The organism is Microcoleus sp. Aus8_D2 (assembly GCF_036702665.1).
Lineage (GTDB): Bacteria > Cyanobacteriota > Cyanobacteriia > Cyanobacteriales > Microcoleaceae > Microcoleus.
The window spans coordinates 115,468-173,138 of the sequence record NZ_JAUBUN010000008.1; the positions used below are offsets into that span (position 1 = coordinate 115,468).

A 57,671-nucleotide genomic window follows, 5' to 3' on the forward strand; every position below is an offset into this window, starting at 1 on the left:
CGGTGACGACGTGACCAATGGAGGTGTTGGTGTCGGCGTTGGAGGTGTCGGTGTCGGTGTCGTTACAGGAGAGTTCCCGAAGTTGACGCCGCTGACAATAGTTCCCGAAGTCAGCACGATGTCGTCGGGGTTTTTGGTGCTTTGGGTAAACCCAACTTTCTGGATTTCCCGGACGCTGTAGGTTCCCGGCGTGAGGTTCGCGAACAGGTAGTTGCCGCTGCTGTCTGTGGTAGTAACAACAGGAACAGGAGCAGGAGTAGGACCAGGAGCAGTTCCAGTTACCACCTTGGTTAACTGAATTTGGAAATCGGGTAAACCCGGTTCTCCGGCATCCTGAGTGCCATTTTTGTTAGTGTCTTGGAACTTCAGACCTCGGATCGTACCCGGTTGGGGCAGGAAGTTGCCGAAGTCAATGCCCGTCTTGTTCTCTGAGGGCTTAAGCGTAACGGCTGCGGGGTTGGGAGTCGTCTGCGTCCAGCCGTTTTGCTGGACTTCCCTTACCTGGAAAGTACCTGCGGGTATGTCCTTGAGAGTATATTTTCCATCTTTATCGGTGATCGTAGTCGGTTCGCCCTGCTGAAAGCTTTCTTTTGGGTCGATAATGTCGAGGAATATTTGCCAGTTAGCTAGTCCCGGTTCTCCGGCATCCTTAACGCCGTTGTTGTTGAGGTCATTGAATTTTTGACCGCTGATGGTGCCCGACTGGAAGTTCCCGAAATTGATGTTAGCGATGTCTTGACCGCTGGTGACAGTGATGTCAGCAGGGTCGGGGGTAGTTGCCGTCCAAGTATCCTGCAAGACTTCCCGCACCCTGTAGGTTCCTGCTGGCAAATCCAGGAATTTGTAGCCTGCGGCATCGGTTTGGGTGTTCGGTTCCCCGGTGTCGAGGCTGCCATTTTTGTTGCTATCGAGGAAGAATTGCCAGTTTGGTATTCCTGTTTCTGCTGGCAAATCTTGGACGCCGTTTGCGTTGAGGTCATTGAACTTCAGACCGCTAATCGTGTTCGGCTTGAAGTTGCCGAAGTTGTTGTCTTTGGAGTCGGTACCGCTGCTGATGTCGATCGTAAACGCGCCTGGGGCAGCGGGGGCCGTTTGCGTCCAGCCAGTTTGCGGTACTTCCCGGAGGTTGTACTTGCCGGCTACCAGGTTGGTGAACTGGTACTTACCGTCAGCATCGGTGACGGTGGCGTTAGTGCCAGTTTCTTCTGGTACTTGGTCTTGGACGCCGTTGTTGTTGGTATCCAAGTAGATTTTCCAGCCTGCTAGCGGTGGTTCGCCGGTATCTTGCGCGCCATTTTTGTTGAAGTCGTTAAATTTGATCCCGCTGATTTTGCCCAACTGGAAGTTCCCGAAGTTGGTGGGAAGGGCGGGGGTGTTGTTAATATCTGTGCCACTGACGGTAGTAATAGTAGTGGCGGCTGGGGGGACAGGGAAAGTTTGAAGCCAACCAGCCTGTGGCTCTTCCCGTAGGGAGTATGTACCAGGGCCAACGTTAGGAAAGGTGTAATTGCCAGAGCCATCAGTGGTAGCTGATACTGGCGCTGTTGTGACACCGCCGATGGGGATTAGGGAGATTTTCCACTCCTTTACTCCGGGTTCTGTCGCATCTTTGACGCCGTTCCCGTTGAGGTCGTTGAACTTCTGACCGCTGACAGTGATGTTTTTGAAGTTACCGAAGTTGAGACCCGGAACGGTAGCATTCGCGATCGTTGCGCCGCTTTGGGAGGCGATGTCGGCAGGATCGGTTGAAGTTTTTGTGGAGCCTGCGGGCACGACTTCTCGGACGCGGTAGGCAGCACCCCCAGCAAGAGGTGGCAAGTTTGGGAAACTGTAATTACCAGTTGCATTAGTGGTGGTACTACCGATCGTTGCCCCAGTGGTGGCGTTGAGCAAATTAATCGTAACGGGAGTAGTTACTGGCAGATCCCCTGCATCTTGAGTGCCGTTGCCGTTTTTATCATCAAATTTCAAACCACTGATGGTCATTAACTGGAAGTTGCCGAAGTCGGCACCAGTGACATCAGCATTACCAGTGTTGACTGTTGGTTTTAACGTCTGGAAGTATCCCGGTTGTAACGTTTCGAGGATATCAGTATTTGCCTTAGTGTCCGCAAGCGTGTATTGACCCAAAGTTGCAGGAACCGCAGAGCTAACAGCAGTCTTGCTTCCTGCGGTAATAGTCCATCCGCCTAGACCAGGATCTGTCGGAGCTTTAACGGCGTCGCCGTTGAGATCGTTGAATTTCTGACCCTGAACAACCGGCCCGTACTCGTAAGCACCGATGTCAATAGTCGGTTTACCCACAAGGGTATTGTCAATTTTCCGAGGGAAACCAGTGCCGCGCTGGTCGAAAGCAGTAGCGCCCACTGCTGTTATGGTTGGGTCGCCTCCACCGATGGCAGGGTTGCTGCTAGTAGTTACAGGGCTATTGTCAACTAGGGCAAGGGTCAAAGGAGTGGGAGCAGTTGCGCCGTTGAGTGCGGCAGTTGCTGCTAATACATTTGCCCGAGTAACTCCTGCTGGTAATTGTTGAGCAGCAGTCAAACCTGTGCTCCCCGTGAGGACTCCAATCAGGTTGTTGTTACCAGTAAATGCCCCAAATATATCGGGGGCTGCAAGACCAGTATTGCCAAGGACGATCGTATTTTTGAGACTGACAGTACCGCTGTTGTTGAAAATGCCTCCGGCACTAGCGTTTACCCCGAATATAGGTGACAGAGTACCAGTTCCGGCTGTGGAAGTGTTGTCAGCGATCGTGTTATTAACCAGGGTAGCAGTACCAGAGTTGATGAAAATTGCAGCGCCCGATCCCAAACCTGCACCTGCCGTAAGATCCCCAGCGTTCCCACCTGTGGCTTTGTTGCCATACAAGGTGCTGTTGGTCATCGTCAAGCTGCCATTGTTGAGCAAAATTGCCCCACCGTAGCCACTGCCACCACCACCCGCAGTCGTGCTACCAGCGCCAGCGGTGGGCGATGTGCCACCACCACCAAGCCCTGCACCTGCGCCACCGGCAACACCTCCAGTACCACCAACACCGCCAACACCGGGGGCAAGGCCGGTACCAGCGATACCACCGCCGCCACCACCGCCACCGGCAGTACCGCCATTACCGCCAGCGCCGGCATTACCGCCATTACCTACAGTGCCAGTACCCGCAGCGCCGCCAGCGCCACCAGCCCCGCCACCGCCGCCGCCAGCCCCGAAAGTGCCGACACCGCCAATGCCGCCAGCGCCTCCAGCGCCGCCGTTTGTGCCACCAGCACCACTTCCACCCACTCCACCAATACCACCATTACCGCCAGCACTGCCATTGCCGCCAGGTTCGCCCGCTTCCCCAGTGCCACCAGCAGCGCCATTGCTAGGCAAACCGGGGCGGCCATCTCTACCGTTGCTACCTGCTGTGCCTCCAAAAACAGTAGCCAAATCATTGCTACCACCTTTGCCACCGCTCCCAACAGCACCGTTACCGCCGATCGCCTGGTTGTTCGAGAAAGTCACTCTGTCAACAGTTACAATGCCAGTGTTGATAAAAAGTGCGCCGCCTAAACCGCCAGCGCCACCACCACCACCAACTGGTGCGTTGCCACCTAATGCTTTTGTAGAATCAATGGTGAGGTTGGAGATTGTGACTGGGTTTGTACCGCTATCAACTACCAAGCCGCGGAAATTATTAGCGCCGCTGATGCCAAAACCTCCGCCCACAATAATGGTGTTATCACTAATTTTTGGCAGCAGCCCCGTGAGGGAGATATTTCCACTGAGGGTAATTGTGTCAATACCAGTGTTGATGTTAGCAACATTGATGGCATTTACCAGTCCGTTAAAGTCGCCAGCAGTCTGGTTTAAGTCACCAAGCACGCCGCTATATGCCTCTCTCGCCTCTTGGGAAAATGCCACAGGAGTCTCTATCTTCCCCGTAGTCACTTCCAACACCCAGTCTCCACCGAGTGCGGCACTGCCGGTTAAGTTGTCGGATGCGGCAATATTTGCCCCCGTGAGCTGGCTCAGCCTTTGCACGAAAGCCACACCGGCTTCTGTGGCGGCGACGTTGCAACCGTAAAGCAGAATTTCAGGTTTAGCAGTAGTTGCAGAGTTCGAGTTTGCTTCGGCTGCTGGCAAAGCAAACCATTTTTCTAAATAATTGCGGTAGCTTTCAATGTTGTCGAGATTAAGTTCTGTTGCTCCCAGTTGCAAGCTGGCTGCTGCCCCGTGGGACAAAATGTGGACGGCTGCAATGTTTTTTCGCTGTTTAAGTGTTTCGGCTATTTGCTCGATGCCGTCGCGATCGCCCTTCAGAATAATAACTTCTGTATCGGAATTCGCAGTTTTTGTTAAACTTTCGCAATCTTTAACTTTTGAATCCGCAAAAACTATCTGGTGTTTCCGTTCTTTATAGACTTCCATGATTAAATTCCTCTGGTACACGCACAGGTTAAATTCATAACACAAACCAAACGCAGCAGCGATCGTACAGATTCCGCTGCGGATGCGAGTCGTTGGCGCACTTCGGAGCGATCAAACGGAAAGCCCGCCCCTACGGGGGCTACGCCAACGAAGAGGATCGCCCCTAACTTTCACCTAAATGGAATATTGACAAAAACCTTTTTTTATGCTTGCCGAGCATCACTGAGTCAGTTTGATGGTGTAGAAGTTTTAAAGGGGGATTTTGTTCCGGCTGTTACAATAATTTTCGATCGGACTTGCGCGCAGTTTTTGATGTCATTAGACTAGCCCAATTACCACCACGTTTTGTCAAAAAAGTCAAGCAAAAAAAATAACTAATGGCGATCGATCGCCATTAGTTACGAGCTGATGTTATTGATCTACGGTATTGACTCCACAGTTATTAGTTTTTAGCTGCTGACTAATAACTAACAAGCTCGCGCCGCCGAGCCTGTACCTTGAATAATCATCAATTACCAAGTTTCTTCATCGGGATTATTGGAATTGCTCCAGATTTCCACATCTAAATCATTGAGATAAATCAGAGCACTTTCAATCTCTTGACTTGTACCGTTAAGTTCCAAATCAAACCAACCGTCATCGGAAGTTTTGCCACCCAACAAAGCAGCATTAAAATTCACCGTCAAACCGTATTCCGAAATCAGGTTAGAGATGACAGGTTCCTGATGGTATTCTTTAGGAACACGAATGCGAATGCGGGTTTGAGTTGGTCTGTGGTCTCCGGACTCAGTGTGCGGGAGGTCTGATTGTTGAGTTTGGTGAAAATTGTCGATCGCCTCAAATTCAGGTTTGCTATTGTTCTGGTTTAACATTTCGGCCTCCTAATGTTTGCTTATTTGTTTCCGAGATTGGGTGCTGAAGTTGCCCCCTACATTGACTAACTAACTTGTAGGGTGCGTCAGGGCAAAAATTCTTAGTTTTTGTCACAATATTCAGCCCTGACGCACCCTACAATAACTTGCGCGCTCTTGATATATATATTTATAAAGAGCGCTGAAGCGCAACTACGTACCGCCTACGTTTACAGAGACTTGCGATTGGTTCAGCATGATAAAAATACGTGAGTGTTTTTTATTCTTCAACCTCCTTAATGCTAGTTTTCCGTTCCAAAATCTCCTTAAGCACGAGAGTAACAACAGCTAAAAAACCGAGAACTACCGCAGCAGAAAATGCTGCTTGCGTCGCGTACTGCTTGTAAGCATCCTCTACAAACAAAGGCAAAGTTTGGGTTTTTTTAGCAATATTTCCCGATACCACAGAAACAGCTCCAAATTCTCCCATTGCTCTAGCATTTGTCAAAATTACACCGTAAAGCAAGCCCCAACGAATATTCGGCAGCGTTACATTCCAGAAGATTTGCCAATCATTTGCTCCCAAAGTTTTCGCCGCTTCTTCTTGATCCGTTCCCACTTCTTCCAAAACAGGAATCACTTCGCGAGCGACAAAAGGTAGAGTGACAAAAGCAGTAGCCAGCACCATTCCTGGGAAGGCAAAGATAATCTTAATTCCGCCACTTTCCAGCAGCGGCCCGAACCATCCCAGGCGACCGTAAAGCAGTACAATCATTAAACCTGCAACTACGGGAGATATGGCAAACGGCACGTCTAGAATGGTGATTAATAGGGTGCGTCCGGGAAATTTATTGCGGCCGATTACCCAAGCTGCACATAAACCGAATACCGTATTTATAGGTACTACTATCAAAGCAATTAGCAGGGTAAGTTGTGCTGCGGATAGAAAATCGGGCGAGGTTAAGTTGGCGAAAAATGGCTCGACTCCCTTTTTGAAAGCTTGGTAAAAAACGTTGAGGGCCGGGATAAATAAGACGAGGCCGAGATAGGCGATCGCAATTGAGATCAAAGTGGGCTTTACCCATGCTTTTTCGTTGCCCCGCGAGGAACCCGCTGGCGGAATTGTGTAATTTTTTGATAATTTGATATCAGCCGTCATAGCGTCTCCTCCAGGCTTGTAAAATATTAATTGCGAACAGCATTGCTAGGGAAATACCTAACATGACTGTGCCGATTACTGTGGCTCCTGCATAGTCGTACTGTTCCAATCTTTGGAAAATTAAGACCGGAGCAATTAAATCTTTAAACGGTACGTTAGATGCTACAATTACCGTCGAACCGTACTCGCCAACTGCTCGGGAAAATCCGAGGGCAACTCCGGTTAAAATTGACGGAAAGAGCGGCGGTAAAACTACTCGCCAAAAGGTTTGAAATTGAGAAGCACCCAAGCACCAAGCTGCTTCTTCGATGTCTTTTTCCATTTCGTGTAAAACTGGCTGTACAGTCCGCACAATAAAGGGTAAGGAAATAAAGATCATTGCTATTCCTACGCCCAAGCGAGTGAATGAGATCTTGATTCCTAATGGTGCAAACAGCGAACCGATCCAGCCGTTATCGCTGTAAACTGTGGCGAGGGTTAAACCTGCGACGGATGTTGGTAGCGCAAATGGTAAATCGACTGCTGCATCGACAATCCGTTTTAAGGGAAAGTCGTAGCGGACTAATACCCAGGCGATTAATGTGCCGAAGACTCCGTTGATTAGGGCGGCGATTAATGATGTGACAAATGTGACATCGTAGGCGGAAATGGCGATCGGGCTTGTGGCTATTTTCCAAAATTCGCCGGGGTTTGCTGTGCTGGCTTTTAGCAGCATGGCTGTGACTGGGAGAAATAGCATGAGGCTGAGGTAGCCTATGGTGATTCCCCAAGGTAGTGTGATTTTGCCGATCGCTCTTTTGATATTTGCGATCGCAGATTGAGCGTTAGTTGCTGGAGATGATACTGTCATAAGGTGATTTTTAACCGCAGATGAACGCAGATAAACGCTGATTTACTCGTTGATTTCTTCGTTCCCAGGCTCTGCCTGGGAATGCCGATCTTAAGGCTCTGCCTTACTTTTTGACGAAACAGCAAGTGAGGAAGATACAAAAGGTTTAGATGGAGGCAGAGCCTCCGGATCTGCGTTTCCAGGCAGGGCCTGGGAACGAGTAACGAGTAAAAATTCGGGAATTACTGTCTAATTGAACCCTGGATTTTGTCAAAGGTGGCTCCGTCATCAAAGAATTTATTCTGAATTTCTCCCCAACCTCCCAAATCTTGAGCCGTAAATAGGGTTTTGACGGCGGGATATTTTTGGGCAAATTCTGCTTCTTTGGCGACTGTCTCATCTACTGGGCGAAATCCTGCTTTGGCAAATTCTCGCTGGGCTTCTGGGGTGTAGAGAAACTTGACAAATGCTTCGGCGACTTCGCGAGTGCCGTGTTTGTCCACGTTTTTATCGACGATCGCGATCGGATTGTCGATCGACACATTTACATCGGGAATAATATAACTCGGTTTTTCGCCTTTTTGACCTGCCAAAATAATCTCGTTTTCGTAGTTGATTAAGGCGTCGCCTTGGCCTTGTTTGAAAAATACATCGGTGGCTTCGCGGGCATCTTTGGTCAGAATCGGAACGTTTTTGTAGACTTTGGTGGTAAAGTCTAATGCTTTGGTGTCGTCTCCTCCGGTTTTGAGAATCGAACCCCAAAGTGCTAGGAAATTCCAGCGCGCAACTCCTGAGGTTTTGGGATCGGCGGTAATTAATTTCACTCCGTCTTTACCTAAATCTTCCCAGGTTTTAATGCCTTTGGGATTGCCTTCGCGGGTGACTATTGCTGCTACGGATTTGCTGACGATACCTTCGTTGGGGGCTTCTTTTTCCCAGCCTGGTTGGATGAGTCCGGCTTTCTCGATTTTGGCGGTGTCGAGGGCGAGGGCTAGGTGTACGATGTCTGCTTCTAATCCGTCAATTACTGCTCTGGTTTGGGAACCGGAACCGCCGTAACTTTGGCTGAAGGTGACGGTTTGTCCTTTTTCTTTTTGCCATTGTTCGATAAATTTGGGAATTATCGCTTCGTGGGCGGCTTTGGTGACGGCGAAGGAAACGAGGGTTAATTCTACTTTGCCTTTGTTGGCTGCTGGGGTTGTTGGTGTTCCCTGCTGGCAGGATACAATGGCCAGACTTAAAGTTATTCCCACTAAAAATAGGGACACAAATCTTTTCAGCGCAGTCAATGATTGATTTTTACCGACTGGTGGCTGTTGTGGCCGGTGAAATTGTTGAGTTAGGTGTTGCCACGGGGTCATTATATTTGTTCCTTTACTAAAGTACGGTTATTGGGTCGGAATACCGTAAATATGGTGGTGAAGTATGATTATAGACAAGCGCGGGTAAAAATGGCAACAAAAAACACATTCCGGGAACTCAGGGTCGATCGAATATCCTCAAGTCTTTTCCCTCGGTGCTGTCCACTCAGATTTGGCCTAAAATGTAAACCGTATAAACACTATGATTGAGTTAAGGTGCTAAGTCTGTAAAGTTGCACGATACGCCTTACGCATACGCTGACCTCGCTCAAAAACGGATACCGTGCCACGTACTTATACCATTTTCGATTGGCGATTTTCGAGGATTGATGACTGATGACTGATCAGATAAAGCTTTGGAGCACTCTGCTGACAGTTGCATTCTTTTTGGTAAGTGGTATGAGGTCGTAGAGGGCAAAAAATTTTAGACCCTAGTTCCAGCTCGTAGATTCACGGAGCTCGAAGTCAATCGCAAATCTCAAATCGCCAATCGCAAATCGATTGACCGATCGCCCAAATGTAGGCCCATGCCAAGAATCCCCGCCCAGCGGGATACGCCTGACTCGCGCGATCGCCCTTAAGTTAAGAAAAAGTTTTAACTGGTATGTCATTACCCCGCCCCGTCTCAGACACCCTAATTGAACTGTTGAAGCCTGTAGCCTGCGAATTGGGAGAAAGATTGGGAGCAAGCGCTGTCAACGAACGCTATGCAGATATTGAGCCGTCTGGTTCTTCTGCTTTGAACCAGCAAATCAAAAAAGACCCCCGCTGGATTAAAGCACAAGTGAAATATTTGCAGCGACAGCAGGCCCGAGAACAAGAGTTAATTGCGATCGCCGGCATAGAAGAAGAACGGGTAAAGGAAGAACGCGCCAATCGAATTAAAGCCGAAGAATTGAGAGATAAGCGGGCAATTAGTCGGCTTTGCCGCGAGTTGATGCGGGAGTTTCAATCAGAATCTATTCGGGTTAAACTGAACGAAATTCAACTTCTTTGGGACAAAGACAACTGGTTTTCTAATTTAAGCAGGCAGGAAACAGAACAGATTTTGCAGCAGCAGCAGCACCGATTGCTGTTGTTAGTTGCTCCCGCAAAAATTAGCCAAGATTGCCCGGATTCGTTTCGCCACAATCTAAATATCGAGCTGCCAGCTAAGTTGAGATCTTTTTTGAACCTGCACTACCCCCTGCACGGAGAATCCTGTCCGGTTCAGTTTTACGGAGACTATTTCAAAAAGGCGATTTCGGATATTGATGTGGAGCGGTTGCAGACTGTTTTGTCTCCCGTGCCGACAGCTATATTGTACAGCGATATCAGCGATTATGAAGTGAATTTTCATGTCGGTTTTTGGGGAATCATCAATCAGAGCGTTTCTCTAGTGGCGATGCAGCCTTGGAATTGGGAAGAAGTTTATCACCAGTTGGAGGCGGAGGGGAAAGATGAAAAGCTGAGCCTGCGGATTATTCGGCAAATAATTGTGACAATTCACAAGTTATTGGCGGCTTTTATAGCTGATTTGTATTATTTAAATATCGATTTTACTCACGAACCCCAGCTATTTAAATTAGAGGCGGAATTTGCTCAGGAATGGTTTTCTAAAGATTGGGTTATAGCGTATATGGAAACTCTTAAAGAAATTCAGGAGCAGCAGCGAATAACCTATAAGGGAGAGATGCGACGGCTGGCGCTGCGAGAGGCGAAAGCTAGGGCGGAACGCAAGCGTATTGAGGAGGAGGAACTCAAACGCAGAGAGGAAGCTGAGGCGGCATCTAAGCGGGCGAAGGAGTTAGCTCACAAGTTTAAAAATCTGAAATGGCGGTGCGCATACACGCTACCGGGACATTCATCGTTTGTGAATTCTCTGGCGATTAGTCCTGATGGCAAAATTATGGCTAGCGGCAGTTGGGATAGAACTATTAAGATTTGGAATTTAGAAACTGGGGAATTAATTGGCACTCTGACGGGACATTCCGATCGCGTAAATTCGGTGGCTATTAGCTATGACGGAAAAATGTTGGTCAGCGGCAGTTCGGACGAAACAATTAAGTTTTGGAATTTGTACAATGGCGATTTGCTGTGTACTTTTCCGGGACATTCTATGGAGGTGAATTCGGTGGCGATTAACCCGAAGGGCCAGGTAATTGCTAGCTGCGGCGGGGCTGATAATACGATCAAGCTTTGGAATTTGCGGACTGGTGAGTTGCTGCGGACTTTGAGGGGTCATTCTGATAATGTGAATGCGGTGGTTTTTAGCCCGGATGGTAAGATATTGGCGAGCGGCAGTTCGGATGCGACGAGCAAGGTTTGGGAGGTGGAAAGCGGTAAGTTGCTGCGGACTCTTTCGGGGTTGAATGTTGGGGTGAATTCTGTGGCGATCGCGCCGGACGGTCAAATTCTGGCTAGCGTCAGCAATGATTATACGATTAAGCTGCGGAATTTGCACACGGGCAGTTTGTTGCGGATTTTAAATTCTAATTCTGCGAAGGGAAAGGGTGTAGCGAATTTAGGGATGAATGAGGCTGTGCATATTTTGCGGAATTATGTGAGTCGGGGCGATTCGGTTGCTATTAGTCGAGACGGTTTGACTTTGGCTAGTGGCTGCGATGATAATACGATTAATATTTGGAGTTTGCAGACGGGGGAGCTGTTGAGCACTCTGAAGGGACATTCGGGTACGGTATACTCGGTGGCGATCGCACCTTCGGGCAATTTGCTAGCCAGCGGCAGCGCGGATGAGACAATCAAGATTTGGCGCTGCGATTAGTCCTCAGTCATTAGTCCTCAGTCATTAGTCTGTAGTTTAGATAATCTGCTTTGGCTGCGAGTCCGCCCGGTTTAAAGCCCGCAGCGAGAAGCTCAACAAAATTTACCCATGGAGGCGAGAAACCGGGTTTCTTGGAAAAATTTGGGTTGCGTAACGAGAAATATCGGAAGAAACCCGGTTTCTGAGGTTTCGGTGCACCCAGGAAGGGGCGAGAAACCGGGTTTCTTGGAAAAATTTGGGTTGAGTAACGAGAAATATCGGAAGAAACCCGGTTTCTGAGGTGTGGGTGTGCCCGAGAGACAATAATTTCGGTTCAGATCTTACGGGAAGAGGTTTTGGGGGAATTTGAAAAAAAAGTTGGCTGGAGGGGTTGCGCTAATGGCGATAAGTTTGCTATATTTAATTTTACTGCTGGTGTAACTCAGTTGGTAGAGTAGCTGATTTGTAATCAGCCTGTCGCAAGTTCGAGTCTTGTCACCAGCTTTATAGCTCAAACCAAGGTTAGATAAAACTTCTAGCCTTCTGCTCATTTCTAGGTATGAAGTGGGTCTAGTACCACAATACCTGTTTCATACCCCACTAAGGTCTTAAAGCTAGGCTTTATAAGTAAATCAAAATTCTTTAGATACAAAGATAATTACTGCCTAATAATTCTACTTGCCTAGACCCTAAGCTGTCACATCTCACTCTATCCCTCTTAAATCGAGTTTTAAGGCTCCTCTACACAATAAATGTAGATTCATACCCATACGTGCCTTATCGCTCCATGTAGCTCAATCTAGAGGCATATAATATGATTAGGTTTAATTATAGAAGCTTGATTTTGCATTGAAATAAATTATGTAATAGAAGCACATAGGGAAAGCGGGTTACTCTAACCTCAACCATTTAGCTATCATCTCTACTCTGTTCCTATAGATTCTCATATTTCTTATATACTTTCCTATATCACTTTTTACATATAATGTCCTATCTTAGTAGTGTATATATACCTGTTTTATTTGTTTACATCTACTAAATTTCATTCTTTTTACTGACTTAAGTCAAAGGCTTCATACTTTAGTAGAAAAAGCTAGGATAACTTACCAGATATACCCTAGCTAGTTTTTACTAAAATGTTTGTTCTGCTTTGATAGCTAACTCTAATGCTTTTTCCATCTCCTGTAAGTGAGTCAAAATGTCATGATTAGCAAGGTTAATTTCCCACTGAGAATCTAACTTTCTTAAATTGCTGTAAAGTTTATCAATCGGAGACTGTAGCCAAGCTTCAATGCTACCTGGACTAATTAACTCTATTTCCTCCATCGCTTTCTGTTTTTCCTCATTAGTTGTAGCTTGTTTTAGATTGTTCTGTGCCTTATTCTGTTTTTTCCGTTGCTCTTTCAGTAATAGATCGATTAGCTGTAACTTGATTCTGTGGGTATGGCGGATAACTCCTGAATCATAGAAGCTATGGGGAGTAAGTACACAACCGTTAGAAGCCCTGAACCCTAGAGAATGCTCTGACAGTTGATAGAATACATCAATCAAGTCCCTCCAAATAATCTTATCATGGTGCGGGTTTTTGTGGATTACCGCTGTCACTGCTAACATTAACACCCCTGGATCTGGTTTGTTAAAGATGGACTCGCCTAGTGTTATTGTCTCAGCGTCTTTATGTTTCCAGTGTTTCCAGTTGTTTGTCATTGCACCCATTAAGTCGCGAGCATTTTGCTCATTGTAAGTTCTTAGATTGTCGAGGTTTATTAACTCACCTTTAAGAACATTTGATGACGAGGGATCGAGGTAAGGTCTGACATATTTTAAAAATGTCTTGACGATTTGACCGTAACCCTTATGTGATGAATCGTAACCTACAATGCTAGATATCTTGGTCTCTTTAAAGACGTTGTTTTTTCCTGTGAGCGTTAGGTAATTTGAGCGGATATACTTACGAACCATCCTCTCTATCTGTAGTTGAGTAGAGTTGATTAATGGAGTTTCCTTAATCTCGCTACATTGTAAGAATTGCTGAATCTCTAAAACTGTCGCCCACTCAGGTTTAAAGTTAGTCTCGGTTGTAGTTAACATTGACTCTTTTTTATCTGTTTGAGGTGCTACTATTGCTATCTCCTGTTTGATTTCTAACTCTCCCTTATAGTAGATTTCTAAGAACTTTTGACCTCGCTCATAAACTGCCAATTGTAAATTATTAGTAGGGAACCGATCACTGAAAGATTTTTCTAAGTATTCTCTGATTTCTGAGATTTCAGCTCCCTTATGCCCAAAACGCGATTCTAGATTTGTACTGCATGAACGCACCCATCTGATGACCGAATTAACCTCTGACCCTGTTCCCCGTCTGTAATTTTTGCCGTAGTCCCGGATGATGTATTGGTATCTCTCAGTGTTTACCTGTTGAATGAATTGCCCTGTGCCTAGATTGTGATACCTGTAATAATTATCTCCTGTTATAGGTTTATAGTCAGCCCTATCGAGATACTTTTCTATGGTTTTGGTAGCTGCGAGTATATCAGCCGGATCTAATTTTTTACCTTCGTTTACATCTCGGAGTAGAGATTCTAACCTTGTGATTAGTTCATTTCTCTCTCTTAACTTATCTATGTTGACGTTCATTGCTTGATATTTTTCAATTATCCTCTCTAGATATGAGATAGATGTCAGCTTGGGGGAATGCCCTACTATATAGATGGCTAAAGCTAATTGATTAACTTTAATAGGTAGAGCTTGAATGTCATATAACCTACCAGCCGGAACCATTTTAAAGATACACGGTACAGTACCTAAAACACCCTTATAGACTAATTGACCGGATACTGCCTTACTACCGTCTAGTAAATAGGGCTTGATTTTATTCGATTCTAGCCTTTGATGCTGTGGGGTTTTATTTTCCTATACATTAGGGTGGTCAATCCCTTTGAATGTGATAGGTGCGATTTCGTCTTCTCGTTCGTATTCTCGAAAATCTACTAACTCCTTGTGTGAATTGTGTTCAAACTTGCTAGTATCTACCAATTCTTTTGCTCGTTTATATTCTTTTTCCCAATCAGCATAACTCATTAATTCAATGACTTTAGAGGGAACCTCTTCTAAATATTTCTTAAGAGATATTTGTTTATCCAATAAACCAAATACATAGTAAAGGATATCTCTCAAAATATATTCACTAGCAGGAACACACAAATAATCAAGAAAATTTAAAAGAATTATCTGATTTCTCTCCGATACTAACTCATTACTTTGATACCAATTTTTAGCGAGATTTCCCAGGTGTTTTCTATTTAGATTAAACCACCTTACCCAAGACTCGATATCAATTTTATATGTAGAAACTAAGCTTTTACCTTCAGCTATTTGAGTATAAAGCTGAGTAGATAATATTTGTCGATATCGGATTATTGCTCGTTCAACAATCCCTCTAAATTTAGTTTGGAATTCTTGTAAGCTTTGTTCTCTCTTATATGAATCACTAGATTGTGTATTACTATGGCTCTCTGTTCTCCACGGACACTCTTTGCCTGTATCTCTAAAATGAGAGAAGTGAGAAACTCTCTCTATACCTTGCTTAAAAAACACAAGTTCTCTACACTTCTCACAAATTAGACCTAGCTCTTCATAAGATTTATAGTTTAGTCTATAATCATCAGGTGTAAATTTCTCATTTGAAAAGATAGATATTGCACAAGAAATAGATACTTCTGATTCTGCTTTCATAAAACTTAATCCCTTATCCTTGGTAATTTTCTGTTAGAGTATCAGGGATAAACAGTTTAGTTCTATTAGCTATAGACGCTAAATATCTGCTTATTTTCTATTTTATTGTCATTACCTTAGTCTGTTAACAGGTCTTTAGGATATTGTGTCTGAGAGTGTATGCGTTGGGAGTAGTTGAAGACGTATCAGTAGTTTGATTACTTCCCTTGGGGCTGGTTCGCGTGCCCGCCCCACAAGAGTTTCCCGAAAAATACGTGCACAAGTTAAATGTGCGACAAATTACAAGGCTTTACCTAACGCAGTGCAGGCTTTTTTCAACCATTCAATTGTTGCTGCATCAAGTACGGGTTCCAATTTCTCGACTACTGAAGCGTGATAATTATTCAACCATGCTAGTTGAGTCTTTGACAGCCGATCGACATCAATCAATTTCCTTTCAAACGGAATATACGTCAGCGGTTCAAATCCGTACCAAACTGTACCGTTTTTTGACGGCATTTCCCTGACAACGTAGAGATTTTCGAGGCGAATTCCGCCCCATCCCGGTTCGTAATATCCCGGTTCGATACTGGTTACCATTCCCGGTTCCAGGGGATATTGTACAGATTTGCTGATACCGTTGGGGCCTTCGTGACCGGCTAAAAACGCGCCGACTCCGTGGCCGGTACCGTGTCCGTAGTCTAGCTGTTCTTGCCATAATACCGCACGGGCGATCGCGTCTAACTGCGATCCGGTTGTGCCTTTGGGGAATTGCTGCACCGCACAGTTGATGTGCGCGATTAAAACTGTGGTGTAGTGTTCGATTTGCTGCGTTGTCGGTTCCCCGACAATCGTGGTTCTGGTGTCGTCTGTTGTACCGGCTAGATACTGTGCGCCTGAGTCTAGGAGGAGCAATTCTCCGGGTTTTAACGTGATTTCGGGGCTGGGAGTGCCGTAATGTACGATCGAGCTATTTGCTCCCGCACCTGCGATCGTTCTAAATGTTAAAATGTGAAAATCAGTTTCTTGCTGATAAAAACTTTCGATGCTTTCTTTAACATCAAACTCCGTCAATACATTACCACTTTCTAGCTGTTCTGTCAACCACTTTAAAGTTAGAATTTTAGCTCGACTTGCCTTAAAATTGGCAGATTTCATCTGCTCGATTTCCACAGAATTTTTCCGAGCTTTCATCCCTTCTACCGGATTCGGATCGAAAACTATTTCTATCTTATTTTCACTAGCCTTTTGCTGATTTAACAGTAACTGGTAAGTGCCTGCTGTGCTGTGTTTCGCATCTAAAAGCACCCGAACTTGTTTCGGCAAATTCAAGCAACCTTCTAAAGTTGACGGATAGTCGGCGTAGGGAAGCAAAGTTACAGCAGCAGTCAATTCTTGCTTGATTTCTGGTGAAACTCGTTCGAGGTTGGTAAACAAAAACGCAGCATCTGCGGTGACAATCGCGTAGGATATGAAAATCGGAATGTGGGGAATATCCGAGCCTCGCAGATTGAACAGCCACGCTATTTGATTCAAGTTGCTAATCGGGAGCAAGTCGATGTTAGCTTTCTGCATCGCTTCCCTGACTCTGGCTAATTTTTGGGCGCAGGTTTCTCCGGTCAGGGATGCTGGTAAGCTAAATATGGGAGATTCGTCAATTGCGGGTAAAGTCTCTACTGTTTGTCGAACCTTGTCTGCTAAATTCTCCGAGATAGATACCAGCTCAATTCCAGCAGTCGCCAATTTTTTCACCCAATTTTGATAGGGCTCTGTCCCGACGGTAAACTGGTCAAAACCGAATCTAATTTGAGTTGATTTTTGGGCCGAGTCGGCCGCCAGTTTTTCTAAAGTTTCAATCAAGCTTAAATTTCCTTCTAAGCCGAGTTTCGATATTTGAATAATTCCCGTATCGACTTGTAACTCTGCTTGTTCGTAATAGCGGGAATCCACAAACAACCAAGCAGAATTTTTGCCAACTAACAAATCGCCTGCTGAGCCTGTAAAACCAGAAATCCAAGCTCGCCGCTGCTTGGCTGCTGGGACTGATAAATTTAAGTGTTCGTCAACTGCTGGGATGAAATAGCAATCTAAGTCATAGTTTGCCATGAAAGCGCGCAAATCAGAGATTTTGGCTGAGATTGATAGTTGATTGTTTTGAAGATTTTTCAAATTGCTAGCAATCATATCTTATGCTCCTAAAATTGTTTTCAAACCTTTGACCAATCTCCTAATTCCGGCGGTAGCGGTTGCTTTCTCCAGAGCACCGTAAGCAACGCGCAAATAGCAGCCGCTATCCATGCCGAAGGTTGTACCGGGAAGCACTGCTACATGATGTTCGCGAATTAATTTTTCTACTAATTCCATTGTATCGAGCTGTGTGTCTACTTTCAAGAAAAAGTAGAAAGCTCCGGCGGCTGGGGAAATTGTACACAAATTGGGGATGGTATTGAGTTCGTCTAATACGAGTTGGCGCACAGATGCGATCGCCCTTACATAATTATCGCAGTAAATTCGACCAACTTGCAAGGCTCCCAGGGCTGCATACTGGGAAATTACGGGCGGACAAATTAAGATGGTGTCTTGAATTTTCCTCACCGAAACCAGCAAATGCTCTGGGATTACCATGTACCCGATGCGCCAACTCGCAAAACCGTAGGCTTTGGAAAGGCTAAACAGGGAAATTGTATGTTCGCTGCTGTTGGGAAAAGCTGCGGGCGAACAGTGTTTCGCGCCGTCATAGGTAAAATATTCGTAGGCTTCATCGCTGATGTGATAGATGTTGTGTTGGCGGCAAATTTCGTTCACTTCCCGGAGTGCTTCGGGAGAATAAACCACGCCTGTTGGGTTGTTTGGTGAAATGGTGACGATGGCTCGCGTTTTGTCGGTGATTGCTTTTTTAATTGCAGCAATATTGAGTTGATAGTTGGCGTCGGTTTCTACTATCACGGGGTGACAATTTGCCATGACTGCCGCCATTTCGTGGTTGAAGTAATAGGGTGATTGGATGATAACTTCGTCGCCCGCCGAGGTGATGGCGAGGATGGCGTTGGTAAATCCCATGTTGCTGCCTGCGGTAACGACAATGCAGTTTTTGCTGTTAATTTCTATGCCGTTATCTGTTCTGAGTTTGGCTGCGATGGCATTTTGTAATTGTGGAATTCCTTCGACGGCTTTGTATTTGTGATTGTCGGGATTTGCGAAGAATTCGGGGATTTTTTCCCAGGCTTCTTGGGGCGGATTGTAGTAAACTATGCCTTGTCCTAAGGATATGGTTCCCTGATTTTGCCGGATGAGTTCGCCAACTACTGGAATTATTGGCGATTGTACCGATTGCATTCGAGTTGGGTGATTGTCGATCATATATTAGAGGAAATTTTAGAGGGTAATTCAAACAGTAGGGTGCGTCAGGCGAAAATAGTCTGTTTGCGGTCAAAATTTTTAGAGCTGACGCACTCTACAATTACTACAATTATTGACTAGCCGTAGGGTGCCTCAGGCGAAAATTATCTGTCTATCGTCTTCATATTCTCACTGACGCACCCTACAAGAATTACAACTTACTTGATTCTAAGATAATTAAACTCTTTTTGCTTGTTAACAGGCTCTGCCTGGTAACGCATATTCGGAGGCTCTGCCTCCTTTTAGCGAGTAATTCAAACAGTAGGGTGCGTCAGGCGAAAATTATCTGTTTGTGTTCGTTATCTTCTCATCTGACGCACCCTACAATTACTACAATCACTGATTAACCGTAGGGTGCGTCAGGCGAAAATTATCTGTTTGTAGTCCTTATCTTCTCATCTGACGCACCCTACAATTACTACAATCACTGATTAACCGTAGGGTGCGTCAGGAGGGAATTGTCTGTTTGTGTTTGTTATTTTCTCGTCTGACGCACCCTACAATTACTACAATCACTGATTAACCGTAGGGTGCGTCAGGCGCAGATTATCTGTTTGTGGTCGTTATCTTCTCATCTGACGCACCCTACAATTACTACAAAAACTCCGAACTTCATTATCATCGAATTAAACTTTTTCTATTTCTATTCTAGAGCCTTGGGGCGACTTAAATACTTTAACTTGGGCGGGCAATCTTTCGCCCAATCCTCGAACGTGGGTAATCACTCCAATCAGCCTTTCTCGCTGGCGCAATGATTCTAAAATTTGAGTGACGCTTTCGAGAGTTTCTGCATCTAATGTGCCGAATCCTTCATCGAGAAATAAGCTACCTAGTTGAGCTCCTTGAGACAGCTTTTCTGACAAAGCTAAAGCCATTGACAAGGAAGTGGCGAAGGTTTCGCCGCCGGAAAGAGTTCGCACTCGTCTAGCTTCGCCGCCATTCCAATTATCTGTTACCCAGTATTCGCCTTCTTGGTTTTTTAATTTGTAGCGATTTTCGGTTAATTCTTCCAAGATTAAGGTGGCGCTGCCGACTAATTCTGCTTCTAAATGTTCTAAAATGTAGGATTGAAATTCGTTGGATTTCAGATTTTGTGCTAAGGTGTGATAGGTTTGTTCTTGTTCTGTGAAATTTGCGATCTGCTGGGACAGTCTTTCGGCTTGTTCGAGGGTTTGGGCGGCTACTTGTATCCACGCTAAAAGTTCGGCGCGGTTGTTGTTGGCTTGTTTGAAGTTTTCTTGGGCGGTGTGTTTTGCCGATCGCGCTCGTGCTAAAGTATCTTCATCGGTAGTCCTGCCTGCGATCGCCTCCTGTAAATCCTTCGCCCGCGTCTCCAACTGAATTTTTGACTCGCGCACAGAGCGAATCGCATTTTCCCACTGCGATTGTTCGTTAACGGGCGCCACGGCTGCTAAAAATGTCTCTTCTGTGAAATCAGCCGCTGTTAATTTTGCTAACCAATCCTGGTTTAACTGCTGTTTGCTAGCTTGCGCTTCTGCATAAACTTCTCCAGCTTGTTGTTCTCTCTCTGCTGCTTGAATAGCAGTATTTTGAGCGGTTTGATACAATTTTTCGGCAATTTTTAGCAGATTGGCCAGCTCTTGCTTGTCTTCTGCTAAGGCTTTTGCTAAATTAGCATAGGGTTGATATTCCGTAATTTGATAAAGAGCATTCACACAACTTTGCAATTGCTGCTGGCGGCGGTCTGATTCGGCGATCGCATCTTGATATTCTTGCTGTTTAGTTGCTTGATTCGTCACAGCAACATTAAATCTGTGTTCGTAATTATTATATTCCAGCGATGCGAGCTGGAATTGCTGCTCGGTTTCGCGGTATTGGCGATCGCTCTCTGCAAGTATAACCAACTCCTGCTGCAATTGCAAGACTTCCCACTCAGGATTTCCCAGAACTTGAGTGATTTGCTGCTGCAATTCGGCAACTCTCTTCTCTGTCACTTCCAATGTTCGAGCAATTTCTGACTGTTTTTGCTCGCAGGCTGAAACTGCACTTTTCCCCTCAGCCACAGCCATTTGAGCAGCTTGCAAAACCTGATTTGCATCCGTAACTTTCCGTCGCAAACCAGCAACATCGACAATCTTAGAACTTGGCAAAGCAGGGAGCAAATCGCTCTCAGGATGCACCCCCCCGCATACCGGACAAGTATCGCCAGCATTCAGCGACATCCTGACAGCAGCCACACTCTCTAAACGCGCCGCTTCCGCATTAGCAGTTTCCACCGCTTCCAACTCGCCACTGCACTCTTTTAGCTTGATTTGTGCCGCTGCTAAATTAGTTGCCACCTGCACATAATTCTGTTCGGCGCTTGCTTTTTGGGCAACAGATTTATTCAACTGTTCGCGCTGAGTTTTTACCTGTTTGGCAATTAGCTGAATTTCCATCAATAAAGGTGCAACTTCCTGCAACTCATTAAAACGCTTGCCTGCGGGCGAATACTTTTCGAGCATTGCCGCTACTTGAGTAACCCGAAAACCCGCCGCCTGAATTTTAGTGTTAGCAGCTTGCAGTTCTTTATCTGCTACTTGGAGAAAGCGGAGTTTTTCCTGTTGGTTTTTCTGGGCGAGGGCAACTTCTTTATCTAATTGAGCGCGCTGTTCTTCATATACTTTGGCAGCAGCTAGAGCATCTTCGCGAGCCTTAATTTCGGGTGCTAGTGCCTCGGATTTGGCTTGTGCAGCCTCAAGTTTCTGCTGCTCTGCTGCTAGCTCCGAACGAGCTTTAATTAACCGTTCTCGCGCCGATATAGCAGCACTTTCGGCAGTTTCATACTGACTGCGAGCCGATCGCACTAACGCCCAATCTCCCTGCAAATGGTTGGCAGCTTGCGCTCTTTCCAAGCGCTGTGCTAAAATTGTTATCTCGGCGGAACTAGCATTTAATTGCGCTAATTCTTGTTCCAACTCTTGCCAGCGAGCGATTTGGGAAAATAGCTGTTCTTCTTCATCCAGAGCCTTTTGAGCTTGCATAACAGCGCGCTCGAACTCGGGTAACTGCCGCTCTAAAACCCAAAGTTGCGATCGTTTTAGCTCCACCTCAGCCGCCGCCGGCGCGCTCAACTCAGCTAGCTGCCTTTCCACCATTTCGCGTTCTTGTTTCAACAGCTTTGCAAGGTCGTTTGCTTCCTTCCGCATCTGCTCAAAAATCTCAAATCCCGCTAATTGCCGCAAAATTTCTCTGCGCTTAGAAGTATCCCCTTTAATAAACTCATCAAACTTGCCTTGTGGCAGAATAATCGCTCTAGTAAAAGTATCAAAATCCATTCCTAAAATCTGTTCAATCGTATTTTGAACAGCAACAATACTCGTTCCCAAAGTTTCCCAATCCCCATTTTGCCAACTTTCCAAAATCACCTTATTTTCAGGAGATTTCGGACGAAAACGCCACCTACGAGTCACTCGATACTGTACCAAACCTACAGTAAAACGCAACTGCACCTTGAGATTTTCGCTACCTTGACTTGCCAAATCGCCTACTTGTTTACCGCTGCGAGTGGTCGTCCCAAAAAGCGCGTAAGTCATCGCATCTAGCAGCGAAGATTTACCCGCACCAGTAGCACCAGTAATGGCAAACAAATCGAGTTCAGAAAAATCTAAACGCTGTTCCCGGCGGAAGCTAGTAAATCCTTCGAGCAAAAGTTCTAGTGGACGCATAAACGATTTTAGATTTGGGGCATGGGGCATGGGGCATGGGGCATGGGGCATGGGGCATGGGCACTCGCAGGGCAGTGGGGCATGGGGCATGGGGCATAGGGCATTGGGAATTGGGGAATTTAAAAATCTCGCTTTTAGAGTCGTTATTTTTTACCAACCCATCCAGGCAACGAGTTAAATGACAGATTACCGATTAGCGATTACCAAATCCCCAATTACCTATTACCGATTACCCATTACCCATTACCAATGACTAATGACTACTGACTAATGACTACTGACTACTGACTACTGACTACTGACTACTGACTACTGACTATTAACTGTTTCCTTAAACTTCTGGTACAAATTCTGAAATTCCTCCAATACAGGGGGTTGCGGTGTTGTTCCCAAGCGGTTTTGATAGTAGTTGCAGAACTCTGCTGCTGGATCGAAATTGTTGGGATCGATATTAGTGCTCTCTGTGGGTTCTAGCGGTGCATCCCGATAGCGCGGCTCAATTAACAGCGCTTGAGAACAGATTTGCCTGACGCGATCGGCTAATCCGATTTGCGGGCTATCTAGTTCGACAATTACCTTCAAGAAACCAGGATGATACTGATGAGCTTCTAAAGTAGCATCGAGATTGTCATTATCACATTGAAGCACTTTTAAGGGTTTGTGGCAAGCCACAGGTCTAAATTCTACTTTGGCTTGACTTCCAGGCTCAACTTCGATTAAGCAAAATCCTTTTTCCTGTTCCGCTTCTCCGAAATCTAACTGAATTAAAGAACCAGAATAATAAGCGGGAGAACTCTTAGCAATGCGCTGGTGAATGTGGATGTGTCCGAGGGCGATATATTGAGCTTCTGGCGGCAGAGTTTGCGATGATAGCAGGTATTTGTCTCGGGTGTAGTAAGCGACTTCGGATTTCGCTAAGCGAGCGCCGTCAATGCTCATGTGTCCCATCAGCATATTCACTGTATTATCTCGAAAATCTGTCGTTAAATTTTGCAGTAAATCTGCTACAATCTCGCGGTAATCTTGGCGGCGGTTGGCGTCGCCGGAGTGCCAGAGAGAATTGGCATCTAACAGTCTTTGTTCGGAAGCAAAAGGCATTGCTCCCACGCACAGTTTACCACTTTTGGTATTAAGAGTAATCGTGCCGCCGTCTGCCGATCGCCTGGGTTTACCTAAAGCGCGAACGCCGGCGAGGGATAGCAGTTGCGCGATGCTGTCGATGCGGGATGCTGAATCGTGATTGCCGGCGATCGCAATTGCGGGAATTTCGGCAGCTTGGAGTTCGCAAAAAAAGTGATAGGCTATGCGCTCAGCGTAAGCTGGAGGGTTGGGAACGTCAAAAATGTCTCCGGCTACCAACACAGCATCGACATCTAGCTCTTTGGCTTGTTTCAAAATCTGTTCCAGGGCGATCGCAATTTCAGAAGTGCGATCGATTCCTCGAAAACGTCGCCCCAAATGCCAGTCAGCAGTATGAATTATTCGCATAGTATGAGTGCATTCTAGACTAAATGTATTCTATAACTTATAATCAGTCCGACGGGCGGTTAACTCGAATCAGCATACCTCTCAAAGTTTCGAGATTAGAAATAGCCTCATCAATCCGCGCCGCCAGCCGCTCTCTATTTGAATCATCTTTACAAACAATGATACCAGCATGGTCTGGTTGTAATGTATGCAGCTTGATAAAATGACGGCGATTGAGCGTTAAAATAGCGCGGTCAATACTCAATGCAAAAGCTAATACTTCTTCATCAGGAATTTTTTGATTAGCATTTCCTGCTTCCTGTACTGTCAGAACATCGTGACCAAAAGTCCTTATAAATTCTACCACTCGTTTTGGGTATTGTTCATCTGCATAAAAACGTGCCACTTTTCAATCATCCTCATTTTGTTGAATTGCTGTTTCAATCTCGTCAGGATATACCTCAGCATAAGCCCAAGCATTCGCCAAGTCAGCCGCACGCAGAGTCGGATAATCTTCTAGGAGTTCAGATTCAGAAATACCTAGACGGCGAGCATTCACCAACACCCAAACCGGAATCCGTGTTTGTCTGATGCAAGCATCGCCACCACACACGCCAGGAGTCTTTTGAATTCCAGACCAAAAGTTGGTTAAACTTTGGGCTAAAAGTTGTATAGCTTGAGTCTTTTCCTCTGGACTTAACGCCAAGAGTTGCGGTTGTAATTCTTTCAGTGTCATGTTCGTAATTAGTGAGGAAAATCTACTTTTTTTTACCATCAAACTATTCTAGCACTTCCCCTCCCAAATTGTATTCAACATATTTAACGGTCAATCGTAGGGTGCGGCGAACCAAAGCGGAGAACAGAATTATTGGCATAGTATGAGTGCATTCCAGACTAGATGTATTCTCTAACTTATAATCAGTCCGACGGGCGGTTAACTCGAATCAGCATACCTCTCAAAGTTTCGAGATTAGAAATAGCCTCATCAATCCGCGCCGCCAGCCGCTCCAAATTTTGATCGTTCGTGCATACAATAATCCCATTATGGTCAGAACTTAACTTGTGCAGTCGAATAAAATCTGGTCTATTTAGTGTCACAACTGCGCGATTCGTGCTAACAGCAAAAGCTAGAACTTCATCATCAGGTATCTTTTGATTTGCTTTCCCCGCTTCTTGAACTGTCAGGACATCATGCCCCAAATTGCGGAGAAGTTTTACAACCGGAAACGGGTATTGTTCGTCTGCATAAATACGAGGCACAGTCTATGCTTCTTCTTGCTCTAGAATAGCTCGATCGATCTCATCAACCTGTGCCTCAGCATAAGCAAAAGCATTGACCAAATCGGCAGCACTCAGATCGGGATGACCTTCTAAAATATGAGCATCGCTAGCACCTTGACGGCGATAACTTATTAACAACCAAACAGGAATGCGAGTTTGTCTGATACAAGCTTCGCCGCCCATTACGCCGGGAGTTTTTTGAATTCCAGACCAAAAGTTGGTTAAACTTTGGGCTAAAAATTGTATAGCTTGAGTCTTTTCTTCAGCAGTTAACGCCAGGAGTTGTGGTTGTAATTCTTTCAGTGTCATATTGGCAGTTATTGAGTTCATAAATATTAACTTGTTTTGGCATACAGGTATTCTAGCCACTCCTCCATCAATACCAAAGAAACCGGGTTTTTTACTGAGATTCCAGGTGGGAGTGCCGTATTTTTCCAAAAAACCCGGTTTCTAGCCACTCCTCCATCAATACCAAAGAAACCGGGTTTTTTACTGAGATTCCAGGTGGGAGTGCAGTGTTTTCGCAAAAAACCCGGTTTCTAGCCACTCGTGCGTAAAGTTTGTCTCATTCCGCAGGCTTCACATCGTGAAACAGAGTATAATCAACGACCCGCCCGCCATCCGGAGTTCTCGAAATAATATCTACAAACCGCATATTCCAGATAATCTCAGAAGCTACGAAAGAATGTCTCGCGTGAATAGTTTGCGAAACTGTGTCGTCAATTCCCGTTAGCGTAATTACAATTTCGGCTTGCTGCTCCAGCAAATCTTTGGCGGTAAGTTGGTACAAAGGACTGTTCTCGTCAATTGCGTGCATCACCGTCCAAGTTAAGGCAAAAATAGGAGATTGACTCCGGATTAATTGCAAATCGTAAAAACGCCGCATATATTCTCCTTCCGATGTTACTTCGTCGCGGATCAAAGTAGCTCGCTGCTGCGCTTCTAAAATTTGGTTGAAGCGCTGATTTCCTGCGCGGTACATCAGAGTCGGAACGCCGTTAAAAGGAGCGATTGTAGCTACGCGACTGAAGATAACTCTAGCGGTTGGTCGAGAAAATCTCGAAAAAGCCAGTCCCGTCACCATTGCGACTCCCCACAAACCAAAAAACGCTTCGATCGTGACCATAGTATTAGCATAATCGGTGCGCGGATACATGGCGCCGTAGCCAATTGTTGCCATTGTTTGCACGCTGAAATAAAAGGCATCTTTGAATGAACCGGGCCGTGCATTAGCAATGCTATCTCCTCCCGCCAAGTAAGCTAAGGCAAATAAAGAATTGGTGAGTATATAACAGAAACAAATCAGCATGAAAAATTGCGGCCAAGAAAGAATTAGCAGCTTGTGGTAGAGGTCGGCGAAATGCAGGCGAGGTACTCCCAACTTGACAATATTTAAGGGAAATTGTCCTTTTCGGCTGACTAAACGAGGCTGTGGCGGGCGGTTGCGGTGAATTTTCATTGCGATTTGTAACTGCGGCTGTGTCAAATTGTAACTATTGCTTGGAGCTGGAAAACTTATCCTTTAGACTGATGTCTAATTCTAAAAATTACGATAAAACCGGAGTTGAGAAATGGTTGAGCTTAACTGGCATGACTATCTGGTGATGGTTTCTTTTGTGGCTTCTGTTGGGGGTCTGGTGCTGTTGGGCGACAAGGGCGACTCGCAACGGGCGGACGATTCCCTACGGGATAGTTTCGCCGCGCGTACTTTGAGCGAAGAAATCCTGATCAAGATGAGCTTTACTTACTGGATAGTCTACTGCATCTCTGTTTTTGGGCTCAAACTTCACTTACCTGAGGATAGTTGGTTGTTGCTCAGTTTGAAGCTGACTACTGTTCTTTCTTATTTGTTGACTGCTTCTAGCATCCTCAGCCTGCCGCTGCAACGCATGGCTGTCAGACAAGTTGAAGAGTGAAAATCGCGGGTTGGCAGTAGTTGTAGGGTGCGTCGCCATAGAAAATCCTCGCATTCAATCGATCATCTCACGGCGACGCACCTTATAGGATTTCTAAAAATCCTTGCTACAACATAATTGTTGGGCGGGAGCATTTCAATTTTCGCAAAAAGGATGTTTTTTTTAGAGTGCTGTCCACCAAGAGCGTGCTTTACATAGCACGCTCTTGGTGGACAGCACTACTACAAATGCAAAACTGAGATGCTCGCTGTTGGGCGGAGTGAACGTCCGGGTTGTTCACAAAAACTATTGAATAATCCAGGTGCGTCGCTATGAGATTATCGATTGAATGTGAGGGATTTTGAATGGCGACGCACCCTACAACTACTATGAAGAAGGACTAAAGTCCTCACTACTAACCTATTTGATTGATATTACTATTAGCTGCGAGCTGGTTTAATTGTTTTTTAGGTCGGGAATGCGGACGTAACGCGCCCAAAATGGCTCGGATCGATCGCGCTTTGAATTGCCTTTTTGCTCCTGCTTTCCTGTAACTGCGGAAATCTCAGAAAATATCCTGATGCTGCCACTAATCAAGCCTTGGTCATTTCGCAGCGGTGCAGTGGAGATAGAGAGCTCAATTAACGAACCGTCTTTCCGCCGCCGCTTGCCGTTCTTGGCAACTTGTACTTCCCCTGCCAATTCTGACTGAAGCATAGCACTAAAATCGACAATTTCATCGCTGGGGACGATCGGCAAAATCTCCCCCAAAACCTCAGGTTCTTTCCAGCCAAAAATTCGCTCTGCCGCCGGATTCCACAGCGTCACCGCAGCAGAGGCATCAACGCCGACAACTGCCAGCGGCAAAGTTTGAATTAACGCTTCCAACAGTTGATTAGTTTCGCACAATTTAGCCTGTACTAACTTGTGTTCGGTGATGTCCTGACAAGCACCGTAAATGCCGACAGCGCGATTCTCGGCTTCATCCCACACAACTTGCCTGCAATCCCACAGCCACCGAATTTCCCCGGCTTTTGTGACAATGCGATACTCGCTGACTTCCTCGCGGCTGCCGTCGCGCAACTGCATTTGTTCTTGCAACATTTCTCGATCTTCGGGATGAATGCAGTTGCATTCTGGCCAGCCGGAAGTAGCGATTTCCGATGCAGTATAACCGGTAATCCGCGTAAAAGCTTCGGTCATCCACTCGCAGGCCCAGGTTTGGTCAGGCAATAAGTTAAAGGAATAGGCAAAATCTGAGGTAATTTGCGATAAAATGCGGTAGCGCGATTCGGATGCGCGCAGGGCTGCTGTGGCTGCTTTGAGTTCGGTAATGTCTCGATTGGTGACTAGAATTGCGTCGATGCTGCCCTCGGCATTCGCGATCGGGCTAAAGATGTAGCTGCAATAATTTTTGCGCCCGGTACGCGGATTGATCAACTCAGTTTCTGCTGTTAAAGTTTGTCCCGTTGCTAGTACCTTTTGCCAGCAATTGCTGTGCAGTTCGATCAGTTGTGGGGGCAAGCCAATCTCTTCTACAGTTTTGCCGAAAATGCAGGCTTCGGAGAGCCTGGTAAGCTCTAATCCGGCGCGGTTGATATAAGTTAGTCGCCCTGAGCGATCGAACATCAAAAGGCGATCGGGCGTAGTTGAAAGTACAGTATCGAGCAGCTTCGTTTGCTGTTCTAACTGAGAGTAGATTTGTTCCAGTACATTTTGTACTGTTTTGCGCTCTGTAATATCTTGAAAGAACACCGATAAACCTTCTTCCGACGGATAAGCCTCGACTTCAAACCAGATATTTTGCTGCTCGTAATGCCCTTCAAATTTAACAGGAATGTTACGAGATACTGCGTTGTGAAATTTTTCAAAAAAAATTGTTTTCGCGGTGTTGGGCAACTGCTCCCAAATGTTTTTTCCTAAAAGTTCTTCACGCTTTCTGTGCAAGCATTCCTCTGCTTTTGGGTTGACATAGGTAAACTGCCAATGGCGGTCTAGCGTATAAAAGCCATCTGTGATATTTTCTAAGATGTTAACGATTTGTTGTTGCGATTTTTCTAAAGCTGCTGCTGAGAGCTTCCGCTCAGTAATGTCGCGGGAATTGATGATGATGCCGTTGATGCTGGAATCGTGCAGCAAATTGTTAGCAATTACTTCTAAATAAACCCAGTTGCCGCTAGCGTGGCGTTTGCGATATTCGATCGGCGGTGCAATTCCCGGCTGTTTGAGCAATTTGGCAAAATATGCTTGCCAAGCAGGTACATCGTCTGGATGTAAGAAATCGCTGTGTAATTCGCCAATTCTTTGTTGGGCTTTGTAGCCTAAAATCCGTTCAAATGCGCTCGCACTTTGGTCTCGTATGCGCCCGTCTGCTTCAATAATTGTAATTAAATCGGAAGAGTTTCGCAGGATTGTTTGCAGTCTGGCTTCTCCTTTTGTCAGTGCCTGAGTCACCCTACTGTACAGCACCTGGCTTTGCTCTAACTGCTGCTCTAGATTTCTGATTTTGGCAGCTTGCTGCACAACTTGAAGCTCTAAATTATGGTTGATTTTTTCTAGGTTTCCTTGCTTTTCTTTGGCTAATACAAGTGACTGAAACTCGGAAACCAATTCCTCCAAGGAGCAGGGTAAATGATTGATATTGCTGGTAAAAGTCTCCTTTTTGTCTAGAGTTAGTTGCTCAATATGTCCCTGCAATTCGTCCAACAGCTTAAATACTTTTTCGCTCATTGTAGTAAGGGCCCAAACTTGCGATAGTTAGCTTGTCTATTTACTTCCTACAAGGATAGCATTTATTTGAGTCAGGTATAAAAAGACATAAATCTAACTTTTGATCGCGAGATTTTGCATTGCGATACCACTTGTGCAAGGGCGACACAGATAGAGAGTGCCATAAAGTTTGAGTAACAAAAAAATATTGGGATCAGTAAGATTACTTAAAATAGTTTTAAATTTTGAGATTGCTTGGTGAGTCGGTGGCGCAGTGGAATTTTGCATTAAAGATCGAGCTTTGAGCTTGTACCGGAGGCACAGCAGGGGTTTAAACCCCTGCCTCAAAGCTTAAGTCGGTTTTAACCGACTCTCATATCAAATGGGGTGATACCAATTTCATAAAGTAGCGCTAGATATTACCCCCCCCAACCCCCCCTTAGTAAGGGGGGGCTAAGAGTTCATCGATAGCACATCTTTAGAAAAATGGTATGACATCCGAACAATCAACGAGTGCAAGGGAGAAGATCAGGATTTAAAGCCTTTAGAGCTTTTCTTTTTATCCTGCGGTTTGGACTTTGACTTGTGAACTTCGCCTAAAGCTTCCTGAAACAAGTTGTGCAGGTGCAGGGGAACGCTGGCAATTTCAGGGAGTTCGGGTTCTAAGGGTTTTTTGAATTCTTGGAGTAAAGAATCTAAATCGGTCTCGATCTGAAAATCTGTGCGCGCCAATACAGTTTGCAATATTTTGTCTAATTTGGCAGGATTAACTTGAGCTAAGCGCCGCCAAATCCAGGTATTAATTGCCGGATCTTCGAGATAGCTGCGAACGAGTTTATCGTAACCGGGAATGGTGGAAAAGTCCTCTGCTGCCAGCATTTCGGTAAACTGACTGTAGTTAGACAAAAAGCTTTGTCCCCAGCGTTTATGAGAAAGTGCTGTCACCTTTTCGGCTTTTTTGAAGCGATCGGGCAATTCGACTTTCGGCGTTACCATTTTTGAACGGGGATTGCTGTCGAGCACCACCTCAACTGCTTTAGTATCGGCGCCGGCTGCTGCGATCGCAACTGCTTTGATTTCTTCTGGATCGACTCCGGCATCTTCAACGATATCCGCGAGAGACTTACTTTGATCGATACCCATATCAGCTAGGCGTTTTTTAGTCATTACCTCCTGAAATTCGGCCAACTGTTTGTTGAGGTGATATCCCGATAGCGTCACTTCGTCGCTGCCAAAAAATTCGGTAAAATCTTCGTGATACTGTTCTACCGACTTCCAAGCTTGCTCTAAGAGTTCTGGGGCGTCGCTGTAGAGGTTATTTTTGTAATTTTGCTTGAAATTGCCGATCGCCACGGCCAACTTCGGCTTACCCAATTTCCCCATGGGAATCGGAGGCGCAGACAGTATCCACCAGTCATCGGTGAGAGGAGCAATCCGAGCCCGCAAGATTTCTCCTAACTTAAAGCGAGATATTTCTTGCAGGAAATTAGCGCTGTTGGGTTTGACAGCGTAGTGCTTCGCCGTCAGCCAGTTTGTCACCTCAAAGCTGTCAGGCGAAATTTGAGTAATTTCAAACAAGCCGGGGAAGCTTTTTCTGCCCCAACTTTTGAGCAAACTGATATCGCGATCGGTTAAATCCGGATGATTTTCGACAAAAAGGTCGATCGGAGTTTTGTCTCCGACTTTACCTTCGACGGTAAAACTGTCAATCACTTGATTTTGCTGAGCGATATCATAGCGCTCGCCCGTCGAGCGAGCTGCTGCAAAAGCTTCCAAAGCTACCGCCAAATCTCCCTCAGCATCCAGCACAAAGTCAATTAAATTTTGCTTGAGTGTCCAAGCTCTTTCCAACATTGCATCCACAAGTTATACCAATTTTGAATGAAAGGATTTAGATTAACAATTATCGGACTTGAGGCAACCAGCGGTCTCACCCTCAGGCTGCGATAGAATGAGGCAGATTGCTAACAATCTCAGAAATAGGCGATCGCTCGCGAGTCCTGAATTAGTTTAATTTTAAGCCTAAGAGTCAAAAAATAGTGTCCATCTCAAACTCCCTGGTTAATAAGTTTTTTTGCGGTACCAACAGTAAAAAATCTTGATTTCTGAACAAAGGAATTTCAAAAAAGCCTAAAAATACCCCTCCCGATGTAGAGAGGGGTAAAAAATTCCCAAGAACTTTGCCAAACTCGCGTTGAAAATAGTACCAGATATCAACGAGCGTGTTATTTTTGGGGCGGGGTTCTACCCCGTCCCACAAGAAGTCAAGAAATAGGATTCTTAAAATTAGATGCGCGTCAGCTTAGCGCCCGTCTTTGTCAATATCGCCAGGAAGAGCGCGTTCTACCCGATCCCAAGCGTCGCGGGTGGCGTGCTTGGCTTTTTCCCAAGTTACATTCGACTTACCGCGATTTGTTTCGTAGTCGCGCTGCAAATCGTTTTCGAGATCGTTGAAGCTTTTACCAGTAGAGGAATAGCGGCTGTAGCCCTCATAACCGGTGCGGTATGCAGGCTGATAGTCCTCGTAGGTTGTGCTGGTATCCGCGTAAGGACGGGATTGGTGGTTATTTTGCCAGTAAGCATCTTCTACCGTGGGGTCGATCGACTCAGCCACACCTTTACCAGCCAAACCGCCGCTAAACGCGCCCACAACAGCGCCTACAACAGCTCCCACAGGGCCGCCAAGGGCGCCACCAATCGCAGCACCAGCAGCACCAGCACTCGCAGCACCGATACCAGTTCCCACGGGATGAGCTCCAGTTTCTCCCGACAGCGGGTCGAGGTTAGCATCAGGTTGCTTCACGGTTTTGTTATCATCGATCATGATATTTTTTTCCTTTTATCTAACTGCAACTTTTCTTAAACTTATCTTTTTAGTTCCTATTTATTCATCTTCCTGAGGGATGAATCTGCGATCGCCAAAAGACAGACAATCGGCAAATAATAACAATCTCTGATACAAAAACCAAGACTTTCAACACCCTAATTAAACGACATAAGGTGCGTAATACGCACCCTACATAATTAACGGCAAAGGATATAGCACCCGTCTGTGGAAAAGGTTTGTAGTGAGGACTTTAGTCCGCATCAATGACGTTTAACTAAAGTCATCACCAACAATTTTGGTGGCTATTGAAAAGGTTTGTAGTGAGGACTTTAGTCCGCAGCCAATCCTTAATTTATTCCTTGCCAGTGACCTTTTCGATCAAATCTTCAGCTTTTTGAACAATGCTTTCTTGCGGGTGTTCTTGCTTGTATTCCTTTAAACTTTCATCGTAAACCTTCTCGACTTTTGCAGGATTTTGAGCGGTGTTGACGATATCTTCGTAAGCTGCTTGGGGATTGAGATCCTCAAAACTTTCGGCCGGGTCAGTAATTTTAGCTTCTGGCTGCGCCTGACTGCTGTATTGACCTGCTGCGCGAGCAGCCTGATTTGGTGCTATTGCTAGACCAGCCAGAGCAATGAAAGCCAGCATACATACCAGCAAAATACTTTGACTCAATGTTTGCCCGAGAGCTTTTAAAACCCGCTTCATATCAACGTCTCCTCGTATTTTTTTGCAAAAATTATCGTCTTTGTTGTGCTATTGGGGGCGATCGCACGTCAAGAACCGGGCCCGAAGCACAACTCTTGTAGCAGCTAGCGCATCTCGAGCTAGCGCACAGTGATATTTCTCGTGATGTGCAACATACTAAGCGCCTGCTTGTGACAATTACTTCTACCAAAAGATAGATTAGTTAAACAAGCGGAACTCATCTCCTGTGAGGGGCGATCCCCATTCTGCCCAAAAACCATCTAGCGCTTCTCGCATCAACTACAAACCCTTACTCTTATCTCCTCTTCCTTCGCGACAAGAGCGCTATCGCGCGGCGAAAGCCTAACGCGTCTTAGCGGTTCATCAAAAAAAGCCCCTTCACCCAAATTTAAAATTGCCATTAAAACCCGATACAACTACAACAAAACCTGCTCTATCTTGAGATTTCGGCTCTGCATAGCTGCTTCAAATAGCTCAGTAGAAAGAGCTTGCTCAACCGACCAAACCCCCGGTTTTTGGAGTTTACCTTCTAACATTAACTGAGCGATACTGCCAGTACCGATGCCCGTAGCGACAGCAGCATTCGGGTGTACCGCTGTCGATCGAACTTTCGCGGGCTGACCGTTTTTGATGCCACTTACTTGCGATCGCACGGCCACGCCCACACCGCTAAAATTATTGCTAACAGCCGTCATCCCGTAACTGACATAGGACAAAAACTCGATAACAGAAGGATTTTTCAGCCAGCTATCCGGCCAGTATTTGGCAACAAACCAAGTCAGGTGATTGTAAAGGTCGGGAGAAGTGCCGAATTTAGTAATCACTGTTTTCACGGGGAAAGTTTCGGGCAATGTGATAGCTTCCGGCATATCGAACCAGTAAACGCCTGTTTTGCCGTAGGGTGCGGGAAATTCTATCGTTTCGCGTTCGGTGTAGGGTTTAATCTGCTGTAATTTGCCATCAACCAAAACATCAAACGGAGTTTGCAAACCTAAAAAAGTAGTGCGCATGACGGTAACGCCAGCGCCGCCGGAACCGCCGACAACGTAACTCAAATGGATGTGTTCTGCGGTATCTAATTGCTCGACATCTCGGCGCACCATGCTGTTAGAAACCCCAGGGAAAATCCCCGTGTTAATAATCGCTGTCACCCCGGCATTTTTAGCTATTTCGCGCAATTCTAAAGCTCTGCGAGTAAAACTGCGGCTGTCGCTGACATCGGTATAATTAACACCTGCTTCGATGCAAGTTTTCAATACACCCGCGTCTCGGTAGTGAAAAGGCCCGGCACAGTGAACGACGAGGTTAGAGGCTGAAACCGCTTGGCTCAGAGCTGCACTGTCTGCTAAATCTAAAGCTAAATAGCGCGATCGATCCGGCGGCAACTCTGGCGGAAGAGAGCCATTGGGGTCGCGTCCGGTAATAGTAACTTCTGCGTCGGTGTGGGTAACAAGGTCTTGAGCAACGCTGTTGCCAATTCGCCCCCGGCCCCCGACAATCAAAACTCGGTTTGTCATCGCTCAAAAAAGGGTAACGCTAATATAAGTTTCTCATTATTTAAGGCATGATTTCCATCTGCACAAAGGATGAATTTGTGATAATCTTAGACATCAAGAGCGATGTCCCAGGTATCGCCAAGCGAACCGGGCAAAGCAACTCTCCGAAACAACCATGTCTTACAATGAGTTCACCAGCATTGGACAAGTCAAACAAGCCTTTGGTTTGACAACGGTTGAAGGCGTGCGATTTTTCCCGTCCGTAGATGCGATCGCCCCCAGCGCTACACTAGCCGATTTTTTAGCAGAAAGCTTGCCTCTAGCTATTGCCACTGGCAGTGAAAAAGCGCGATCGGAACTCATTATTAGTCCTGTTTTGCTGGAAGTTAGAAAAATTTTGCAGCGTCAAATTAGTATCTTTTCGGGAGAATAGTTTACAGTAGATCCGACACAAGGGCTTAACGGAGTTTGCGATTTTATGATTAGCATATCCGCCGAATTGTTAGAAATTTAAGCACCAGCGGTTGTCATTGTAGAGGCAAAAAAAGCCGATATCAAAACGGGAATGGGACAATGCGTTGCAGAAATGGTCGCCGCGCAGAAATTCAATGAAGCGAAAGGAGATTCAATTCCCGCAATTTATGGCAGCGTCACCAACGGCGAACAGTGGCGGTTTCTGAAATTAGAAGGTAAAACAGTGACGATCGACTTTACGAATTATCCCCTGCCGCCAGTTGCAGAAATTCTCGGATTTCTGGTATGGATGGTTCAACAATTTTAGCCTAGTGAATTGTGAAAGATTAGGCACTTGCCTGTTGTGCTAAAATTGAAGTTGGTCGCTCGCCATAAATTAGAATATTTTTTGAGGGGCGATCGAGATTTTACCTTAAAATTATTATGATTTAAACACTATGGCACAAAAGAAACATGACTTCTGAAGGTAACGTGGCTGATACGGGTATCTTACAAGAAATGTATCAGTTAATGAGCGAAAGTTTAACAGAGGACAAATGCGAAGCGTTGAAAATTATCCTAGAGGATGCTAAACGAAGGGAGGATACTGCCAAACAGGTGAGAATATACCGGACTAAAAAAGCTTGCGGGTGCAAACACAGCCGACATAGTGGCGGCAGAAAGAAAAGGTAAACTCGGAGCGGCGACATTTTGAAAAATTAGCGTTCGCTATAGCAATAATACAACTATGAATAAACAAACAATAGAAATCCTGCTAGATAATTGTGATTCAGACAACAAATCTCGGCAAGCTGAAGCAATTATAGATTTGGTTGATGCCCGAGTTTATGAAGCTGTACCGAAAATACTTAAGTTGTTAAATTCAACCGAGGTGGCTCTTCGTTCCAATGCTGTATATGCGTTAGGTTATTTAGGAATAGAAGAAGCAGAGACAGTTGGTCTGGCATTAATGCCGTTGCTCAAAGATCCAGAAGAATTGGTGAGATATGAAACTGTGGAAGCGCTAGGCGAACTTGGTTATACTCCTGCGGTTGCACCCATAGAATATATCTTAAGAAATGACCCTTCAGCACTGGTGCGCGCATCAGCAGCAGAAACTCTCGGGTATTTAGAAAACCCTGAAGCGATCGAAATTCTCGAACTTTCTTTGCTAGATCCAAATCAAGATCGAGCAGTTAGAGGTTATGCTGCTAACTCTATAGGGCTTTTAGGGACATCGCAACTATTGCCCAAACTAGAAGAGTATCTAAAAATGGAGCTTCCTTTGCCCGTAAAAGCTGAATTGCTGGCGGCGAGGTATTGGTTGGGCGCCAAAGAAGACTTGAGTCTACTATTAAGTTTGTTGGAGAATGCTGATGAACTTTTAGCAACGATAATCCTGAATATTTTAACAGATTTGAAGTCGCGAGAACCAGCGCCAAATCTGGTAAAAGATGCTCCTGATTTAGGTAAAGTATTGAGTGCGATCGCCCTTCGTTTTCCCTTGATGCGGAATCAAGCTCAAGAAATAATGGCAGACTGAATAAATGAACACAAATAAACGCCGATGTGATTCATCTGCGTTCATTTTCCTATAGGTGTTCTCCACCTTACTAATGCCGCGTTTTGATTAGCTAACTAATTACGCAAACTCATACACAGGGACTTCCAGCGTGCGACTGGGCTGTTTTCCTTTCCCGATGATTTGTTGTAGTCGCTCTACAGTTTCTGGTGAGAAAAAACGCTCTCCTGTTTCTACACACAATCGGGCTGGCACATTTTCAATAATGATAAAATTTCCATCTAATTCCAGAGTATAGTTCACTCTTTGTTCAATCATGGTTTCTTTCCAGACTTCATTGCTCATTTTAAGTTCTCCTAACTTTGAAATTCATCCACAGTTCGGGGTTCGGTTCGTATAGGGTAATAATTTTTATCAAAGGGCGGGATGGATAACTACACTGGATGTGCAAAGGTCGAGCTGCTAGGGTAAAACCCAGTATCAGGCAGCTTGGGCCATATTTGTCGTCTGGATAATCTTCGATAATTTCACCGCTTGCAATAGCCTCGCGCAGTTCTTGCACCCCGATCTGGCGGACGATGCTTTGATTGAGAGCGTGCTGTGAGAACTCAAACTGGCTTTGAACAATTTTATTGCGGATTTCTTCAATCATTACCTGGAAACATAACCGCTTGCAGATTTTTCGATCTAAAATTTAACTTTCAATTATAAATTAAATTACTCTGTTTGCCAACAAAGTGCAAGGGAAATCTTAAATCGATAGGGGCAGAAAATTTCCGCCCCTGCTGCTACAAGACTTGCGCGCAGGGGTTGAGAAACCGGGTTTTTTAGCGAATCTATGAGTCGCAACCAAGTTTTATGGTAAAAACCCGGTTTCTTTTGCGGAGCGCGTCAGTCCTGTTTTAATTAATCCGAAATACCGACTTAGCCGTTGATTTCAGAGAATTAGCCGCATCGCTCAAAGTTTGCGCGATCGGCTGCTGGGAGTGCATAAACACGCGAGCCGTATTGCGCCCCGGCATTCCCGAAATCGAGCCGCCGGGGTGCGTGCCCGCACCGGTGAGGAACAAACCATCGATCGGCGTTTTGTAATTTGCCAACTCGGGTAACGGACGGAAAAATATCATCTGATCCAGCGTCATGTCAACGTGGTAATAATTCCCCTTCAGCGCCCCCAAACGCTCTCCCAATTCGGCCGGGCTTTCCACGCGGCGCCCGATGATGGAATTCTTGATATTGGGTGCGTATTCTGCTAATTTGTCAATGCAGCGATCGGCAACTTTGTTCTTCAGCTCGTCCGTCCAACCCGTACCGTGCTGGCCCGTTCCCTCAGCATTTTCGATCTGGTAAGGAGCAAAAAATTCAATCCAAGCCGTATGGTGTCCCGGAGGAGCCATTGACGGGTCTCGTACCGTCGGAAACACGACATACATCGACGGATCGGAATCGGGGATTTTGCCGATCGCAGGTTCGCTGTGGGCAATTTCCACGTGTTTCACCGAATCGGCAATTAACACAGAGCCCATTAAATATTCATCTCGGTGATTCCAGCGATCGAATTTAGGCACTTCATTGAGAGCTAAATCTATTTTCAGAATAGTCTCGTTGTTATTGACAATTTTGCGTTCCAATCTTTCCCGCAAATTCGGATCGGCACTGTCAACATCACTGTCATCCATTAAGTGCAGAAACAAACGCTTCGCATCAATATTAGAAATGACGCCTTTAGTAGCTCGATATTCGGTGCCGCCTGCAACTCGAACACCGACAGCGCGGCCGTTATCAACTAATATTTTATCCACGTGCTGGTCAGTAAGTATAACACCCGCATAGGTTTTGACTAAATTGACCAGCGCTTGCACCAATGCACCCGTTCCCCCGCGCGGTCTCGCCATGCCGGGATTGTGGCGCATTGCTAGCATAATTGCGCCTACAGCAAGGGTTTTTTGTGAAGGAGGCGCGCCCAATTCTGAGGCGAGTCTCGCCAAGGGTGCTTTCAGAAATTCCTCATCAAACCACTCGTTGAGAATGTCCTCAGCGCTGGTAATCATCGTGCGAATAAAGTCCAGCGTTTTGTCTGGGGAACCGATGACTGAAAATAAGTCTTTGAGTTTGGCAATATCGTAGTTGCCGGCAATATCTACGATGGATTTTGGCGGCGCGTTAAACATGGGAATCATTGCACCTAAAGCGCGCTGCCAAAAATCTGTATATTCGGCATATTTTTTAGCGTCGCGCTCGTTGTAGCGGGCAATTTCCGCACAAGTTTTTTCTACGGAACCGTGTGCTAAGAAATATTTGCCGTCTGGATGCGGACAAAATGCAACTGGATCGCAGTAAAGATATTCTAATCCGTATTTTTCCAGTTCTAATTCTTCTACGACCGGCCCTAAATGGATAAATTCGTGGTCGATCGCGCACAAATTGAATTTGAAATCTGGTAATTCGGGAATCGCAGCTTCAGTAGTTGCGGCGCCTCCGGGAACCGAACGTTTTTCTAACAACAAAACTGTATATCCGGCTTTGAGGAGATAAGACGCACAGACCAGCCCGTTGTGACCTGCTCCTATGATAATCACGTCATACGTTTGCATAGATGAAGCTCTGGGATAGGATGTTTTGCTCATTTTACAAATGTTAACAACTTCGCGGGCTCTATCAATAGAAATAGATTCATCTTAATAGATTAGTTTGAGCATCTTACAAAAGATGGAGTTATTACCAAGTGCGGGTGTGCGATGGCTCTTAGTTACTTTTAAATTTACCTAGCGATCGCCCCGCCAACTTGCCCAGCATCATATCACAGAAAATTTAATTTATCTGAATTAAATAAAAAATTAACAATCCGGAGAATTTGCCAGATAAACTATTGTTTTGTAAACTAATGAAATAAAGCCACGGCCGCAGTGAGCTTGATAAAGTTCGGTTAAATCCGAGATCAGTTTCGGCAATTGAGGCTCGGAGTTCGGAATATAAGACGAGCTTTTTGCCCGCCCGATCAACCCTGCTAAATCTAGATCTTGTCTGTTAGCAAATTCGCTCGATCGCACATCTATAAAATCTGGACTCGCAAGTAAAGGTGCGATCGAGCGATCGCGCTTTTCGGCAGGATGGTTGGGGGAAGCGTTCTTAACAATTTGAGTGTAGCCCTCTGTCAGTGCATCCGCGCGATCGCGCAAATTCCAAACTACAGCCAACCTTCCCGAGGGCTTGAGAATTCGCCGAAATTCGGGTAAAGTTAAAACAGGATTAAACCAGTGAAAAGACTGGAAACACACGACTAAATCGAGTGATTGGTCAGGCAAATTAGTGGCTTCCGAGCTTCCGTCTCGAAACTCAACCTCATGATGAGGTGCAGCGGCTTGTCTCATTTCGGCATTAGGTTCGATCGCTAATACTCGAACGCCTCTTTCTGCTAAAAGACGCGAAGAAATCCCCGTACCTGCACCGATATCGGCTGCTGTTAACTGTGAAGGTTCCCCAAGTCCTGCTAAAATCGCATCAATGGCAGCGGCTGGATAACTCGGACGGTATTTGACATAATCCGTAGCGCGATCGGAAAATCGTCCGAGTGGATTCATCTCATATAGTGGTGGCTTGGAGTTATGAGTCATTAGTTATTAATTATGAGTTATCAGTTAAAGAATTTGATCGCAGTTTCGTAGTTGAGGCAAAGTAGGGGGTTTGACATTGTTTGATTGTAGCGCGGAACGGGCGATACAATCAAACAATGTTAATACTCATCTACAAACTGCTCGCGAACCACCTTCAATAGCTTTGTAGGTCGCGCGTTCTAATATTATTTTGGTTGCTGAAACTGCGAAAGGTAAGACTAGACTCAGGATTCCTGTCAAAATTTTGAGATAGGGCGGGCTACTGTGCTAAACCATTCGCACGACACTTCTAATTCGTATGTGGCAGTTTCATCTTAGCCTAATTTCCAAAAATATAAAATTTTTTCCGGATACGTTGCATTGAAAATTGTAAACATCAGTAAAAATTGACTTCTGTTGTAAGTTACGATCCTTGGGGACTAGCTGAAGAAAATTTTTCATCCTAGCCAGCTATTGCTGGTGAAAGTTCCCGATCGCAAGCATTGATGTTAGCTCTATTAGCATTGGTTGTGTAAACAACAATTCTTACCCACTTCTGCATCTATGGGGGAGCGGGGTAGTGTGATATTTCTGATTGTGCTTACGTTGAACTCAAATTTAGCAAAGGGTGTGAGTAAGTCATCTTCAAAACAAGAAGGGAGTTAGTATATGAGCAATACACAGAATAATCCAAATTCAGGTCAGACCGTACCAGATCCAAGTCAGACTCCACAAAATCCAGGTCAGACTCCACAAAATCCAGGTCAGACTCCACCAAGTTCCAAATGGAGAAAAAAGCTGAAGGTAGCAGCCAAGCAGGCAAAAAATCTGATGTTTCGCACGGCTTTATTCGGGGGAGTTGTCAAAACAATAGAATTTTTCGTGAATATATCCCAAGTGCCTCAAGCAATATGTATTCTGACTCCTTACTGTCAGCCACCGCTACCTCCTCCAGGATGGATAGCAACAAGAATAGAGGATGTGTACATAAAAAAATTGAATAACTATGAAATTGATACTACTTTAGTTGTGACCGATAAACCTCCAGACAAACAACCTGAATACGAGGTGTCTATTATTAGGAATGTCGATCAAAATTTATCAAGAATTGGGCGACCATCTAAACAAAATTCCGGTCAATATGAAGCTTTTATTAGAAAAGCAAAGAACAATCGGACACCTCTTTGTCTAGAAATTTATGGTCGGCGTAATTTTAAAACCAGTGAGTTCAAAAATATTATTGGTATCAAGGAGTTTCCGTCAAACAACAATTATGATAGCCTGACACCAGAACAACGCAATCAACTATGTGAACCCCCAAGGTTGTTATAGAGTGCTGAAATTTAACGTGAATTAAAAAGCTAGTCTGTAAGGGACAATCTAAAAAACCCGGTTTCTGAGTCTCGCGCGATCGCCCAACCATCCTAGAAACCGGGTTTCTTCGGTAATTTACGCCTCCCCACAAGATTTTACGCTCCAAACCCGGTTTTTTAGGCCCGTGCGATCGGAGATTTTTGATTCTGACGCACCGACTCTCCGAAATGCTTCTCTTCAGTTCCTCTGGAAAATCTGGCTGTTATAATTGCAATTGAATCAAGCTTTTGAGGAGGGAGTTCTATCAGCATCAAACATCCCAGTGACTGGAGTGACGAGGAAATTTATCGGGAAGTCGGGCAAATCACCTCTCAATTTGACCTTCTCGAATGTGCTGAGTGTGCTAGAGCCGTAATCGGTTGGTTGCGCGATCGAGCAATTGAGGGAAAGATTCTCAGACTGAGGACTAGATATGGTGAAGACTATATTCTCAGCGATCGCCTCGGAGAACAGGGGATTTACGAGTCTATCACAGTCAACGGTCAACATTTTGCTGTCGAAGTTAGGGGAAAAGTCTTCGATAACCTTTCTGCACGAGGATTATCGCGAGATGATTGGTTAAAAGACTTTCACTGTCATAGCGATCGATTTGTGATGACAGAATTAGAAAATTTGTAAAAGGATCTAAAAATGAGTAACCTTTTTGAACTCCTCAAAAAAATAGAACAGAAGCCCGGACTTTATATCGGTGCAGCTTCAGTTACCGCGCTGCGACAATTCCTAGTCGGGTATAAATTTGCTCGCCAGGAAATGGGAATTATGCCAACAGAAGAAGAATTAGATTTTTACCAAGAATTTCAACCCTGGTTGCAAGTCCACTTTTCCATTCAAACTGCCAATTCCTGGGACACAATTATCCTCTTCAAGTGCGCTGACGGCAAAGCTGCTTTTGCCTCTTTCTTCCGACTTTTAGAACAATTTCTCAACCGCGACAACAGCCAAGACATTAACCCAAATTTGTTGGATCGCGAGGTTGAAAAAACCGAAAAAATTGCTTGAGCGCGATCGGCCATCCAAGAAACCGGGTTTCTACGACAATTTACGCCTCCCCACGAGATTGTCTGAAGAAACCCGGTTTCTGAGGCCCACGCGATCGGGGAGGAACACTATCAACTCCCAACAGACTAATTACTTCAGTTCATTAAGCGCCGCCTCGGCTTTTTGTGCGCCATCATTGTTGCCTTGCTGGCGGTAAGTGTCTAGGGCTTGTTGAAAAGCTTGAATTGCATCGGAGGTACGATCGCGCGCTTTGAATGCTTGACCCATGTTGTAATAAGCTTCTGCTCGGTCTGGTTCGAGCTGGATCACTCGCCGAAAAGTGATAATTGCTCCTGAAAAATCTTGTTTTTGTAGTTGAATTTCCCCGATCGCAGCGTATGCTTCCACTAAATTTGGGCGCACGTCAATCGCCCGCTTATAAGCTATAAGCGCTCCGTCTAAGTCGTTTTGAGCCTTGAGAAGTTCGCCAATTTCTAGCTGCACTTCTGGATTCCGCGGCTCTAGTTTTGCCGCTTCTTCAAAAGCTGCTAGCCCTTCGGAAGTGTTGCCGCTGCGCAGCAAAGCAGTACCTAATTTTAACTGAATGCTGGCTTGTTTGGGAGAGAGTTTGGCTGCTTGTTTGAGCACGGTGACAGCACTGGCAAAGTTTCCCTGCTGGATCAATACTAAACCCAATGAAGAATAAGCTTGCCAACTTTTCGGATCGAGGGCGATCGCCTCTTGGTATGCTTTAAATGCACCGCTGTAATCTTTTTGCTGAAACAGCACCACTCCGAGTCCAATTCGGGCATTGACATTTTTGCGATCGAGCACAGCGGCCTGACGGTAAGCTGCGGCCGCTGCGGGATAGTTTTGCAGATTCGCCATAGCATATCCTAAGGCGTATTGAAAGTCAGCATTTTTGGGTTCCAGACCGATCGCCTGTTGGTAAAATTCTACTGAGGCTTGATAGTTGCCCTGACGCGCTTGTAAATAAGCAATACCGGAAAAAATACGCGGGTTTTCCGCATCTAAACGCGCCGCTTGCTGATAAATGGCGATCGCCTTACTGTAGTCTCCTAAATCTACCAACTCGCGTCCTTGCCGCAGCAGAGCATCTAAATTTGCATCATTTTTAGGTTGAACTTCCTCTGGTGTGTCTGCTGAGAGCGCTATCTGCGGCGTTGCGACAGCGAATCCTGCTACCAACAGCGTACTGAATACCAAGAGACTTTGTTTGTACACGGCCATTTGTTTCAAAGAATGTGTGGAATAAAAGAGCGAATTACTGTCAGCTTGCTGTGACCCGGAAGAAACGGACACAAGCCCCCGACGCTTCAGAGGGTCGATTCCAAAATTTTAGAGCAAAGTTCAACCTCCCAGATTAAATGCGAGAGTCAAGTCTTTAATCTCAAATCGAAAAATGGAAAATCGACTGACAGCTTAGGGTTGGCCTGGAATCTTTGAGGGGCGAGATGTAGTAAATCTACAGAACTCGACCAACTCAAAATTTTCGCACTTGAGGCCAACTGATGATTGTAACAACAACTGATATCATTCAAGGAGCAGAAATACAATCTTACTTGGGAATTGTAACTGCTGAGGTGGTCTACGGCACAAACGCGCTGCGAGATTTCTTCGCGGGCATTCGCGACATCATCGGCGGGCGCACCGGCAGTTACGAGGAAGTGTTTCTCAAAGGACAGCGAGATGCCCTCGCAGAACTCGAAAAACGGGCCCAGCGACTAGGTGCTAATGCCGTAATCGGGGTGGAAGTTGACACCGGCACGATTAATGTAGACTCTTCAGGGGCTTTGCTGTTGATTACTGCTGTTGGGACGGCTGTCAGATTGCGCTAAGTTGTCTTTCCTCTATACATCCGCGAAGTTTTTTAACTGGATAAAATAGTTATTGGCGATCGGCTCTGGGCCATCAGTTATTAGCTAATAGTTGTTGGCCAAGAGCTGATGACTTTTTAGTTTCTTTCTTCAGACATAGATACTGGTTATTTCCGCAGGCAGATATGGTTTATATCAATCTCAGCCACAATCAATGGTTAGGTGAAAGATTGTTAAAAATTAAACCAACAGTCAAAGGAAAGGAAAAACTATGGCATACGTAAATAGACCTGTAGATAACGTTGTTACCGAGCAGACTCTAGTTAAGCCGGTCATGGAATATCACGATTTAGTGCGGTGGGGCCCGATTTTTTCGGGTTTGGTAATTGCGATCGGCACGCAACTGGTGTTAAGTGCGTTGGGTGCTGCGATCGGCTTGAGCAACATTGCTAATTCAGGAGCTCCGCGCAGTATAGCCGGTAGCGTGGGTACCGGAGTAGGAATTTGGTCAATTATCAGTTTATTAATAAGCTTGGGCGTTGGCGGTTGGGTAACTGCTCGCGCTTGCGGCCCGATGAACCGCAGCACCGCGCTTTTGAACGGTGCAATTTTGTGGGCAACTACCTTAACAATTGGCTCTTGGCTGTTAGCAAATGGTGTAGCTGGGACTTTTGGGGTAGTAGCTGCAAATGCCGGAGCAGCGATTAATCAAGCGCAACAAGGTGGCGTAAATCTGCCGAACCAACCGCCTACTGTATCTGCTCAGGATGCTCGGAATATTGCTGAAAATGCCGCCAAAGCTGGTTGGTCATTTTTGTTCGGCTCGTTATTGGGTTTGGTGGCTTCGATGGCCGGAGCATCAGCAGGCGCCCGCACTCCTCGGAATTACTCGTAAAAGTTTGGTCAGACAATCAAACTTGATGTTGTAAAAGCACTTTTTTAAGGTGCTTTTTTATTTGTCCAGGTTCGTAGTGAGGACTTTAGTCCTTCTTTGGAGCGGACTGAAGTCCGCACTACAAACCAATTATAAAACAGGTTCGTAGTGAGGACTTTAGTCCTTCTTTGGAGCGGACTGAAGTCCGCACTACAAACCAATTATAAAATAGGTTCGTAGTGAGGACTTTAGTCCTTCTTTGGAGCGGACTGAAGTCCGCACTACAAACCTGGGCGCACCAACAAATTAAGCCGTGAAGTATTTAGCCGCTGGATGATAGGTAATAATTGCGGTGGTTGACTGTTCGGGATAAAGTTGTTCGCTTTCATCCATGTACAGGTTGATACGATCGCACTTGAGCAAATCCAATTGCTTGTACTGATCCGCCATATTCGGACAAGCCGGATAGCCGAAACTGTAGCGCGAACCGCGATATCGCTGCGCCAGCATATCCCGAATATTGTCCGGTTCCTCGCTAGCAAAGCCCAATTCCCGGCGAATCCGCGCGTGAGTCCATTCTGCTACCGCTTCCGCCGTCTGTACCGCCAATCCGTGGAAGTAAAGATAATCGGTATATTGATTGTTAGCAAATAGCTTTTGCGCGTACTCCGTCGCAACTTCTCCCACCGTCGCTACTTGCATCGGAAATACATCGATTTTGCCCGATTCTTTCGGCGCGAAGAAATCGGCAATGCACAGCCTGCGCGCCGATTTTTGCCGGGGAAAGGTGAATGTCGCAGCGGCTGTCGATACATCTTGACCGTTACTCATAATTTCCGGGTTGTAAATATGCAACGAATTTCCCTCAGCTTGACAGGGGAAATACCCGTAAATTGCTTGGGGATGCAGTAGCTTTTCGGTGAGGATTTTGTGTTTCCATTCTTCCAGAATGGGATAAACTTTCTCAGCTAAGAAAGCATCGTATTCTTCCCGCGATTGGTCTTTTGGCTTGCGGAATTGCCACTGTCCCGCGACTAATGCTTGCAAATCTAAGTGCCAGAAAATCTCTTCAAAGGGGATTTCTTCGGGCGATAACAGTTTTGTTCCCCAGAAAGGAGGATTCGGGCGATCGATATTTGCATCAACTGCTTCGGAACGCTTGGTATCAACAATCACCGGAGTGTCTGAGTCTTTGGCATCCTCAACCGCAGTTTCTGCCGAACTTTTAGCTGCTTTCACGGCCCCATTGCCATTTTCAGCCTCATCTAAAAATCCTGCCAAATCTTCCCAATTACCAGCAGATTTAGCTGGCATCAGTTTCTCCATAAAGTTCAAGTCAGAAAACGCATCTTTGCCGTAAACGACTTTACCTTTATACGTATTTTGGCAGTCTTCATGCACAAACTTGGGAGTCAAAGCCGCACCGCCCAAAATTACGGGAACAGTGATTCCTTTCTGGTTGAATACTTCCAGATTTTCCTTCATAAAAGCAGTGGATTTCACCAGCAAGCCGCTCATCGCAATACAATCGGCTTTGTGTTTTTCGTAAGCTTCGATGATATTATCAACTGGCTGTTTAATTCCCAAGTTAATCACTCGGTAGCCGTTGTTTGATAGGATAATATCAACCAAGTTTTTGCCGATGTCGTGAACGTCGCCTTTGACAGTCGCAATGATAAATGTGCCTTTAGCATTGTCCCCAGATTCGGACTTTTCCATGTGCGGTTCTAAATAAGCAACCGCCGCTTTCATGGTTTCGGCTGACTGCAATACAAATGGCAATTGCATTTGTCCCGATCCGAACAATTCTCCGACTACTTTCATACCGTCTAATAAGAAGGTATTGATAATTTGCAGCGGCGGATAGGTTTCTAATGCTTTGGCGAGTTGGATGTCGAGCCCGATGCGTTCGCCGTCGATGATGTGGCGCTTCAATCGTTCTTCGACTGGGAGGTTTTCGTCTTGGGTGCGATCGCGCTTGGTAGTTTTGCCAGCAAACACCGTTGTCAGGTCGCCCAAGGGGTCGTAAACGCAAATATCGCCGTCGAACTCCCGTTCGTCGTAGATCAGTTTACGGCAGATTTCCTGGTGTTGGGGGTCGATTTTGGCGATCGGCAAAATCTTATTAGCGCTGATAATCGCCGAATCCATCCCCGCCTGCATTGCTTCGTGCAAAAACATGGAATTGAGAACTTGGCGCGCCGCCGGATTCAAGCCGAAGGAAATGTTAGAAACTCCCAAAATCACGTGACATCCGGGCAATTCTTGGCGGATGCGGCGGATAGATTCGATGGTAGCTTTGCCGTTTTTTCGGTCTTCTTCAATCCCGGTAGAAATCGGCAAAGCCAGGGTGTCAAAAAAGATTTCCGAGGCGGGAATTCCGTAGGCGAGGGCGGCATTATAGGCGCGTTGGGCGATCGCAAATTTTTGGTCAGCAGTTCGCGCCATCCCGTCTTCGTCAATCGTCCCGATCACAATCCCCGCACCGTATTTTTTCGCCAACTCCAAAACTTGATAAAAACGCGGTTCTCCGTCTTCATAGTTAGTAGAATTCAGCAAACATTTGCCGCCCGCCACTTTTAAGCCAGCTTCCATCTTTTCCCACTCGGTGGAATCCAGCATTAAAGGCAGAGTTGCATTAGTCACAACGCGAGAAACTAACTCTTTCATATCGCGCACGCCGTCGCGCCCGACATAATCGACGTTGACATCGAGAACGTGCGCGCCTTCTCGCACTTGTTCTCTAGCCATTGCTACTAAACCGTCCCAGTCTTCGGCATTTAGCAAATCGCGGCATTTTTTGGAACCGCTAGCGTTGAGTTTTTCCCCGACAATTAAGAAGGAATTTTCTTGTTCGTAGGGTTGGGCGCTATAAATTGAAGCAGCGGACGGTTCCCAAGTAATCTCGCGAATTTTAGGCTTAAGAGTTGTGCCAATTTCTGATAGTTCGCGGATGTGATCGTAGCGAGTACCGCAGCAGCCGCCAATGACTTGCACGCCTAAGTCTTCGACGAAGCGCATCAAAGCCATTTTTAATTCAATCGGCGTGAGTTTGTAGTGCGCGTGGCCGCCAATGTTTTCGGGTAAACCAGCGTTGGGCACGCAGGAAACGACGAAGGGCGAATGTTCCGACAGATATTTCACGTGTTCCGCCATGCGATCGGGCCCAGTGGCGCAGTTCAATCCTAAAATATCTATGGGATACGGCTGCAAAATAGCTAAAGCGGCGCTGATGTCGGAACCGACTAACATTGTGCCGGTGGCTTCCATTGTGACTGATACCATCAACGGAATCCGCGCACCTTTTTTCTTAAATACTTCTTCAATGGCATTTAATGCTGATTTAATTTGCAGCACATCTTGACAAGTTTCGACAATAAATAAGTCAACGCCGCCGTCATAAAGTCCTTCGGCTTGTTCGGTAAAAGCGGCGGTTAGCGTGTCAAAATCGATGTGTCCTAAGGTTGGCAATTTGGTACCAGGGCCGATCGATCCTGCGACAAATCTCGGTTTTTCTGGCGTGTCAAATTCTGCCGCGATTCCTTTGGCGAGTTCGGCGGCAGTTTTGTTGAGATAATAGGCTTTGTCTGCTAAATCATACTCCGCGAGCACGATGGAAGCAGCGCCGAAGGTGTCTGTTTCGATGACATCGGCCCCTGCTTCGAGGAATCCTCGGTGCACGTTGGCGACGGCTTCCGGCTTGGTGTGCACGAGATATTCGTTACAGCCTTCGTATTCTTTACCCCCGAAGTCTTCTGCGGTGAGGTTTTGGACTTGCAGGTTGGTTCCCATGGCGCCGTCGAAGACGATGACGGGGCGCGAGGGGTGGTGGAGTCGATCGAGGAATCTGCTATTCATAAGCGGTAAAAAAACGCAGGTGCTATATATTTACAATTTTCTCTATTGTGCAATATTGTCAACAATTATGCGTATATTGAGGAACGGCTGATGACTGAAGGATTTAAGGCTGCTGACAATAGTTCGATCGCACCTACGATCTTACCGATCGCCCTGGATGATTGTCAAAATTCTGCTTTGGGCGCCGGTGTGGGGGCTAAGCTGGCGATCGACTCTGAGGGGTTTTTCCGCTTAACTGTTGAGGATTTTTGCGAAAATGCGATCGCGATCGTTAAACGAGTGATGCAAAAGGGCGATCGTTTTATTTTACAGCAAGCAGGGAAAGATCTAGCTGCGATCGTTCCCGAAACAGAATTTCACAAGCTAGATTATCTCATGGAAGATCTCAAACCCTCACAATTCTTTCCTGACGAAGAAGCATATTATGAAGATGAGAGAGGAATCCACTGCATTTACCCGGACGAACTTGTAGAAGACATTGATAATATTTTAGCAGATGTCAAGGAATTTGACGAATTATTTGGTTTGCTGCCCACTGAGGAAATGGGAGAAAATATTGATATTTTCATATCTGTAGCTATTCTCATGTCTGTCGATCGTTTTTGGGTACCGGAGTACCTAATCGCCGAGAAATTCCGACTAAAAGTGCTATAAGCTTAGTATTAGTAGGGTGTGTCGCCACAGAAAATACGTCGCATCCTATCGACAATCGAGCGAGCGACGCACCTGACTATTCGTAGGGTGTGTCGCCACAGAAAATACATCGCATCCTATCGACAATCGAGCGAGCGACGCACCTGACAAAATAATAAACAACACTTCTTTCCTAACACGGCTGTTTATAAATGGAATGTTAGAAATCAGGAGACTGTACCAAGAGCAGGAAGTGCCTGTAATCATGTTAGCGTGATTTGTGAACGCCATAGCAGACGAGTTAGAAATTGAGGTTATGCACGTTGGCGCGCTGTTGCTGGAAAGAGAAGAGTTGAAAAGTGCGATCGGGTGCATCTGGTTTTTGAATAGGGCTATAGCATGACCGTATATGAGTTATTAGTTATAATCCCATATTCACGGAGGTCATGCTATAGCCCATACAGATATATTTGCCAAAACCAGATGCACCCGTGCGATCGAACCAGATACCTGTTTCTACATCCAGAATGAGGCCTTAGTCAGAAGCAGAGATATTGACTTGGAAACCGATCCACCGCCAGATTTGGCGGTAGAGTCGGATTACACGAATTCTTCTCTGAATAAGTTTGCAATTTATGCAGCTTTGGGAGTTCCCGAAATTTGGAGATACCGCCGCCAAACCCTAGAAGTTTATCAACTTGTCTATGACAAATACGAGAGTGTTGCTCAAAGTGTAGCTTTTCCATTTTTGCCGATCGCAGAAATACCCGAATTTATCCAACAAAGCAGGGCGATCGGACAAAGAGCCGCCGTCCGTCTATTTCGGACAAGAATTAGAGAAATTTTGCCAAACATCGACCTATAAAAAATGCACAATAAAGGTTCGATCGTTCGGACTTCAGTCCGCATCCAAGAAGGACTGAAGTCCGAACGATCGAACCTGAACCTTTCAGTGTAAAAAAAATTAAATATTTTTCTTATAGCGGTTCTCAAAAACATGAGGATAGCCCTATGCCCGGTTTGGCCTATGCCCTATGCCCGGTTTGGCCTATGCCCTATGCCCGACATACCTCACCTTTTTGAGAAAGGCTATATTTCTTTCTCATCTTTCTCTGTGAACCTCTTTTAGGTAGGTGCTTAATTTCACTTTATGCTGGAACTTCCACTTTTTATACAACTTCTAGATCCACAATTTCAACCTCGCCCCCGCTGATTTCTTCAGCTTTCTCAACATCCTCAAAATCCTGCTTATTTTCAATTAACTCCACTCCCAACCCCGAATCTAAAATCGGCAATTCATCGATTTCTTCACTAATCTCAGATTCTCCAATCCAATCCTCAATTCCCACCGTAGCTAAATCTTCCTCAATTTCTTGACTAATTTGAGTTTCTCTAATTTCCTTCTCTACTAGCTGCAACGATAACTGCTGGTTTTCCCTTGACAAATGCTCAATCTGAGTCGCTTGAATTCTAAGCTGTTCATTCAAAACGCGAATTTCTCGATTTTGCTGTTGAATCATTTCTTCGCCATCAGCAATAGTTCGATTTCTTTCCAAGATCACCTCATTTTTAGTTTCTAATTCCAAAGCGCTCATTGCTGCTTTAATTACATTATAAAAATGCGGCTTAGAAACATCAACTTGTTTAGCATTATGGCGACTTTTCCCCAAAAGTCCAATCTTTTCTCCTTGCTTAACAGCCAACACAAAACCTTGATGATTTTTAATTTTTAATTCTTTGACAAAATCAACTTGAACTAAACTGCAAATATATCTGTGACAGTCATAATAAAATTCTGCTTTCATGAAAAAGCACCCCTTTCTGCTACAGTCCCGCAGAATTATACCACGAACAACGTTAAAACTCGAACAAAATCTCTAAACCTATGGTGTGCGCCGATCGCCCTACCATAATTTCATATCAATTCCGACTGCGCCGGCACGATCTAATTTCAAGTGTTGTAGGGGCTCCCCTCGCCCTGATATTTGCAAGTATCGACAAATTATATAAACCCGCCCCGCCCCTACGACAATTCCGTAGTTACCGGATTTGATATCAAATGTATGCGATGTCAAGAGTTGCTGCTAAAATTCATCAAAAATAAAGATTTGAGCGCCTCTAATTGCGTTCTTTGCTGACATAAGCGACTTCCAATCCGTAACGATAATAAGCTGTTTATAAATCAACTATTTCATTTTTAACTTGAGGATCTATTTCAAAAAAAATTAACTGAATTGGCTGATTATTATTTTTAGTTTTGTTAAACTTGCTCAAAAGTCTTGCTTCTAAATCCTGGTGCGATTCTCAACTGCCCTCGGACAGAATATGATTGATTTGCAAATTAAACTCTTTGAGTTTGTGGCAAACTAAAATCGTCCTATGACAAGTAATCGGGTCTTTTTCTGCACACATTAAACTGATTTTATAATTGGCTGCGCCTTTGAGCAAGCGTTGAATTCCGGCGGTAAATAGAGGAGTGGCTGCTATGCGATCGTACAATGCTTTACCGCTAGTATCGTAACAGCTTAAATCTTCCGGCCTCGCACCCAATTCTTGCCCCAAAAAAACATATTGAATCCCGACAGCAGACAGAGAAGCGGTAATTTCTGATTTATTAAAATGAGGTAAATAGCGGCTGAAAGGATGCGATCGCACGTCCGCAACCGCCGTAATTCCGTGTTTTTCCAGCAGAAAAGAAACGCTTCAATACTGTGATTGGAGTGTCCGATCGTAAATAATTCCATGGCTTCGATCTTACTATTCAGTCTTTAGCTGGCACACCAGAGTTTCTGTATTCAGATGGTTTCAACCTGCGGGTTTCTTCACCAACTTTTGAATCAAAATTTGCAAGCCCAGCAGCATTAAACCGACGGCCGCGAGTCCAAACACGCCCGTACCCAAAGCCACCATTCCCACTACTAAAGTTCGCACGGCGACACTAATTTTAAGCACAGTAATATTGGTGGAATGCACGGGCTTGCTAGCAAAATTTAGAGCGATCGACATAGTTAGCGAATACAAACCAAAAGCGAATACGCTCGCGATCAGCGAACCAGTCACGCACCGCAAAACAGTCGGCTGCTTAGAAGATGCAGGCGTTGCATCCCCCGCCGAACTTAGAGGTTCAGAAGTAGAATTTGGATTAGTTAAATCAGCCATGGCGATTTTAGATTTTAGATTTTAGATTTTAGATTTATGGTTAATTTACCAAAACTAAAATCCGTGTTTCATGTCATTTTATCAGTTCTTCGATCTCAATAGACTCTTCGCAAAGTTAGATTCATTTTTGCCGATCGCCCCCATCGACGTTTAACGGACGATCGCGATCGCGCCACCTGCGAGTTACACCCTCACAATCGGCGGTTTTGTGTCATTTCCTTCCGAAAAAATCCGAATCCCAGTATTGCTAAACTTTGCTACCCAAAAATCCAAATCGGGAGAAGCGATCGCACTTTTCACCCGTTCCCTCACTTGCTGAGCCTGCTCTTCCGACTCACATAGCGCAAACACCGTCGGCCCGGAACCGGACATCATCGTGCCCAAAACCCCCGCCGACTCAAAAGCCTCCCGCAATTGCAACACCTGCGGGTACACGGGTAAAGCAACTTTTTCTAAATCGTTGTGCAGCAATTGACCAATTTTCGATCGATCTTTTTGAGCGATCGCCCCCACCATCGGCCCCGAATGCAGCCTTTCCCGGCGACACTCCAAATCCTCCGGCGCACAATAGGAACTACCGAACTGCTGGCGATAAGTTTGATACGACCATGCCGTAGAAATACTGAGATTGCGAAACTTCGCCAGCACCACAGAAAAACCCCCCAAATCCGGCAGCGGAGACAGTTTATCCCCGCGTCCGGTTGCCAAAGCCGTACCTCCTCCAATGCAAAAAGGCACATCAGAACCCAAGGTTCCCCCCAACTCTTGCAACTCCGACTGAGTGAGTCCCAATTGCCACAGCAAGTCCATCCCGACTAAAACTGCGGCAGCATTTGCAGAACCGCCGGCGAGCCCCGCCGCCACCGGAATCTGCTTGTGAATGGCAATCTCGACTCCGCCGTATTTCGCCAAAGCATCGGGGAATTGCTGCGCCAGCAAATCCGCCGCCCGGTAAGCCAGGTTATTCTTGTCCGGCGGGACTTGCGGGTGATCGCAGCGCACGCGGATCGTGTCCGTCCCGATCGCGCGCAGGTCAATTCGATCGGCTAAATCTATGCTTTGAAGAACCATCGCCAGTTCGTGATATCCGTCGGGGCGATCGCCTATTATCTCCAAATATAGATTGATTTTTGCTGAAGCTAGCAGAGAATATGAACGCATAGGTGATTAAGCCGCGGGTGAAAGAAACCCCTGGTTGAAATTAATTGACACCAGTCAGAGTCCATTTTCTCACAACTCAAAGGAAATATTATGCAGGAAATGTGGAAAACTTTTTTTAGTTCGGGGTCATTTATTCCTCACGGGCACTGCTATCTGTGGCAGACCAAGTTAGTCTGGCTTCACGTAGCCTCAGATTCAATAATTGCGATCGCCTATTTCTCCATCCCGATTACACTGCTTTACTTTATTTCCAAACGCGAAGATTTGCCTTTCAACTGGATCTTTGCCATGTTTGGAGCCTTTATCGTCGCCTGCGGGATCACTCACATATTTGAAATCTGGACGCTGTGGCATCCTACCTATTGGATGTCAGGAACCATGAAAGCAATTACCGCCATGATTTCCTTCGCTACAGCCATACTTTTAGTAAACTTGATCCCTCAAGCCCTCGCCCTTCCCAGTCCCGCACAGCTAGCACTAGCAAACAGCCTCCTACAAGCGGAAATATTCGAGCGCCAATCAGCAGAAGCAGCACTGAAAAAAGCTAAAGACGAGCTAGAAATTAGAGTTGATGAACGCACCGCACAGTTAAAGCAACAAACTCTACAGCTAGAACAAACTTTGTTAGAATTGAAGCAAACTCAAGCCAAGCTCATTCAAAGTGAAAAAATGTCATCTTTAGGGCAAGTAGTAGCTGGTGTCGCCCACGAAATTAACAATCCCGTCAACTTCATTTACGGCAATCTGACTCCCCTTGACGAGTATGCCCACAGTCTGCTGGAAATGGCCGATATCTACGAACAGCAGTATCCAAATCCCTTACCGCGAGTCAAAGAAAAACTTCTATCTCTCGATTTAGATTTTATCAGGGAAGACTGGCCAAAAATCTTATCTTCCATGAAAACAGGCGCTGATAGAATCCGCAATATTGTGAAATCGCTGCGGAATTTTTCTAGGGTTGACGAAGCAGAAATGAAATTAGCTGACATCCACGAAGGTATTGACAGCACGCTGATGATGTTGCAAAACCGCCTGAACCCCACACCAGATTCTCCCGGCATTGAAATTATTAAAAACTACGGCAATTTACTGAAAGTCGAGTGCTATCCCGGACAGCTAAATCAGGTATTTATAAATATCTTCAATAACGCTATTGATGCTTTCGAGGAAGATAGCGAATATCCGCCACTTGCAGACCCAACCAATCCCAAAATCATCAGAATTTCTACCAAGGTTTCAGATGGGAAATGGGTAGAAATCAGAATTTTCAACAACGGGCCTGGAATGACCGAGCAGGTAGTCGATCAGATATTCGATCCTTTTTTTACAACGAAACCAGTAGGTAAAGGTACAGGACTGGGTTTGTCGGTCTGCTATCAAATTATCACGGAAAGACATAAAGGAGAATTGCAGTGTATCTCAGCGCCAGGACAGGGTACGGAATTTATTATTAAAATTCCGATTAGCGTTCAAGAATCATTCAACCATCAAAAGTCATTAGTCATCAGTCATTAGTCATCAGTCAGTCGATTTTAGATTTTAGATTTTAGATTTACTCCACAGATCAATTTGGCAGCTTAAACTTTTAGTCTAAAATTTGGGGTTATCCACTTCTGGCGTCTGGTGCTTGTACGAGTTTATTGCGGGTCATCCGCAAACAAATTATTGCTCAAATCTACCCATTGCGCCACGCTTAAATCCTCAGCCCGAGATTGAGTATTTATCTGTAACTCTTCTAACAATTGAATGAGTTTATCTAAATCCACAGCTCCTTTCAAATTATTTCGCAGCATCTTGCGCTTGCTACCAAATCCCAACTTGATTAAAGTCTCCAAATAGCGCGGATTAACCGCTGGAGTTTCTATCGTTCGGGGGAGCAGCCGCACCACGGCAGAATCGACTTTGGGTGGCGGATAGAAGTCTCTAGACGGCACATCGCAAATTAACTCACATTCTGCTAAATACTGCACCCGCACCGACAAAGCACCAAAAGCTGTCGAACCCGGTTTAGCGTAAAGCCTTTGGGCGACTTCTTTCTGCACCAACAGAACGATCGCATCGAAGGGTTTCGCAACCGGCACAGATATCGTTCCCAGCAGTTTTTGCAGGATGGGGCCGGTGATATTGTAGGGAATATTGGCAACAACTTTATTGGGATATTGGAATTTGGGAAAGGCTATGAGTTCAGCCTCTAAATCCATTTCCAGAAAATCGCCTTGTAGCAGTAAAAAGTTGTCGGTTTTGCCAAGTTGCTTGCCGAGTTTGAGGCACAAATCTCGATCGATCTCCACAGCAACAACAGACTCAGCCGCAGCGAGCAAGCGCCGAGTCAGAATCCCAGTACCCGGCCCGATTTCCAGGACGCGAGAACCCTCCAAACTCGCCGCTTTCACAATCTTATCTAAGGCTTTCTCGCTTTTGAGCCAATGTTGAGCAAACTGTTTCCGGGGTCTGGTCGATCGCATTTTTTGAATTCTTGGAGAAATCTTAGCCTTTCATTCTATCACAACCTCATATTTTTTCCCAACCTTAATTCATGTTTATTTTTGTAAACAGGGGTTGAATTCAGCAAAAAACTTCGGCATCATAAAAGGATTAACGATAAAAAATAAGTAGATTTATTGCCAATTCCCAATTCCCAATTCCCAATTCCCAATTCCCAATTCCCAATTCCCCAAAAATGAAATTCCAACGAGTATTTGGTACATTACCCAAAACCCAAGCCAGCGCGCCCGGAAGAGTAAATATGCTGGGCGAACACACAGACTACAACGACGGATTTGTACTTCCGACTGCAATTCCCCAGCGCACAACAGTACAAATCGGCTTCAGCAGCGACGCTCGACACCATTTTTATTCAGCAGAATATGACGAACTCATAAATTTTTCAGACGATGATACCATACCGCAAAAATTCGTCAGTTATATCTGCGGCTGCATCAGACTTTTAGAAAAAGAAGGATACAAAATACCGCCAATAAATCTCTACATTACCTCGGATGTGCCGATCGGCGCCGGTTTGTCCAGCAGCGCCGCTTTAGAAATAGCCACCCTCAGAGCAATGCGCGCGCTGCTAAACCTCCCCCTAGACGACGTGCGCCTAGCTCAAATCGGACAGCTAGCCGAAATCCGCTATGCCGGCTTGAACTGCGGCATCATGGATCAAATGGCGTCGAGTTTAGCAGACACCAACACCATGCTATTTCTCGACACCCGCAGTCTCAAATACCGCCCGGTACCTTTCCCCACAGGCACAGAAATTTTAGTCATTGACAGCGGTGAAAGCCACAACCTAGCAGCCGGAAGCGGCTACAACCAGCGACGCGCTGAGTGCGAGGAATCCGCCCGGATATTGGGAGTTAAGGCTCTCAGGGATATCACCGATCCCAAAGCAGTGGAAATATTGCCGGAACCCCTCAAAAGGCGATCGCGCCACGTCGTCACCGAAAACAACCGCGTGCTCGAAGCTGTAAAATCTTTGCCAGCCGAGCGTTTTGGCGAGTTAATGAATGCTTCCCACGCAAGTATGCGCGACGACTACGAAGTTTCGGTGGTTGCAGTAGACGCCTTGGCGGCAATCTTGCAGTCAATCCCCGGAGTCTTCGGCGCGAGGCTGACGGGCGGAGGTTTTGGTGGTGCTTGTGTGGCGCTGGTGAAGAGTGGGAAAGCGGGAGTTATCGCATCAGAGGCGATCGATCGCTACCAGCGCGCAG

The 57,671-nt window shown here is 45.6% G+C and carries 49 protein-coding genes and 1 tRNA gene (1 of these 50 running past the window's edge); 18 read left to right on the plus strand and 32 right to left on the minus strand.

The features are described from left to right. The 5 genes from QUB64_RS08905 to QUB64_RS08925 all read right to left on the minus strand — a co-directional run. A partial coding sequence (locus tag QUB64_RS08905) for an SdrD B-like domain-containing protein (protein WP_333268485.1) occupies positions 1–4,407 on the minus strand: 4,407 nt, incomplete at its 3' end. A 512-nt stretch (positions 4,408–4,919) separates the two neighbouring features. Further along, entirely contained in the window at positions 4,920–5,279 is a 360-nt protein-coding gene (locus QUB64_RS08910; RefSeq protein WP_333268486.1) for an NIL domain-containing protein, read from the minus strand. 259 nt (positions 5,280–5,538) lie between these two features. Next, positions 5,539–6,417 (minus strand): sulfate ABC transporter permease subunit CysW, encoded by an 879-nt coding sequence (cysW, locus tag QUB64_RS08915; RefSeq protein WP_333268488.1) that lies wholly within the window; start codon positions 6,415–6,417, stop codon positions 5,539–5,541. After that, on the minus strand, positions 6,407–7,267 hold the full coding sequence (cysT, locus tag QUB64_RS08920) for a sulfate ABC transporter permease subunit CysT (protein WP_333268491.1): 861 nt from the start codon (positions 7,265–7,267) through the stop codon (positions 6,407–6,409). The genes cysW and cysT overlap by 11 nt, the downstream gene beginning before the upstream one ends. A gap of 221 nt (positions 7,268–7,488) precedes the next feature. Next, the gene (locus tag QUB64_RS08925) at positions 7,489–8,607 is read right to left on the minus strand and encodes a sulfate ABC transporter substrate-binding protein (RefSeq protein ID WP_333268492.1); all 1,119 of its coding nucleotides are present in this window, start codon (positions 8,605–8,607) and stop codon (positions 7,489–7,491) included. A gap of 604 nt (positions 8,608–9,211) precedes the next feature. Here QUB64_RS08925 and QUB64_RS08930 point away from each other — a divergent pair. Both QUB64_RS08930 and QUB64_RS08935 read left to right on the plus strand, forming a co-directional pair. Continuing rightward, positions 9,212–11,371 (plus strand): WD40 repeat domain-containing protein, encoded by a 2,160-nt coding sequence (locus QUB64_RS08930; RefSeq protein ID WP_333268495.1) that lies wholly within the window; start codon positions 9,212–9,214, stop codon positions 11,369–11,371. A 410-nt stretch (positions 11,372–11,781) separates the two neighbouring features. Then, positions 11,782–11,854 (plus strand) — tRNA-Thr (locus tag QUB64_RS08935). A gap of 627 nt (positions 11,855–12,481) precedes the next feature. Here the strand turns inward: QUB64_RS08935 and QUB64_RS08940 are convergent. The 5 genes from QUB64_RS08940 to QUB64_RS08960 form a co-directional block, all read right to left on the minus strand. Then, positions 12,482–14,131: a hypothetical protein gene (locus tag QUB64_RS08940; RefSeq protein ID WP_333268497.1), complete on the minus strand. Its 1,650-nt coding sequence runs from the start codon at positions 14,129–14,131 to the stop codon at positions 12,482–12,484. Positions 14,132–14,263: 132 nt separating this feature from the next. Continuing rightward, complete coding sequence (locus QUB64_RS08945) at positions 14,264–15,085, minus strand: hypothetical protein (protein WP_333268499.1); 822 nt, start codon at positions 15,083–15,085, stop codon at positions 14,264–14,266. Between the two features lie 279 nt (positions 15,086–15,364). Continuing rightward, positions 15,365–17,248 carry an aminopeptidase P family protein gene (locus QUB64_RS08950; RefSeq protein ID WP_333268501.1) on the minus strand — a complete coding sequence of 628 codons (1,884 nt, stop codon included), beginning with the start codon at positions 17,246–17,248 and terminating at the stop codon, positions 15,365–15,367. A 3-nt stretch (positions 17,249–17,251) separates the two neighbouring features. After that, positions 17,252–18,424, minus strand: a complete 1,173-nt coding sequence (locus QUB64_RS08955) for a pyridoxal phosphate-dependent aminotransferase (RefSeq protein WP_442921641.1) — start codon at positions 18,422–18,424, stop codon at positions 17,252–17,254. 665 nt (positions 18,425–19,089) lie between these two features. Continuing rightward, positions 19,090–22,131 carry an SMC family ATPase gene (locus tag QUB64_RS08960; protein ID WP_333268503.1) on the minus strand — a complete coding sequence of 1,014 codons (3,042 nt, stop codon included), beginning with the start codon at positions 22,129–22,131 and terminating at the stop codon, positions 19,090–19,092. A gap of 14 nt (positions 22,132–22,145) precedes the next feature. On the opposite strand from QUB64_RS08960, the gene QUB64_RS08965 reads away from it, so the two are divergent. Continuing rightward, on the plus strand, positions 22,146–22,313 hold the full coding sequence (locus tag QUB64_RS08965) for a hypothetical protein (RefSeq protein ID WP_333268505.1): 168 nt from the start codon (positions 22,146–22,148) through the stop codon (positions 22,311–22,313). 127 nt (positions 22,314–22,440) lie between these two features. On the opposite strand, the gene QUB64_RS08970 is transcribed toward QUB64_RS08965, so the two are convergent. The 6 genes from QUB64_RS08970 to QUB64_RS08995 form a co-directional block, all read right to left on the minus strand. Next, positions 22,441–23,619: a metallophosphoesterase family protein gene (locus QUB64_RS08970; RefSeq protein ID WP_333268507.1), complete on the minus strand. Its 1,179-nt coding sequence runs from the start codon at positions 23,617–23,619 to the stop codon at positions 22,441–22,443. Positions 23,620–23,662: 43 nt separating this feature from the next. Further along, positions 23,663–24,004, minus strand: a complete 342-nt coding sequence (locus QUB64_RS08975) for a DUF5615 family PIN-like protein (protein WP_333268509.1) — start codon at positions 24,002–24,004, stop codon at positions 23,663–23,665. 3 nt (positions 24,005–24,007) lie between these two features. Then, positions 24,008–24,334, minus strand: coding sequence for a DUF433 domain-containing protein (locus QUB64_RS08980; RefSeq protein ID WP_333268511.1), 327 nt, complete (start codon positions 24,332–24,334; stop codon positions 24,008–24,010). 182 nt (positions 24,335–24,516) lie between these two features. Further along, entirely contained in the window at positions 24,517–24,858 is a 342-nt protein-coding gene (locus tag QUB64_RS08985; protein WP_333268514.1) for a DUF5615 family PIN-like protein, read from the minus strand. Positions 24,859–24,861: 3 nt separating this feature from the next. Beyond that, positions 24,862–25,188 (minus strand): DUF433 domain-containing protein, encoded by a 327-nt coding sequence (locus tag QUB64_RS08990; RefSeq protein ID WP_333268694.1) that lies wholly within the window; start codon positions 25,186–25,188, stop codon positions 24,862–24,864. A 256-nt stretch (positions 25,189–25,444) separates the two neighbouring features. After that, the gene (locus QUB64_RS08995; protein ID WP_333268516.1) at positions 25,445–26,338 is read right to left on the minus strand and encodes an ion channel; all 894 of its coding nucleotides are present in this window, start codon (positions 26,336–26,338) and stop codon (positions 25,445–25,447) included. A gap of 112 nt (positions 26,339–26,450) precedes the next feature. Between QUB64_RS08995 and QUB64_RS09000 the strand changes: the two genes are divergently transcribed. Beyond that, the gene (locus QUB64_RS09000) at positions 26,451–26,795 is read left to right on the plus strand and encodes a hypothetical protein (RefSeq protein WP_333268518.1); all 345 of its coding nucleotides are present in this window, start codon (positions 26,451–26,453) and stop codon (positions 26,793–26,795) included. A gap of 435 nt (positions 26,796–27,230) precedes the next feature. Here the strand turns inward: QUB64_RS09000 and QUB64_RS09005 are convergent, their stop codons facing one another. From QUB64_RS09005 to QUB64_RS09025, 5 genes are all read right to left on the minus strand, one after another. Next, positions 27,231–29,504: a PAS domain-containing protein gene (locus QUB64_RS09005; protein WP_333268520.1), complete on the minus strand. Its 2,274-nt coding sequence runs from the start codon at positions 29,502–29,504 to the stop codon at positions 27,231–27,233. Between the two features lie 507 nt (positions 29,505–30,011). Next, entirely contained in the window at positions 30,012–31,337 is a 1,326-nt protein-coding gene (locus tag QUB64_RS09010) for a hypothetical protein (protein ID WP_333268696.1), read from the minus strand. 448 nt (positions 31,338–31,785) lie between these two features. Next, positions 31,786–32,307: a hypothetical protein gene (locus QUB64_RS09015; RefSeq protein WP_333268522.1), complete on the minus strand. Its 522-nt coding sequence runs from the start codon at positions 32,305–32,307 to the stop codon at positions 31,786–31,788. Between the two features lie 355 nt (positions 32,308–32,662). After that, positions 32,663–33,019: a hypothetical protein gene (locus QUB64_RS09020; RefSeq protein ID WP_333268524.1), complete on the minus strand. Its 357-nt coding sequence runs from the start codon at positions 33,017–33,019 to the stop codon at positions 32,663–32,665. A gap of 416 nt (positions 33,020–33,435) precedes the next feature. Beyond that, a complete protein-coding gene (locus QUB64_RS09025; RefSeq protein WP_333268526.1) occupies positions 33,436–34,536 on the minus strand; it encodes a saccharopine dehydrogenase family protein in 1,101 nt (366 codons plus the stop codon). Between the two features lie 154 nt (positions 34,537–34,690). Between QUB64_RS09025 and QUB64_RS09030 the strand changes: the two genes are divergently transcribed. The 4 genes from QUB64_RS09030 (at position 34,691) to QUB64_RS09045 (ending at position 36,511) form a co-directional block, all read left to right on the plus strand. Continuing rightward, complete coding sequence (locus QUB64_RS09030) at positions 34,691–34,948, plus strand: hypothetical protein (RefSeq protein ID WP_333268528.1); 258 nt, start codon at positions 34,691–34,693, stop codon at positions 34,946–34,948. 132 nt (positions 34,949–35,080) lie between these two features. Continuing rightward, positions 35,081–35,296, plus strand: coding sequence for a hypothetical protein (locus QUB64_RS09035; RefSeq protein ID WP_333268530.1), 216 nt, complete (start codon positions 35,081–35,083; stop codon positions 35,294–35,296). Positions 35,297–35,442: 146 nt separating this feature from the next. Then, positions 35,443–35,661, plus strand: a complete 219-nt coding sequence (locus QUB64_RS09040) for a polymorphic toxin type 34 domain-containing protein (RefSeq protein ID WP_333268532.1) — start codon at positions 35,443–35,445, stop codon at positions 35,659–35,661. Between the two features lie 55 nt (positions 35,662–35,716). Beyond that, a complete protein-coding gene (locus QUB64_RS09045) occupies positions 35,717–36,511 on the plus strand; it encodes a HEAT repeat domain-containing protein (RefSeq protein ID WP_333268534.1) in 795 nt (264 codons plus the stop codon). 99 nt (positions 36,512–36,610) lie between these two features. Here the strand turns inward: QUB64_RS09045 and QUB64_RS09050 are convergent, their stop codons facing one another. From QUB64_RS09050 to QUB64_RS09065, 4 genes are all read right to left on the minus strand, one after another. Next, a complete protein-coding gene (locus tag QUB64_RS09050) occupies positions 36,611–36,835 on the minus strand; it encodes a YgiT-type zinc finger protein (RefSeq protein ID WP_333268537.1) in 225 nt (74 codons plus the stop codon). 1 nt (position 36,836) lies between these two features. Then, on the minus strand, positions 36,837–37,142 hold the full coding sequence (locus QUB64_RS09055; RefSeq protein ID WP_333268539.1) for a DUF4258 domain-containing protein: 306 nt from the start codon (positions 37,140–37,142) through the stop codon (positions 36,837–36,839). A 250-nt stretch (positions 37,143–37,392) separates the two neighbouring features. Beyond that, a complete protein-coding gene (crtO, locus tag QUB64_RS09060; protein WP_333268698.1) occupies positions 37,393–39,084 on the minus strand; it encodes a beta-carotene ketolase CrtO in 1,692 nt (563 codons plus the stop codon). A 243-nt stretch (positions 39,085–39,327) separates the two neighbouring features. Next, complete coding sequence (locus QUB64_RS09065; RefSeq protein WP_333394027.1) at positions 39,328–40,104, minus strand: class I SAM-dependent methyltransferase; 777 nt, start codon at positions 40,102–40,104, stop codon at positions 39,328–39,330. Between the two features lie 648 nt (positions 40,105–40,752). Between QUB64_RS09065 and QUB64_RS09070 the strand changes: the two genes are divergently transcribed. The 3 genes from QUB64_RS09070 to QUB64_RS09080 all read left to right on the plus strand — a co-directional run bounded on the left by QUB64_RS09070 (position 40,753) and on the right by QUB64_RS09080 (position 42,456). Next, positions 40,753–41,415: a hypothetical protein gene (locus tag QUB64_RS09070; protein WP_333268544.1), complete on the plus strand. Its 663-nt coding sequence runs from the start codon at positions 40,753–40,755 to the stop codon at positions 41,413–41,415. 324 nt (positions 41,416–41,739) lie between these two features. After that, a complete protein-coding gene (locus QUB64_RS09075) occupies positions 41,740–42,075 on the plus strand; it encodes a papain fold toxin domain-containing protein (RefSeq protein ID WP_333268700.1) in 336 nt (111 codons plus the stop codon). A 12-nt stretch (positions 42,076–42,087) separates the two neighbouring features. Continuing rightward, complete coding sequence (locus QUB64_RS09080; RefSeq protein WP_333268546.1) at positions 42,088–42,456, plus strand: hypothetical protein; 369 nt, start codon at positions 42,088–42,090, stop codon at positions 42,454–42,456. Between the two features lie 129 nt (positions 42,457–42,585). On the opposite strand, the gene QUB64_RS09085 is transcribed toward QUB64_RS09080, so the two are convergent. Beyond that, positions 42,586–43,686, minus strand: coding sequence for a tetratricopeptide repeat protein (locus QUB64_RS09085; protein ID WP_333268548.1), 1,101 nt, complete (start codon positions 43,684–43,686; stop codon positions 42,586–42,588). A 281-nt stretch (positions 43,687–43,967) separates the two neighbouring features. Between QUB64_RS09085 and QUB64_RS09090 the strand changes: the two genes are divergently transcribed. Together QUB64_RS09090 and QUB64_RS09095 are read left to right on the plus strand one after the other, a co-directional pair. After that, a complete protein-coding gene (locus tag QUB64_RS09090; RefSeq protein ID WP_172184303.1) occupies positions 43,968–44,294 on the plus strand; it encodes a YbjQ family protein in 327 nt (108 codons plus the stop codon). A 250-nt stretch (positions 44,295–44,544) separates the two neighbouring features. Beyond that, positions 44,545–45,168 (plus strand): hypothetical protein, encoded by a 624-nt coding sequence (locus QUB64_RS09095; RefSeq protein WP_333268550.1) that lies wholly within the window; start codon positions 44,545–44,547, stop codon positions 45,166–45,168. Between the two features lie 285 nt (positions 45,169–45,453). On the opposite strand, the gene metH is transcribed toward QUB64_RS09095, so the two are convergent. Then, entirely contained in the window at positions 45,454–49,005 is a 3,552-nt protein-coding gene (metH, locus tag QUB64_RS09100) for a methionine synthase (RefSeq protein WP_333268552.1), read from the minus strand. A 90-nt stretch (positions 49,006–49,095) separates the two neighbouring features. Between metH and QUB64_RS09105 the strand changes: the two genes are divergently transcribed. From QUB64_RS09105 to QUB64_RS09115, 3 genes are all read left to right on the plus strand, one after another. After that, complete coding sequence (locus tag QUB64_RS09105; protein ID WP_333268554.1) at positions 49,096–49,659, plus strand: type II toxin-antitoxin system Phd/YefM family antitoxin; 564 nt, start codon at positions 49,096–49,098, stop codon at positions 49,657–49,659. Between the two features lie 259 nt (positions 49,660–49,918). Further along, on the plus strand, positions 49,919–50,041 hold the full coding sequence (locus QUB64_RS09110) for a hypothetical protein (protein ID WP_333268556.1): 123 nt from the start codon (positions 49,919–49,921) through the stop codon (positions 50,039–50,041). 93 nt (positions 50,042–50,134) lie between these two features. Further along, positions 50,135–50,503 (plus strand): Uma2 family endonuclease, encoded by a 369-nt coding sequence (locus QUB64_RS09115; RefSeq protein WP_333268702.1) that lies wholly within the window; start codon positions 50,135–50,137, stop codon positions 50,501–50,503. A gap of 304 nt (positions 50,504–50,807) precedes the next feature. Here QUB64_RS09115 and QUB64_RS09120 read toward each other — a convergent pair whose 3' ends face one another. From QUB64_RS09120 to ispE, 4 genes are all read right to left on the minus strand, one after another. Next, entirely contained in the window at positions 50,808–51,443 is a 636-nt protein-coding gene (locus QUB64_RS09120) for a hypothetical protein (protein ID WP_333268558.1), read from the minus strand. A gap of 499 nt (positions 51,444–51,942) precedes the next feature. Next, positions 51,943–52,293, minus strand: a complete 351-nt coding sequence (locus QUB64_RS09125; RefSeq protein WP_333268560.1) for a DUF488 domain-containing protein — start codon at positions 52,291–52,293, stop codon at positions 51,943–51,945. Between the two features lie 150 nt (positions 52,294–52,443). After that, positions 52,444–52,797, minus strand: a complete 354-nt coding sequence (locus QUB64_RS09130) for a DUF3082 domain-containing protein (RefSeq protein WP_333268562.1) — start codon at positions 52,795–52,797, stop codon at positions 52,444–52,446. Positions 52,798–52,980: 183 nt separating this feature from the next. Further along, on the minus strand, positions 52,981–53,958 hold the full coding sequence (ispE, locus tag QUB64_RS09135; protein ID WP_333268563.1) for a 4-(cytidine 5'-diphospho)-2-C-methyl-D-erythritol kinase: 978 nt from the start codon (positions 53,956–53,958) through the stop codon (positions 52,981–52,983). Between the two features lie 90 nt (positions 53,959–54,048). On the opposite strand from ispE, the gene QUB64_RS09140 reads away from it, so the two are divergent. Continuing rightward, the gene (locus QUB64_RS09140) at positions 54,049–55,473 is read left to right on the plus strand and encodes a sensor histidine kinase (protein ID WP_333268565.1); all 1,425 of its coding nucleotides are present in this window, start codon (positions 54,049–54,051) and stop codon (positions 55,471–55,473) included. A gap of 122 nt (positions 55,474–55,595) precedes the next feature. On the opposite strand, the gene rsmA is transcribed toward QUB64_RS09140, so the two are convergent. Then, positions 55,596–56,423: a 16S rRNA (adenine(1518)-N(6)/adenine(1519)-N(6))-dimethyltransferase RsmA gene (gene rsmA, locus QUB64_RS09145; RefSeq protein WP_333268567.1), complete on the minus strand. Its 828-nt coding sequence runs from the start codon at positions 56,421–56,423 to the stop codon at positions 55,596–55,598. 215 nt (positions 56,424–56,638) lie between these two features. On the opposite strand from rsmA, the gene galK reads away from it, so the two are divergent. Continuing rightward, positions 56,639–57,671, plus strand: partial view of a galactokinase gene (galK, locus tag QUB64_RS09150; protein WP_333268569.1) — the 5' portion only. It continues 47 nt past the right edge of the window; the window shows 1,033 of its 1,080 coding nt (coding positions 1–1,033); its start codon is at positions 56,639–56,641; its stop codon lies beyond the right edge, outside the window.

What these genes read in the sequence shown, in the direction of transcription:
- QUB64_RS09020 (WP_333268524.1), bottom strand. Translation starts at nt 33,019, where the DNA reads ATGAAGCGGGTTTTAAAAGCTCTCGGGCAAACATTGAGTCAAAGTATT.
- QUB64_RS08980 (WP_333268511.1), bottom strand. Translation starts at nt 24,334, where the DNA reads ATGACACTGAAAGAATTACAACCGCAACTCTTGGCGTTAAGTCCAGAG.
- QUB64_RS09045 (WP_333268534.1), top strand. Translation starts at nt 35,717, where the DNA reads ATGAATAAACAAACAATAGAAATCCTGCTAGATAATTGTGATTCAGAC.
- QUB64_RS09105 (WP_333268554.1), top strand. Translation starts at nt 49,096, where the DNA reads ATGACTGAAGGATTTAAGGCTGCTGACAATAGTTCGATCGCACCTACG.
- QUB64_RS09010 (WP_333268696.1), bottom strand. Translation starts at nt 31,337, where the DNA reads ATGTTGGAAAGAGCTTGGACACTCAAGCAAAATTTAATTGACTTTGTG.
- QUB64_RS08930 (WP_333268495.1), top strand. Translation starts at nt 9,212, where the DNA reads ATGTCATTACCCCGCCCCGTCTCAGACACCCTAATTGAACTGTTGAAG.
- cysT (WP_333268491.1), bottom strand. Translation starts at nt 7,267, where the DNA reads ATGACAGTATCATCTCCAGCAACTAACGCTCAATCTGCGATCGCAAAT.
- QUB64_RS08910 (WP_333268486.1), bottom strand. Translation starts at nt 5,279, where the DNA reads ATGTTAAACCAGAACAATAGCAAACCTGAATTTGAGGCGATCGACAAT.
- QUB64_RS08955 (WP_442921641.1), bottom strand. Translation starts at nt 18,424, where the DNA reads ATGATCGACAATCACCCAACTCGAATGCAATCGGTACAATCGCCAATA.
- crtO (WP_333268698.1), bottom strand. Translation starts at nt 39,084, where the DNA reads ATGCAAACGTATGACGTGATTATCATAGGAGCAGGTCACAACGGGCTG.
- rsmA (WP_333268567.1), bottom strand. Translation starts at nt 56,423, where the DNA reads ATGCGATCGACCAGACCCCGGAAACAGTTTGCTCAACATTGGCTCAAA.
- QUB64_RS09050 (WP_333268537.1), bottom strand. Translation starts at nt 36,835, where the DNA reads ATGAGCAATGAAGTCTGGAAAGAAACCATGATTGAACAAAGAGTGAAC.
- QUB64_RS08990 (WP_333268694.1), bottom strand. Translation starts at nt 25,188, where the DNA reads ATGACACTGAAAGAATTACAACCACAACTCCTGGCGTTAACTGCTGAA.
- QUB64_RS09030 (WP_333268528.1), top strand. Translation starts at nt 34,691, where the DNA reads ATGTCTTACAATGAGTTCACCAGCATTGGACAAGTCAAACAAGCCTTT.
- QUB64_RS09140 (WP_333268565.1), top strand. Translation starts at nt 54,049, where the DNA reads ATGCAGGAAATGTGGAAAACTTTTTTTAGTTCGGGGTCATTTATTCCT.
- QUB64_RS09085 (WP_333268548.1), bottom strand. Translation starts at nt 43,686, where the DNA reads ATGGCCGTGTACAAACAAAGTCTCTTGGTATTCAGTACGCTGTTGGTA.
- QUB64_RS09065 (WP_333394027.1), bottom strand. Translation starts at nt 40,104, where the DNA reads ATGACTCATAACTCCAAGCCACCACTATATGAGATGAATCCACTCGGA.
- QUB64_RS09070 (WP_333268544.1), top strand. Translation starts at nt 40,753, where the DNA reads ATGAGCAATACACAGAATAATCCAAATTCAGGTCAGACCGTACCAGAT.
- QUB64_RS08970 (WP_333268507.1), bottom strand. Translation starts at nt 23,619, where the DNA reads ATGCGAATAATTCATACTGCTGACTGGCATTTGGGGCGACGTTTTCGA.
- QUB64_RS08950 (WP_333268501.1), bottom strand. Translation starts at nt 17,248, where the DNA reads ATGATTGCTAGCAATTTGAAAAATCTTCAAAACAATCAACTATCAATC.
- QUB64_RS09055 (WP_333268539.1), bottom strand. Translation starts at nt 37,142, where the DNA reads ATGATTGAAGAAATCCGCAATAAAATTGTTCAAAGCCAGTTTGAGTTC.
- QUB64_RS08925 (WP_333268492.1), bottom strand. Translation starts at nt 8,607, where the DNA reads ATGACCCCGTGGCAACACCTAACTCAACAATTTCACCGGCCACAACAG.
- QUB64_RS09120 (WP_333268558.1), bottom strand. Translation starts at nt 51,443, where the DNA reads ATGAAAGCAGAATTTTATTATGACTGTCACAGATATATTTGCAGTTTA.
- QUB64_RS09095 (WP_333268550.1), top strand. Translation starts at nt 44,545, where the DNA reads ATGGCATACGTAAATAGACCTGTAGATAACGTTGTTACCGAGCAGACT.
- QUB64_RS09000 (WP_333268518.1), top strand. Translation starts at nt 26,451, where the DNA reads ATGGTTGAGCTTAACTGGCATGACTATCTGGTGATGGTTTCTTTTGTG.
- cysW (WP_333268488.1), bottom strand. Translation starts at nt 6,417, where the DNA reads ATGACGGCTGATATCAAATTATCAAAAAATTACACAATTCCGCCAGCG.
- QUB64_RS09005 (WP_333268520.1), bottom strand. Translation starts at nt 29,504, where the DNA reads ATGAGCGAAAAAGTATTTAAGCTGTTGGACGAATTGCAGGGACATATT.
- QUB64_RS08945 (WP_333268499.1), bottom strand. Translation starts at nt 15,085, where the DNA reads ATGAAAGCAGAATCAGAAGTATCTATTTCTTGTGCAATATCTATCTTT.
- QUB64_RS09040 (WP_333268532.1), top strand. Translation starts at nt 35,443, where the DNA reads ATGACTTCTGAAGGTAACGTGGCTGATACGGGTATCTTACAAGAAATG.
- QUB64_RS09025 (WP_333268526.1), bottom strand. Translation starts at nt 34,536, where the DNA reads ATGACAAACCGAGTTTTGATTGTCGGGGGCCGGGGGCGAATTGGCAAC.
- ispE (WP_333268563.1), bottom strand. Translation starts at nt 53,958, where the DNA reads ATGCGTTCATATTCTCTGCTAGCTTCAGCAAAAATCAATCTATATTTG.
- QUB64_RS09080 (WP_333268546.1), top strand. Translation starts at nt 42,088, where the DNA reads ATGAGTAACCTTTTTGAACTCCTCAAAAAAATAGAACAGAAGCCCGGA.
- QUB64_RS09035 (WP_333268530.1), top strand. Translation starts at nt 35,081, where the DNA reads ATGGGACAATGCGTTGCAGAAATGGTCGCCGCGCAGAAATTCAATGAA.
- QUB64_RS08995 (WP_333268516.1), bottom strand. Translation starts at nt 26,338, where the DNA reads ATGAAAATTCACCGCAACCGCCCGCCACAGCCTCGTTTAGTCAGCCGA.
- QUB64_RS08960 (WP_333268503.1), bottom strand. Translation starts at nt 22,131, where the DNA reads ATGCGTCCACTAGAACTTTTGCTCGAAGGATTTACTAGCTTCCGCCGG.
- QUB64_RS09015 (WP_333268522.1), bottom strand. Translation starts at nt 32,307, where the DNA reads ATGATCGATGATAACAAAACCGTGAAGCAACCTGATGCTAACCTCGAC.
- QUB64_RS08940 (WP_333268497.1), bottom strand. Translation starts at nt 14,131, where the DNA reads ATGGTTCCGGCTGGTAGGTTATATGACATTCAAGCTCTACCTATTAAA.
- QUB64_RS09130 (WP_333268562.1), bottom strand. Translation starts at nt 52,797, where the DNA reads ATGGCTGATTTAACTAATCCAAATTCTACTTCTGAACCTCTAAGTTCG.
- QUB64_RS09090 (WP_172184303.1), top strand. Translation starts at nt 43,968, where the DNA reads ATGATTGTAACAACAACTGATATCATTCAAGGAGCAGAAATACAATCT.
- metH (WP_333268552.1), bottom strand. Translation starts at nt 49,005, where the DNA reads ATGAATAGCAGATTCCTCGATCGACTCCACCACCCCTCGCGCCCCGTC.